Raw genomic sequence first — 56,779 nt, 5'->3', positions numbered from 1 at the left:
CTGTTGGATGCGGGCGACCCAGCATTCCTGCTCGACATTATGAAACGCATCACGTTCAAGCAAGGCGAACTGGGCAAGTTGTTCGCGGATGGTCCAGCATTCTTGGAAAAGAAATGGTCTGAGATTGCCGAATACCATCAAACGTACGAGTCGAGTTGCTGGAAGGACGCGCACGCCAAACACCACTCGAGCGAAAATGGCGGACAAGTCGGCACGCTGATCAACATGATGTACAATCGCGATTCGCAAAACCACACGCACAGCAACTATTTGGCGAATGGTCTACCCTTGGCGTTGCAGAAAGAAATCGGAGCGGAGTTGTTCGGTTCGCCGGATGCGATTGACGCGAACAACAACTACAAGCCGATGAACAAGGGCAAGGCGGTCTTCACCAAGATGTCGCTGATCTATCTCGAACTGCACAACTCGCTGACCGCGTGCAACTGGACGCTGCCGGTGTGGGCGTCACCGCGCAAGGATCGCAAGTATCGCGGCGATGTCGCGATGGAAGCCAAGGCGCTGTCGCACGTGACCGGCGAAAAGATCAGCCGCGAAGAAATCGAGGCGACCGGGATGCGGATTCTCCACTTGTTCCGCGCGCTGACCGCGCGCTTTATGAACGAGAAAGATATGCGCAACAAGCACGATTTGGCGAACAAGTGGGTCTTTGACTATCCGGCGGATAAACAACCGTTCACGGCTGGTCACAGCCGGATGGATCGCGCAGACATCGAACTCGCCAAAGACTTGTTCTACGAAGAGATGGGCTGGGACAAGGCGACCGGCATGCCGACGCGCGCGACGCTTGAAAAAGCCGGACTCAAGTACGTTGCCGATGAATTAGCCAAGCAAGGTTTGATCGCGTAAACCGCGAGACGATACGGTGCTGGGCTAGGATGCTCTCTCCGCCCAGCACCGATGATGATACGATGGAGTGATGAAAAAATGGAAGAGATGGTTGCCATGCCGGTGATTGCGCCAACGATGTCGGTGAATGAAGATTATCTCGCGATTGCCAACAAAGTTAGAGCGGATTCGCAGACCCACGCGCGTCCGATGCATATCGAAGACCTGGGCGCGCTATTTCCATATCGCGCGCCGGAACAAATCGTCGGTACGTTGGGCGAGTTGATCAAACTCGACGAGTATGCGGACATCAAAGTGATCTTTTCGCCGAGCGGCGCGGCGTTCTTGTATTCGGAGAACGCGTTTCCGATGGACGTGGCGAACGAGAAAATCGTCCGTGAAGAAACGCAGGATCAAATTGCGAGTCGAGTACGCGAAGATACGCGCGATGCTATCCGTCTCACCGAAGTCGAATCGCTCAACGCGCTCTTCCCGACCATGGAGCCAAGCCGGGTGCGCGAATTAGCGGCGAGTATGCTCGGCGACCCGCGCTATGCGGATATTCGGCAGATCGTTGGTCCCACGGGGATTCCCTATCTCTACAGCGATCGTGATATGACGGAGAACTATGCGACGATTCTCGCGCGTGTGGAGGCAAACGATCCGTACTCGCTCATCGTGTCAACCGTGCGCGACGAATCGCGCATCTATCCGCGTCCGACCAAGGTCGCGCTGTTTTACGAACACTTGTTTCGGATTGACGCCGGTCAAATGCAAGTGATCGTCGAGAGTTTGTTGCGCCGCGAAGAATATCACGATATCAAAAAAGTAGTGGCGTCCACCGGCGCGGTGTACCTATTTTCGGACAAGTATATGGAGCCGGCGTTTGCGGAAGCCTGGGTGCAGTGGGAAGAAGTGGATCGAATCAAGAATCCGTAATCGCGCGCAATCAGTATGAAAAGTGAAAACCGGCGGAGTCTGCTCCGCCGGATTTTGCGTTGTGGATTCGATTACTTGCGCGTGGGAGTCGCGGTAGGAAACTGAAAGTTGAACGAGGGCGTTTCCATCGGCGCGGCATTCGTGGGCGCGATGATGCTAACGTTCGTGTTGTAATCAAAGGCGCGCGCCTGAACGCGGATGGACACTTTCTGCGTCGGCTGATTTTCGGCATGTCCTTCCAAGATCAGTGACGCCTGATGAAAATATCCGTCGTCGCAGATCCAGAGTTTCGTTTCAGCATTGTCCATCGTATCTATGACGTCGCTCGTTTGCCCGGTTTGGCTTGCAATGGCGCTGAATAAATTTAGTGTCGCGTCCTTGTCGGCAGTGTAGACATCGCACCGCCGGCTATCCAACGTTTCAGCCGCCGTTTTCTTAAAGCCGTTCCAGTCCACCGATTGACCGGATTGGATCACCTGGTTGCTATCGGTGAAACTGGTTTTGAGTGAACTATTCGCGACGTACCACTTGTCTTCCGGCGCGCTGAACATCGCGATCGGTCCTTTGACAAACGTCTTGCCGCCCACGGTCATCATTTCGAATCCCTTGGTCGGATCGCCGCCGATAAACGCGCTGAGTAGACCTTTGGCTGTGATGTGACTGTCCTTGTTGTTCATCGCGCCGGTGATTTGAAACAAGGCGATTTCTTGAGTCGCATTGGTCACACCGGGGAATCCCTTCAGGTTGCCTTTGGCGGACATCCCAAAATCGAACCGATAGGTTTTAGCCAATTCGGATTTCTTCCACGCGTTCTCAATCGCGGACGCGGCGGCGGTGCGCGTGCCAACGACCGGCGATGGGCGCGTCGTTGGTCTCGCGATGACGAGCGTCGCGGTCGGGCGGGGTGTTGGCGCGGTGGTAGGCGTCCAGGTTGGGAGTGGAGTGTGAGTGGCGGTTGGCTCGGCAATCGGCGGTACGACGAGTTGGGCTACCGGTGCGCTTCGCCCAAAAAATTGCTGCGCGAGCAACACCATGCCCAGGCAGTAGACCAACAGAACTGCTCCACCCAACCCAGCGATCAGAAACCATTGATGGCGTGTCATCGCGACCTCCCTGACGAGTGAATCTGTGTCTATCATAAACAAGAAATGCGCCCAAGTCAAAAAACGCGCCGCGATGTTTGACATTCGCAGAGGGTTCGACTAAAATGCCACGCAAAGTGAGGTGGACGATGTTGCAGTGGGCAGATGTATTAAAAGACAAATCACTACGGGATTTACCGTATAAAATCGAACTCGATGCGCGAGGGAGAATCGTTATGACGCCCGCGTCAAATCGCCATGCCCGGTATCAAGCCAAGATTAGCGGTATTCTCGCTGAGATGTTGCGCGGGGGCGAAACACTGACTGAATGTTCGATTCAGACGCTCGATGGCGTTAAGGTAGCGGATGTGGTTTGGGCATCGAGCGAGTTTCTGAAAAAACATCGGTATGAAACGCCTTACACTCAATCGCCGGAGATTTGCGTCGAGATTACTTCACCCTCGAATAGCCGCGCCGAGATTGCGGAGAAAATCGCGTTGTATCTCTCCAAAGGCGCGCGCGAAGTATGGGTGTGCGACGAAAAAGGTCGCGTCACATTCAACGATCATTCCGGCGCAGTCAAAAAATCCAAGCTGGTCGCGCGCTTCCCGACGAAAATCTGAATTCATCAATTGCAAATCATACCTCAGGAATGCAAATGCCTCTATCATCTTCTGTGGTCCGCAAAACCTTTCTCGATTATTTCAAACGCCGCAAGCACGCGGTCGTCGCGTCGTCGTCGCTGATTCCGGCGGGCGACCCCACGCTCTTGTTCGCGAACGCCGGGATGGTGCAATTCAAGGACACCTTCCTGGGTCGCGAGAAACGCGATTATACGCGCGCGACCACGTCGCAAAAGTGTATGCGCGTCTCCGGCAAACACAACGATCTGGAAAACGTCGGACCATCGCCGCGGCATCACACCTTCTTCGAGATGCTCGGCAATTTTTCGTTCGGCGATTACTTCAAAGCCGACGCGATCAAATTCGCGTGGGATCTGCTCGTCAATCACTACGAACTCGACCCGACGCGCTTGTGGTTCACGATTTTTGAAGGCGACGATGAAGTACGCGCAGACGAAGAAGCCGCGAATCTCTGGGTGAAAGCCGGCGCGGCGCCGGATCGCGTGCGTCGTTTTAGCCGCAAAGATAATTTCTGGCAGATGGGCGACACCGGTCCGTGCGGTCCGTGCTCCGAGATTCATTATTATCGCGGCAAGCATCCCAGGAATCCGGAATTTAATCGCGCCGAGTACGTCAATGGCAAGGGCGAAGAGACGATTGAAATTTGGAATCTCGTTTTTATGCAGTTCAATCGTTACCAAGACGGCGATGGATTCAAACTCGATCCGCTGCCTAAACCCTCGGTGGACACCGGCGCGGGGTTGGAGCGCGTGACCGCGGTCTTGCAGGGCAAACTGTCGAACTACGAAACTGATTTGTTCAAGCCAATCATCGAGCACACGCGCAAACTGCTCGGTCACGACAAGGACGCGCTGGAGAAACAACTCGCGTCGTACCGCGTCATCGCGGATCACTCGCGTGCGATTGCGTTCCTCACTGCCGACGGTGTCGTGCCGGGCAACGAAGGGCGCAACTATGTTTTGCGTTTGATTTTGCGCCGCGCGGCGCGGCACGGCTATCTGCTCGGTTTCCAGGAACCGTTCCTCACCGAGGTGCTGCCGACCGTCATCGAAATGATGAGCGAGCCATATCCGGAACTCGAAAAGCGTCGCGATGCGATTCTCAAAATTACGCGCGAAGAAGAGAAACGGTTCCAGGCGACGCTAAAAACCGGGTCAGCGTTGCTCGAAGAGTTGGTGGATGAACTGCGCGCGAAAAACGCCAAAATGATTTCCGGCGCGGACGCGTTCAAACTGCACGACACGTACGGATTCGCGCTCGAACTCACGCGCGATTATGCAACCGCGTTTGGGATGCAGGTGGATGAAGCCGGTTTTCGCAAGGCGATGGAAGAGCAAGCGGACCGTTCGCGCGCGGCGTCGGCGATGGGCATTGATGTCGCGTCCGAGCAAAAGTACATCGCCGCGCAAGAACAACTCGTCGTGTCCGGCGTGTTGCCGGCGTCCGGCGTTTCGCACGATCCGTACTCGCGCACCGAACTGGATACGACCATCGCCGGAATTTTGCGCGATGGCGACTTGGTCGAGCAGGCGAACGCGGGCGACCAGGTTGAGATCGTTTTGCCAGCCACGTGCTTCTACGTCGAGTCGGGTGGTCAAATCACCGACACGGGTCGCCTCGTGCAGTACGTCGGCATAGCGGATGGCGCGGAGACCGAAGACGCGAATGTGAAATGGGCAATTGAAATCACGGATGCGCGTGCCGCGCTGCCTGGGTTGATCGTTCATGTGGGCAAGGTAGTGAAAGGCGCGCCGCGCGTCGGCGATCAAGTCGCGGTGGAAGTGGATCGTTTGCGTCGCTGGGATATTATGCGGAATCACACGGCGACGCATTTATTGCATCGCGAATTGCGGTACGCGCTGGGCGAACACGTGCAACAAGCCGGGTCGCTCGTCGCGCCGGATCGTTTTCGTTTCGATTTCACGCACAACACGATGTTGACCCAGGATGAATTGAACACGATCGAGCAAGCGGTCAACGACGCGGTGCTTGCGGATTTTCCGGTCGTGCCGTTCCAATTGTCATACAAAGAAGCCGTCGCCGGCGGCGCGATGGCGCTGTTCACCGAAAAGTACGGCGACCGCGTGCGCGTGATCAAGGTGGGCGACCCAGGTCATCCGTTTAGCCAAGAGTTATGCGGTGGCACGCACGTCCAACACACGAGTCAGATCGGCGCGTTCCACATTGTTTCCGAATCGTCCATCGGCGCGGGCTTGCGCCGCATCGAAGCGGTGACGGGACACGGCGCGGCGAAACTCTTGCAGGAAAATTCCGGACGCTTGGATCGAACTGCCGCGTTTCTGCGAACGACCGCAGAGCAAATCGAATCCAAGGTGCTGGCGTTGATGAGCGAGATTGAAACGCAACGCAAGGAAATCGAAAAGTTGCGCCGCGATCTCGCGTTGCGCGACGCGGAAGGATTACTCGCGCGCGTGCAACAGGTCGGCGAAGTGCGCGTGCTCGCGACCCAGGTACAAGCCGCGAACGCGGACACACTGCGCGAGCTAGCCGATTTTTTCCGTGACCGAATGGGGTCGGGCATTGTCGTGCTGGGCGCGGCGATTGACGGCAAGCCCAGTTTGATCGCGGCTGTCACGCCCGACCTGGTCGCCAAAGGATTCGACGCCGGCAAGATCGTGCGCGAAGTTGCCAAGGTCGTCGGCGGTGGCGGCGGCGGCAAACCGAATCTCGCGCAAGCCGGCGGCAAGGATGTATCGCGTCTCGCCGAAGCGCTCGCGATGGTGGTAAGTGTGGTAGGCAAGGCGTAGTGTTCTTCAGATCTGAATTCCCAATCACCACCTTGGAGCATCACGAATGGATATTGCGTGGGTGGATATTCTTGACGAAGACAAGCTGGATCGGAAACATAATGTCCGCCCGTATGAGGTTGAGCAAGTCCTGCTCAACAATCCGCGAATCTTCTTTGTCGAAAAGGGCAACATTGTAGGTGAAGATGTATATTTGGGATTGGGACGAACCGATGATGGACGATACCTGGCGGTGTTCTTTATTTACAAAAAAAACCGCGTTGCGCTGGTAACTAGTGCGCGTGATGAGGATGCCAAAGAACGGAGGCGATATGCAAAAAAATAAGAAAGCTCGTGATCCACTCCCAAAATCGTTCAAGACGATTGACGAATTCGTTAAGTTCTGGGACTCACATAGTACGGCGGACTATCCTGAAGCGTTTCGTGAAGTCAAAGCAAAAGTCAATATCAAACGCCGACACTATTTTGTTGCGCTGCGACCACGCTTGATGAAACAAGTTTCTCGTCGCGCGGAGGAAGAGGGAATCTCGACGGAGACATTGATCAACGCATGGCTCGCTGAAAAGTTGCGCGAAGCGGCGTAACGCGAATTGACTTGCCGTACTCGAATCTTACGCGGATGAACGCGGAACAACGGTTGCTCCGCGCGAGTCCGCGTTCTTTTTCAAATTGACTGATGCAACAAATTATCCAGTTGAATTCCGAAGATGACATCGCCGCGATTCGCGCGCGGGTCGAATCCGCGGAACTGAGTTACCTCGTGCTCGTGGTGCCGCGCCATTGCCGCGCGCTGGCGAATGAACGCGGCTTACAACTCGTGCGCCGCGCCGCCGAAGGTTCCGGCGCACAGGTCGCGCTCGTCGTTCACGACGACGACATTCGTGATCGCGCCGAGGCATTGGGGTTTCCGGTTTTCAGTTCGCTCGCCAAAGCGCAGAAAACGCGCTGGACGATGGAGCCGCTCGCGCCCGGCAAGTGGCAGGATGCGAGTGGCGGACGCTTGTTCGTCGAGCGACAACAACGCGCGCCGAGCGCACCGCCTGAAACGACCGCGCCAATCGTCGCGCGCGTGTTCGACCTGGTGCGCGAGTATCGCACAGTCATCGTCTCGATTGTTGTGGTGTTGCTTGTGATTTGCGTCGCCGCGTTTTTGCTCGTGCCCGCGGCGAAGGTGCGGGTCGTGCCATCGCCCGTCGCCATCGCGGTGACCGGCGATGCGATTGCCGATCCAACCGTGCAACAAATCACTTCGTCCACGCGCACAATTCCGGCGCGGCGCATTTCGCACGATGTTAGCGGCTCGGCGCAACTACGGACGACGACACAACGCCAAGTGCCGAACGCGCCTTCAATCGGCACGGTGACGTTCACGAATCAACGCACGGAAGAGACGATCATTCCACCGAGCACCATCGTCAAAACAAGCGCGGGTGTGCCGATTCGTTTCACGACGACGACGACCACGACCGTGCCGGCGGGTGTCGGTGCGCGCGCCGACGCGCCGATTCAAGCGATTGACCCAGGACCATCAGGAAATGTCAAGGAACTCGCGATCAACACGATTGAAGGGTCGCTCGCGATTGCCGCGCGCGTCATCAATACTAAACCTACGGTGAGCGGAACGCTCAAACCGGTGCGCGTTGTTACGGCGGATGACAAGAAAAAACTTGAGGCGCAATTGATTCAGCAACTCAAGCAACAAAGTCAGGAGACGCTCAAGAGCGAACTCAAGCCCGGCGAATTTCTCGCGCTCGATTCGGTGATCATTGATCCGACCGATTCGGTATTCGATCACGCGGTAGACGAACCGGCAGACGTACTCACTTTGCGAATGAATGCCGTCGCGTTTGGTATCGCGTTCGATCAGGAAAATCTCGCAACGATGGTCAGCGCGATCATCCAGCGGCAAATGGAAACCGGTTACCAATTGTTGCCGGATGGTGTCGTCGTGGAAACGCAACCGGGCGGCAAGTACCAGGGCATCGCGTTTCGGATGCCGATTCGCGCGATCGGGTACACGACGCCGCAAGTGGACCCGAACAAGGTGAGCCGCGCGTTGCAGGGACGCACGGTGGACGACGCGAAAAGTTATCTCGCGAGTGTGATCGCGGTCGCACAATCGCCGGAGATTGAAGTGTCGCCCATCGGGTGGAATCGTTTGCCGTGGCTGGGCTTTCGCATTGCCGTGTTTGTCGAGCCGCCGGCGGTGAAAAAGTGAGAGTGCTGGGTTTGGATGTGGGTGACAAACGAATTGGCGTCGCGTTCGGCGATACGACAGTGAACATCGCGACGCCGGTGAGCGTGATCACGCGCGGATCGTTCGACCACGATACGCGCGCGCTCGGCGACGCGATTCGCAAGTACGACGCCGAACGATTCATCGTCGGCTTGCCGCGCAACATGGACGGCACGCTCGGCGAGCAGGCGCAAGCGGTGATGACACTTGCGCAACATCTCGAACGCGCGCTCAAGGTGCCGCTCGCGTTTTGGGACGAACGCCTGACGACTGTCGCGGCGACGGAGCGGCGCAACGCGACCGGCGCGCGCGGCAAAAAATCGCGCCAATACCTGGATGCGATGGCGGCGGCAGTCATCCTGCAAGATTATTTGGATTCGCAAAGGAACGAGACGGAATGAAACGTACGATCCGACGCGTGGTTGCCGCGCTGTTTGCCATCGCGCTGTTTGCCTTTGTCGCGAGCGCGTTTTGGTTTGTCTATTCATTGCTCGCGCCGCCGCGTGATGATAGCGGTAGTTTGTTAGTGAGCACCAAGTCATTTCCCACGCCGGTTTCGGTCGAGGATACCTTGCTGGGCATGCGTTTGCAACAACGGCAAGATGAATTGAACGCGCCCGCCGGCACGGACGCGACGCCGTTCGCGTTTACGATTCTGCCCGGCGAATTGCCGCGCGATGTAGCAACGCGTTTGCAGAAACAAGGACTGATCAAGGACGCGGATTTATTCGTGGACTGGATCAAGTACCTACATGTCGGAACCAAGATTCAAGCCGGCGATTACGTGTTGCGGCGCACGATGACGATGAGCGAGTTGGTCGAGGCGTTGCAACATGGCTACGCGCGCGCGATCACGATCACGGTGCGACCGGGTTGGCGCGCGGAGGAGGTTGCAGATTATTTGGCGACGCTGGGATTGACCAAATTCAACAAGGACCAATTTCTGCAATCGGTCAAAACCAGCAAATTCGATTACGAGTTTTTGCGCGACCGTCCTAAAGGCGCGCCGACGACACTCGAAGGGTATCTTTTTCCGGAAACCTACAACGTGCCGTTCGATACGCCAACGGACACGTTGCTCGTCGTGATCCTCGACACGTTCAACGCGCGCGTGGATGTCAAGTTGCGCCAAAAAGCCGCCGCCGCAAAAATGACTTTGCACGAAGTGCTCACGCTCGCTTCGATTATCGAACGTGAAGCGGTCGTCGCGAACGAACGCCCGATCATCGCGAGCGTGTACTTGAATCGGATCAAAAAGAAAATGTTGTTGCAATCCGATCCGACCGCGCAGTACGCGCTGGGCTATCAAACCGCGACCAAGCAATGGTGGAAGATTCCGGTGACGATTGAAGAACTGATCGCGGCGAAGTCGCCGTTCAACACGTACTTGAATCCGGGCTTGCCGCCCGCGCCAATTTGTAATCCCAGTCTCGCGTCCATCACCGCGGCGCTCGAACCGGCACAGACTGATTACTTGTTCTTTTTCTCGAAAGGGGATGGCTCGCACGCGTTTGCGAAAACGTACGAAGAACATTTGCAGAATCAAACCAAGTACGGCGGAAAATAAATCAATCGTCAATCGGACATCGTAAATGAAAGTTCTGATGTTTTCCTGGGAATTCCCTCCGCACGTGGTTGGCGGGTTGGGCACGCACGTCGCCGAATTAGCGCCGGCGCTCGCGCGCGCCGGCGTGGAGGTGCACGTCGTTACGCCGCGTTGGCGTGGCGGTGCGACGGAAGAAATTCTCGCGGGCAACGCGGTGGTTCATCGCGTCGATCCGCCGTTTGGCGCAATGGGCAACTTTTACGCGGACGCGCATCAGACGAATTTGAATCTCGAAGAGCACGCGCAGATTGTGTGGGAACGCGTCGGTGGGTTCGATCTGATTCACGCGCACGATTGGCTCGTCGCGTTTGCCGGCGCGTCGCTCAAGCGGTTACACAAGACACCCTTGGTGGCGACGATTCACGCGACTGAGCGCGGACGCGGACGCGGCAACCTCGGCGGCGAGATGTCGTTCGCGATCAACGGCGCCGAGTGGTGGCTGACCTACGAAGCATGGCGCGTGATTTGCACGAGCCAATCTATGGCGCGCGAAGTGGAAACGTACTTTCAGACGCCGCCGAATAAAGTGGACGTTGTGCCGAACGGGGTGGATGCCGCGCCGTTCGACGCGCTCGACGGCGAAGACTTGTCCGAGTTTCGCGCGCGGTGGGCGTCGCCCGAAGAACGGATCGTATTCAATGTCGGGCGCTTAGTCCACGAAAAGGGCGCGCCGTTGATTATCGAAGCCGCGCCGCGCGTGCTCGCGCAAATGCCGTGCACCAAGTTCGTGATCGCGGGCACTGGCGGGATGAGCGAACCGCTCAAGCAACGCGTGCGCGAGCTGGGTATCGCCGACCGCGTGAACATCACTGGATTTATTTCGGACGATGATCGCAATCGGTTGCTCAAGGTCGCGGACACGGCGGTGTATCCATCGTTGTACGAGCCGTTCGGCATCGTCGCGCTCGAAGCGATGGCGGCGCGTTGTCCGATCATCGTCAGTTCGGTGGGCGGCTTGGGCGAGGTCGTCAAGTTGTACGAGACCGGCATCACAGTTTATCCCGACGATGTGGATTCGCTCGTGTGGGGTATGACGCACACGCTCCAACATCCCGACTGGGCGCGCGCGCGCGCGGAGAACGCGTATCGCGTGGTGAAAGCAGAGTACAACTGGGACCACATCGCGGATGCGACGCGCATGGTGTACGAACGAATTCTGCGCGAACGCGCCCAGGCGGAGTGGTAGGCGAAGAGACGGCGGCGATGGGTAAACATCGCCGCTGATTTTTTTCCCGGCAAAGGGAAATCTAACTTTGCCCCAAAGGTTAAAATAATTTATCCATTGCCCGGCGATAGGTTTGCCTCTTTTTTGCATCAATAGAAATAGAAGACCAAAGAGGAGGCAGGCAAATGAACTACACCGACAAGTGGTTGATCTGCTCATCATGCGGGAAGCAATTTTTATGGGATGCGGGCGAACAGTCATGGTATCAGAGCAACCACCTCAAGCATCAGCCGCGCCATTGCAAGCATTGTCGCGACTGCCGCAAAAAGCCAACGCATCAAGTGATGTTCAATCCATCGCCCGTCACGATGGGACGTTGACTCGCGCGTTCATCGCGCCGCCAAGCCACCGCCCGGTGGCTTGGCGCATGTACGACTCGTTGCAAGCCTCGTTGTGCGCGTGTGGTTGCTTCTGCCATTAAGGTCGGGTTTGCCCCTCAACTGAACTACCCCCTCCCTTATCTACGGGTGTGCGTCAAGTTTTTGGGTGGTGAAAAAAACTTGCGAAGGTTGAGTGTTCCAATATTTTGACGGACACCCCTCATCTCCGCATCGCTTGTTGCCGCCGGTTCGGTATGCTATAATGTTATCTGTTCTCGACCGCGTCGTCGCGAAGGAATGAAAATACGGCTCATCCCCATTTCGATTTAGGCGTGCTTGTTGCAATCAACTTTAGAGGGTTTCAATCAATGGCATCACATATCATCCAGTCCCAGAATCTTTGCAAATATTACCAGGTTCACCAAAAAGAACCTGGGTTGCGCGGTTCGCTCAAATCGTTTGTCGCGCGCAAGTACACCGATGTCAAGGCGGTAGACGATGTATCGTTCACGATTGACGCGGGCGAGGTCGTCGGTTTTCTCGGACCGAACGGCGCGGGCAAGACGACGACGCTCAAGGTGCTCTCCGGCTTGTTGTATCCGACGCGCGGCGACGCGCGCGTGCTCGATTTCACGCCGCACGAACGCCGCGCGGATTTTCTCCGCAGCATCACGCTCGTGATGGGGCAGAAGCAACAACTGAATTGGGATTTACCGGCGATGGACACGTTCCTGGTGAATGGCGCGATCTATGAAATCCCCGACGATCAGTTCAAGCAAACTCTGGCGGAACTGACGGAACTCTTGGAACTCGCGCCGCTGTTGAAAAAGCAAGTCCGCAAGCTGTCGCTTGGCGAACGGATGAAGTGCGAACTTGCTGCCGCGCTCTTGCATCGTCCGCGCGTGTTGTTTCTCGATGAGCCGACGATCGGGTTGGACGTGACGATGCAAACCAAGATTCGCCAATTCATCGGCGACTATAACGCGCGGTCCGGCGCGACGATCATTCTCACGAGTCACTACATGGCGGACGTGACCGCGCTGTGCAAACGCGTCATCGTGATTGATCATGGCAAGGTGTTGTACGACGGCGACCTGCACGCGCTCGCGGAAAAAATCGCGCCACATAAATTGGTGCGCGTTGAGTTTTCGCAAGTGTTGAACGGACAGCGACTCGAAAATTATGGCGAGGTCGTCAAGGTGCGCGGGCAACACGCCGAACTGCTCATCCCGCGCGACGCGACGCCGAACATCGCCGCGCGGATGCTTGCCGAGTTGCCGATCGCGGACGTGACGATTGAAGAGCCGCCCATCGAAGACGTCATCACACGCGTGTTCGAACAAGCCGCGCGCGCGCGCGCCGAACGCGGCGAGACGGACGAGGATGCGGAAGACGAGTGATGCAAATTCGTAATTCGTAATTCCAAATTGCAATTTCTACTCTGGGTTAGAATTCGAATTACGAATTACCAATTACGAATTGACAAAGGGACATCATGTTAAGAAAATACGCGGCTTTGCTCCGCCGCAGTATGGGTGCGATGTTCGAATATCGCGCCGCGATTTTTATCTGGATGCTGACGAATGTGATGCCGCTCGTCATGCTGGCAGTGTGGTTTTCGCTCGCCGAAGACGGACCGATTGCCGGGTACACCCAGGATGATTTCGTCGCGTACTATCTTCTGCTCACCGTGGTTCGGCAGATGACGAGTGTCTGGGTGATTTGGGAACTCGATTACGAAATTCGTCACGGCGCTCTTGCGATCAAACTGTTGCATCCGATTGATCCGATCCACGAGTACATCGCGGGTCATCTCACGGACAAGGTATTGCGCGTGGTAGTCTTGATTCCGCTTGGCTTGCTCGCGTGGTGGATTTTTCCAACGATACACTACGATCTGACGCCACTCAATTTCCTGCTCATGCTGATTGCCACGGTGATCGCGTGGTTGATTCGTTTTCTCTCGCAGTACTGTTTCGGTCTGCTGGCGTTTTGGATTTCCGAGTCCATTACGTTGAACGATGTTTGGTTCGCCATGACGATGATGCTGGGTGGCATCGTAGCGCCGCTCGACCTGTTTCCGGCGAACGTACGCGACGTGGCAAACTATTTACCGTTTCGATTCATGCTTGCTTTCCCGGTCGAGATTGTCTCCGGGCGATTGACGCCAGCCGAACTTGTGACCGGTTTCGCGACGATGACGTTTTGGCTGATCGTCATTGTAATTGTGTATCGCTGGCTCTGGCGCAAGGGCATTCGCCAATTCAGCGCGTTTGGCGCGTAACGAGCGGAAGGAATAGATTTGCGTTACCTAAGACTGCTCGGTGTGTTTTATCGCTATTCGCTCCTCAAAGAGCTAGAGTACCGCGTCAACTTTTTTTCCAATGTGTTGATGAGTGTGTTCTGGCTGGTGTGGGGCGTAGTTGGCGTTTCGATTTTCTTTTTGCATCGCGACAAGATGGGTGAGTGGACCTTTCCCGAAGTGCTGATCGTCGTCGGCTTGTTCACGTTTTTCAACGGCGTGATGGAATCGTTCCTGCGCCCGAACGTCGGCGCAGTGATCGAGCAGATTCGCGATGGCACCTTTGATTTCGTGCTGACCAAGCCCGTGAACGCGCAATTCATCGCGAGTTTGCGGAACGTTGTCTTGTGGCGACTCGTGGATGTGGCGATTGGTCTGGGCTTGATTGTTTACGCGCTGGGTCAACTGCATGTCACCCCGTCGCTCGCGAGCATCGCGTTCTTTGTCGTGATGACCGCGAGCGCGATTATCATCGTCTATTCGATCTGGTTGATGATGGTGTCGCTCGCGTTCTGGTTCGTCAAGATTGACAACATCACCGAACTGTTCTTCGCGTTTTACGAAGCGGGACGCTACCCGGTCACGATCTATCGCGGACTTGTGCGCGTGCTGTTGACGTTCATCGTGCCGATCGCGTTCGTGACGACGTTTCCGGCGAGCGCGTTACTGGGTCGTCTCGATACGACGATGACCGCCACCGGTTTCGCGTTCGCGCTGGGTCTGCTCATCGCCTCGAATCGGTTTTGGAATTTCGCGCTCCGCCACTATTCGAGCGCGTCGAGTTGAGCCACGAATCAGCCCACACAACTAAACGAATTCACGCGCGCTGGTAAGATTCTCCACGGAAAAACGATAATAGAATTGGAGACATCGTGAAACGACTCGACCCTGCTTTTCTGATGCGCTGGATCAATTTCTATCCACCTTTTCTCGGCGCGGGCATTCGTGTCAAACGCGCCGCCGCCGATTTCCGGACGATTGTCGTCGAGATGAAATTGACGCGCTTGAATCTCAACGCGGTCGGTACGCATTTCGGCGGCTCGCTCTACGCGATGTGCGATCCCTGGTTTATGCTCATTCTGATGAATGCGCTTGGCGCGGACTATGTGGTGTGGGACAAATCGGCGAGCATTCAATTTCTCAAGCCAGGACGGGGCATAGTGTCGGCGACGTTTCACATTCCGGGTGAAACGATTGACGCGATTCGCGCGCAGGCAGACGCAGGACAAAAAATCGAGCCGACGTTTGCGGTGGATGTCGTGAGCGACACAGGCGAGGTGATCGCGCGCGTCGAAAAATTGCTCTACGTACGGAGGAAAAATGCGCGTGCCACATAAGGACGACGGGTTGGAAAAACAAATCACATATTATCGTTCGCCAATCGGTTTGATCAAGATCACATCGAGCGCAAAGGGCATCGCCTCGCTCTATTTTGTTGATGCCGGGACGCCGAGCGTCACGCTCCCAGATTGTTTGCGCGAAGGCGTTTCACAGCTGGACGAGTATTTTAATCACACGCGCACAGAGTTTTCGCTCGCGTTGGATCTGCGCGGGACCGATTTTCAAAAACGCGTGTGGGGCGAGTTGCTGAAAATTCCGTTCGGCAAAACGATTTCCTATCGCGACATGGCAATCGCGTTGGGCGACCGCAACGCGCTACGCGCGGTCGGCAGCGCGAATGGACAGAATCCGATTTCGATCATCGTGCCGTGCCATCGCGTTATCGGTTCGGATGGCTCGCTCACCGGGTACGGCGGCGGATTGTGGCGCAAAGAGTGGTTGCTGAATTTCGAGGGCGTTTTGGGTGTGCGGGTGATGAATGCGCCGAGTGGATGATCGCGCCTTGTTGGCGCGCGCCCAAACGAGCGCGGCGGGGTTCGGCGAATTGTTCGACGCGCACTATAAGCGCATCTACGTGTACGCATATCGCCGCGTCGGTTCGCGTGAGATCGCCGAAGATATTGCGGCGAGTGTGTTTGAGGATGCGCTGCGCGACATCAAACGTTTGCGTTGGCAGGACAAGCCGCTCGTCGCGTGGTTGTATCGCATCGCGTCGCGTCGCGTTGTGGATTTTTATCGTGCGCGGCGCGATCACATCGCGCTCGATCAGATCGCGGCGCGCGCGTCGGACGATAACCCGAACGACGCGGTGACGCGCGCAGATGAATTCGCGGCGGTGCGGCGCGGCATCGCGCGTCTGAGCGATCGCGATCGTGAGATCATTCGCCTCGCGTATTTCGACGAATTGAGCGGCGAAGACCTCGCGGCGATGCTCGGTTGTTCGGCGAACAGCGCGTACGTGCGTTTGCATCGCGCGTTGGCGAAACTGAGAAAGGTGTTGCTCGATGAAGCGTGATCTTGAGGAGACGTTGCTCGAATGGCGGCGACGCGAGTCCATTCCCCCGTCCACGCGTCGCGCGGCGATACGCGCGCAGTTGATGCGCGCGTATGGCGAAATGCAACTCGCAGTTTTTGCAACGCGCATCGGTTGGCTAGGCATCGCGTTTTCCGAGCGCGGCATCGCGGCATTGCATCTACCACGCGGTTCGCGCGCGCAAATGTTGCGCGATTTGCAACGCGCGTTTCCCGATGCCACAACTGTGGACGCGCCGCCTGCCGACCTCGCGCGTGAATTACGCGAGTACGCTGAAGGTCATCGCCGCGAATTCGATGTGCGCTTGGACTGGTCTTTGGTGAAACCGTTTCAGCGCGCGGTGTTGCAAGCCGCGCATCGTATCCCGTTCGGCGAAACACGGTCGTATGGTTGGATCGCGCGGGCGATTGGCAAACCCGGCGCGTCGCGGGCGGTCGGTCAGGCGCTCGGTGCGAATCCGTTGCCAATCATTCTGCCTTGCCACCGCGTCATCAGCAGTGACGGCGGGCTGGGTGGATACGGCGGCGGGCTGGCGCTCAAGCGTAAATTGCTCGCACTCGAAGGCGCGGCGGTGAATTTATGATTTCAGATTTAGGATTTGATGAAATGGATTGTGCCACAGCCATCCTTGCGAAAGTAACGATTCTTGGCAAAGGAGACCACATTCCACTCCAAGATGCGCTCGAACCTTCGCAAGGGTGAGCAGTCACTGAACCAATCGCAAATCCTAAAATGACGGAGGCGAGTGACCGAGTACGATATTCTGATTGTTGGCGCGGGACCAGCGGGTTCATCTGCCGCGATTCAAATCGCGAATCGCGATTCCGATCTCGCGCGACGCACACTCGTTATTGATAAAGCGGTATTCCCACGACCCAAACTGTGCGGCGGCGGCGTGACGACACACGCGGACGCGTTGCTCGCGCAGTTGCGCGTCACGGTGGATGTGCCGTCGTTTCCGATTCACGCGATTCGGTTTGTGTACGACGATTTGCGGTTCACGTTTCATCAACGCGATATCTTTCGCGTTGTACGCCGTGAAGAATTCGATATGGCGTTGACGCGTATCGCGCGCACACGCGGCATCGAACTGCGCGAAGATGAGGCGTTGCGTGATTTGCGACGCGATGAGCGCGGTGTGGAGATCCAAACGACGCGCGGGAGCTATCGCGCAAAAATCGTGATCGGAGCGGATGGCGCGAACAGTGTCGTCCGCCAAAAACTGGGTCTGGCGCGCTGGGATCGCATTTCGCGCTTGATGGAAATTCTCACGCCGGCGGACGCGACTCGCGCGCCAGAGTTTATCGAAAACACGGCGGTATTCGATTTCACGCCGATAGCGCGCGGCGCGCAAGGTTACTACTGGGACTTTCCATCGTTCAAGCAAGGCACGCCGGCGATGAATCGCGGCGTGTTCGATTCGCGTGTGCATCCCGATTTTCCGCGCGCGCCACTCAAGCCGATTTTCGATGAATCGCTCGCGCGACGAAACGTCGAATTGGACGAGGCGCGTTTGCAAGGACATCCCGAACGGTGGTACGACGCGGCGATGAAGCATTCCTCGCCGCGCGTCTTGCTCGCGGGTGATGCGGCGGGGACCGAGCCGTTGTTCGGCGAAGGAATTTCGCACGCGCTCGATTTCGGCAAGTTCGCGGCGAACGCGGCGATGCGCGCGATTGAGCATGAGGATTTTTCGTTTGCCGATTACGAACGGCGTATCGCGTGGAGCGCGTTGGGGCGACGACTGCAATTCAAGCGACTGGTCGCGCACATTGCCTACGGCAAGCGCGGCGATTGGTTTTATCGTGCGGGGTTTCATGCATTACGTATGATCTTCGGCAAGTAGGTTTATGTCAGTGGAGATTTCAGTCCTCGCCAGATAGACACGCCGATCCAGATGATGCCGCCAGCAATCATACCAATGCCGGTGAGAATCAGTCCCAGAAAAAAACTGTTGATGATCTGTGCCCGAATCAGGTAGCTCATCACCGTTGCGACGATGACACCGTCGGTGGGTGGCTTGGAACTGAGAAGGCGCGGGTTAAAGAACGCGGGTCCGAATATCCAGCTAAATCCAATGATGACATTGACGATGCCATCAAGGATCATAATTATGCTCGCGAGAAAAACCAGATTGTTTTGCTTGGCTCGAAGTTGTGGTTGATAATTGACTTGCACCTGTTCCAGAAATTTCTTGGCGTCCTGCCAATGCCAGCCACTCTGTAGACAGATTGAGGCAATCACATCATCCTGGTTGCGTTCATCCTCAAGTTCGCGCAAAACGAATTCAGCTAGGGCTTGGTTTTTTTGATCTTGTTCCATGTGTAAAATTCATCAATGATAAACATGAGAGCAGAATGCGCTTGACGCGCGAGAACCGAAATCAAGCGCGACAATTTTAACATCGCGATGCACGCGAGTCCCCACAATGGAATGATCCACAGCGGCGGCGCTTCGCCCGTGATATAGGTCCACTCGCGCATTGTTGTGCCCAGCCACTCGTACGTTCCTCCCAATAACATCCCGCACAGATACAACTCGAATGCTTCGTCGAGATTGAAGCGGTACGCGATCAACGCGCTGCCGACCAGGATGCCCGCGGCTAACATCGCGTCGAGTCGTCCCGACCAATCTACCGCCGTGAGTTTTGGCGCGCTGATGGCAAACGTAAGTACGGGTAGCGCGATGAACGACGCGAGCATAAACATAGGACGCGGATTAACGCGGACGAACGCGGACAGATTATTTTTATCCGCGTTCGTCTGCGTTAATCCGCGTCCCATAATCAACGCACGCAAATGTGTGACGGTGAGCAAACCGATTGCCCACAACGGCGGCAAATAATCCGGCGGAGTTTGCCCGTTCGAGTACGTCCACACGCCGCGCGTCGTGCCCCACCATTCGCCCCAGTAACCGAGCGCATACGCCGCGACGAACAACGGCACATCCGCGCGCCAATCGCTTTGATACAATACCAGCGCGATGACGGTGAAAAGTGCGAGCCAGGCAGACAAACCGATGTAATCAAAAATTATTCGCGCGTTCTCCCATCCGCCGAGTGCGTACTGATAAATGATCCAAAGAAAAAAGAGACGCGCGAGGAATGTGAGGATGTGGTTGCGATCAAAGCGCATGGGGAAAAAGTCTGGAAAAAGCGCGACAAGGAAACGAGGGAAATGAGGTCACCGTTTCCCTAATTTCCCTGGTTTCCCTATTTTCCATGTTCTACTTGCGATAATCTTCGCGTGCTGGATAGAAGACATCCATAAACCGGCAAGGTGTGATTGCTTTGCCGGAATGTTTGACGTTTGCCGGAATTACGATGACCGACCCAGGTCTCACAGTGCGCGTTTCACCGACGAGCGTGAATGTGAATTCACCTTCGAGCACGATCGAGATTTGCTCATGCGGATGCGCGTGCTCCGGCAAAATTGCGCCCGCATCAATCTGCCACGACGACAGCGTCATGTTCGCCGAGTGGACAAACCGTCCGTGAAAACCTGGGACGATTTCGTGTTCGGTGAGATCGTTCAATTCGATGAAAGGCATAGGGTGCTCCTGTCCGAAACCCGCGTGATTCGTCACAGGGTGCCGGTTGTTTGGAAAATCGTTGCTGGCTGGCGCAGTTAGCGCAGCAGTAATAATGTCGAAAGTGGCATCGCGACAATGCGCGGATCGTCAATGTCAACCGATTCGTTGAGCGTGATGAGCAAGCCAAATGGCGCATTGTAGACGGAGCGCTCGATGAAACTTCGCAAGCCGCGTGTGTCGCTGTACTCAATCCGTCGGCGATATTTCACTTCGATTGGGATGCGTTGTTCGCCAACCGTCAAGACGAAATCCACCTCTGGCTCTGCGCCGCGTTCGGGAAAATGCGCCACATCCAAACCGAGAATCGAACTGACGAAATATCCCACGACACTTTCGGCAACGTGTCCAGCAAGATCGGAGAGATGAGGTTGCGCCGCCAGTCCTTCTTCGGTTAAGGGCACGACTTCTTGCAGCCAACTGGCGCGCAAGGCGTGATCGCACAAGCACAACTTAGACGCGCCGCGGCGGCGTTTTAGACGCAATTCGAGTGGCTCTATCAGGCGCACCAGGAGCGTACCATTCAAAAAGCGCAAGTAGGCGAGAATGCGTTGCCACCCGATATTCGCGCCCATCGCGCGCTTGAGTTCATCAAGATAAAGTGGTTGGTTCGGGGATTGTCCGATGTAACGACACGCGACGCGGAAAACCTCCTCCAATAATTTTTCATCGCGGCGGCGTCCTTTCTCGCCGATCCGCAAATCGTGTTGGATCACGCGGCGGATAATTGTTTCATTCAGCTGATCAGCAAGTTCCTCCCAGGGACGCTCGGCGTGGACGTGTGCAATAGGATACGCGCCGCGTTCGGAAAAAGCCGCGAATGCCGCATGACGCGTTTGGGTATGTTGCTGTCCAAACGAAGCAAGATCCTGCCAAAATTTTTTATCCTTGAGCGGGGTAAGCCCGTTGAATGGCAAGAAAGCGGGAATCGGAGCGAACCCGCGCAAGGCGGAAATCTCGCGTAAATAGAGTGGTCCCATTTCAACCGTACTCAGACGTCCCGCGAGACTGTCGCGCCCCATCTCGATGCGAAGTGCGGAACTACCGGTCACCATCACGCGGACGCCGTGCAAATCAACAAGGTGTTTGAGTTGCGGCGCCCAATCCGGGAGATTTTGAACTTCATCGAAAAACAAAAAGGCAGGTCGTCCATCACGGTCGGCAGTGTTAAAAGTTTTACCGAGAATGGATTGTTCGAACCAGCGCGAGAGTTCAAGAATTGGCTCGCTCAATTCCAGCAATGAGGGCAGTTCGTCGAACTGGACGCGCAGGATGCGTTGCGGCTCCACGCCTTCGTCAAGGAGCTGTTGGATGATCTGTTGTAAGAGTGTCGTTTTGCCGACTTGGCGCGCGCCGCGCAAAACAATGACCGGCGCGAGTCCTCCTTTAAGCCGCGCGAGAACCGGTTCGAACGCCCACCGTTTCAAGGGTGGAAGTTGCCGCATCGGTTGATTGTTCCACCACGGATTCGCGTCGCGCAAGTTTCGTTCCGCGCCTTGTTGAAGCCGTTGAAACAAAGTTTGCATTTGCGCCTCGGACAAGTTGGGGAAATCCTCTTGTCTGATCGTCATTATAGCCGGGGTCGGTTCAATTGACCAACTTTATCGCTTGATCGTCGCTTCTCTTTCAGGTCCGACCGAAATCCATTTGACCGGCACGCCGACCAACTTTTCGATGGTCGCGATGTACTGGCGCGCGCGGGCGGGCAGATCGGCGTACTTGCGCACGCGCGTAATGTCGGTGCGCCAACCGCGCAGTTCGCGATAAATCGGTTTGACCTGTTCGAGTTGGTACGCGTTGAGCGCGTAATAATGTGCGCGCTTGCCGTTGAATTCGTAGCCGACACAAATCTTGATCGTGTCGAATTGGCTGAGGATGTCGAGCTTGGTCAGGAACAAACTGTCCGTGCCGTTGACTTGCGACGAAAAGCGTACGACCTCGGCGTCGAACCAGCCGCCGCGGCGAGTGCGCCCGGTCGTCGCCGCGACTTCTTGGAGCGCGCGCCGGGCTGGGTCGGCGTCGTCGCGGATTTCGGTTGGCAATGCGCCCGCGCCGACGCGCGTTGTGTACGCTTTCGCGACGCCGACGATGCGCGTGAGCGCGCGCGGGGGTATGCCCAAGCCAGCGGTCGCCGCGGACGCGAGCGTCGTCGAGCCAGTGACGAACGGGTACGTGCCCCAGTCGGGATCGAGCAATGAACCCTGCGCTTGTTCGAGGAGCATTTTTTTCTTTGTGCTCATCGCTTGCTGAATTATCGGAAAAACTTCGGCGATATAGGGCTTGAGCGCGGCAAAGTATCCGCGATAATCGGCGAAGATTTTTTCAAAGTCGAGTGGCGCGCCGCCAAATGCGACAATGATTTTGTTTTTCAACGCGAGTTGCACGCGCAATTTTTCCGCGAACAGTTTTTCGTCCGCGACATCGCTCCAGCGCAGACCGTTGTAACTTACCTTGTCCGCAAACGCGGGACCGATGCCGCGTCGAGTTGTCCCCGTCGCGCCCGCGCCTTTCGCATCTTCGTACAATCCATCGAGGACTCTGTGATACGGCATGATCAAATGTGCGCGCGGCGAAATAAACAATCGTTTTTCCACGCGAATGTTCGCGTCGCGCAACGTGTTCAGTTCTTCGATGAGTACCGCGGGATCAATCACGACACCGCCGCCGACGAGACACTTGACGTGCGGATAAAAAATGCCGGATGGAATCAGATGAATCTTGAACGTGCCGAACGGATTGACGACGGTGTGTCCCGCGTTGTTGCCGCCGTTGTAGCGCGCGACAAAATCGAAATCACGCGCGAGATAATCAATCGCTTTGCCTTTGCCTTCATCGCCCCATTGCGCGCCGAGCACGACCGTGACAGACATGGTGCCTCCAATATTCAGTATTCAGTGGTTAGTATTCTGTATTCAGAACGCGTTCGACGATTGCTTCAGCCAATCCGACGTACGAGAACGGCGACAATTCGCGCAACTGCGCCTTGACCGATTCGTTTACATCGAGCGACGCAACCCAGGATTCGAAATCGTCGCGCGAGAAACACGCACCGCGCGTGAGCGATTTGAGTTTCTCGTAGGCATCCGCTACGCCCGCCGCGCGTAGGATCGTTTGCGCGCCTTCGGCAATGATCTCCCAATGCGATTCCAACTCGGCGCGAATCTTCTCTTCATTCGCGGCGATGCGCGTCAAACCACGCGCTAAACTGGTGTACGCGATGAGCGTGTGACCGAGCGCGACGCCGAACGTGCGCCGCACCGTCGAATCAGACAAATCGCGTTGCAGACGCGAGCGCGATAATTTGTCCGCGTAATGCGCGAGGAGTGAATTCGCGATTCCCAGGTTGCCTTCCGCGTTCTCGAAATCAATCGGATTCACTTTTTGCGGCATCGTGGACGAGCCGACTTCGCCGGCGACGACACGCAGTTTGAAAATGTCGTCGCTGATGTACCGCCACACGTCTTGCGCGAAATCAATCAAGATCGAGTTGGTCAAACGCACCGCGTCGAAAAAGCGAATCCAATTGTCGTACGGTACAAGTTGCGTCGTAACGAGATTCGGTTCGAGTCCGCGCGTGCGAATGAACGCGTCGCTGAACGCGAGCCAGTCTACTTGTGGCGCGGCAGCGACGAGCGCGTTGAAATTTCCGACCGCGCCGGTCAGTTTTGCTTCATAGCGATGCGCGGCAAGCATCGCGCGTTGTGTTTTCAAGCGCGCGAGGAACACGGCGAATTCTTTGCCGAGCGTCGTCGGCACGGCGGGCTGACCGTGCGTGCGTGCGAGCATCGGCGTGGCTTTGTGTTCGCGCGCGCGCGCGGCAATCTGCGCCATGATGCGGTCGAGCGCGGGCAGGATGATCGTATCGCGTGAATCGCGCAACGCAATCGCTTGCGCGATGAGGTTCACATCCTCGGAGGTCAAGCCAAAGTGGAGCCACTCGATCACATCGGCGAGCGAGGTCGCGCCGAGTTTTTCGCGCAGCCAGTACTCGATGGCTTTGACATCGTGCCGCGTGCGTGCCTCGATCTCTTTGACGCGTTGTGCGTCGGAAATATCGAAATTGGAAATTAGAGATTGGAGATGAGCGATTTCGGGTTCGGCGAGCGGACGAACGAGATGTGCATCGCGCGAGAGTGCGATGAGGTAGTCCACTTCAACGCGTGCGCGTTCGCGGATCAGTGCGAATTCGGAGAAATGGTCGCGCAGAGATTCAGTCTCGCGCGCATAGCGTCCATCGAGGGGAGAGAGGGCGGAGATGGTCATGTCGCTCATGCCAAAATAAACCAGATGCAGAATTGGCGATATACTCGCCGCTTATTTTAAAATTCTTTTGGAAAGAAGCGTGAGCACATCTTCCAAAGCGCGAACTGATGAATCGCTTACATCATCCGCGGTGTGAAGGTGATGTGGATGCGTTTTGATTTCTGGGTGGTGTGGCGCATTGTCCCAGCCCGCAATCAAATTGTCTGACTCGTCCAGCCAATAATAGCTGTATTTTATCAACGCACCGTCAATCCAGACTTGCGAAACTCGCAAATTACTTCCGTCCGCAAGCAGAAATTTCGCTTTATACTGTCCCAGTCCCTCGCGGATAAATTGATCGGAAGATTCGACGCGCGTAATGAGTTGGCGATAGTGTATGAGCAATGCGTCATTCACGGAAGGCTTGCCATTTCTTTCAGCGCGTGAGAGACATGCTTGGCACGCGCTAAGACTTGAGTCCAGAAAAACCAGTCATTGTAATCTTCATGCGCCTGTACCGTATTCAGTGCACGCAGTTTTTTTCGTTCGAACTCGGCAAGCGCAACGCCGTACTTGCGTTCATAGCGATGGATGCGCGCGAGCGCCTCACGGCTTTCTTTGGTGAGTTCGCGTGCGCGTTGCTTGGCGGCAATCCTTAGCGCGGTTCGCATCAAACGTTCGCGTTCGTCGCTAGTCAGCGATTCGATTGCCTTCGGCACACGTAATTCGATTTGCTCCATCATTTACCTCTCACGCTTTCGCCGTTACGACTAGGTCTTTCTTCCCAGGTTCAACCGCGCCGCCCATCCAAAACGCTTTCGCAATATCGCCGGTGTAAATCGCGTTCGGTTTCGCTTCGCATCCTGCCCAGCATCCCGGACATTTGCGAACGACCTCGCGCTGTTGTTTCGTCTTTTCGTTATACCACAATTCTTGGAGCGATTGCTGGCGCAAGTTGCCGACGACGGTTGGATAGTACACGCACGTCATCACATCGCCGTTCGGCATCAAGCGCATGTGATTGTGTAATTCGATGCACGGTGGCTTGGGGTCTTCGCGATTGAACAGCAAGCGGTTCTTCAAGCCGCGCACATAATACTTTTGCACCAGATATTCCGGAATATCGTGGATGCCATCGCGCCGATCGAGTTGATCGAAAATGTAATTGAGTTGCTCCGACGTGAAATCGGACATCGAGACCGATTTCATATCGGGCACATCTTTTTCCTTGTCCGTGTTCATGCGATAGAGTGTGTAATGATCGGTTGCGATTGCATAATGCACGCTCACGCCGAGTTTCGCCATTTCGTCGCGCAGCGGTTCGATGTGATCCCAGTTTTTGTCGGTGATCGTTTGATTGACGCCGACATAGAATCCGGACTGGTCGCGCAATTCAACCAAGCCGCGCAGAGTTCGCATCGCTTTGTCGTACAAGCCGCGATAGCCGCGAATCTCGTCGTGCCGCGCGCCAACCGCGTCAATCGAAAGTTTGAGATGTAGTTGCTTCGAACCAATCGCTTTGACGTACTCGAGAATGCGCTCGGTCATCACGCCCGCCGTCGTCACGTGGAGCACGGTCGGGTTCGTCTCTTCGAGAATCGCGCGCGTGATCTCGGTAAGGTCGCGGCGCAGGAATGGTTCGCCGCCAGTGATACGCAGCGAATCGAGGTGCGGAATTTGTTTGAAGACGTGACGGATTTGATCCACCGTCATATCGTCGTGGTCGGTCTTTTTCCACACGTCGCACATAAAGCAACGCAAGTTGCAGCGCCAGGTGACGATGAACGTTGCCATGTTGGGTAATTCGACGCGTCCAATTTTATTATTGACCACCGCTTTTGCGATGTTGACATACGTACCAAGTGCCATTCAATCTCCTGCCGAGTGCACTATGTGCACTATCACACGATCACACTATTCATACTTTTCGCGCCGAATCGCGCTGACTTGATCGGCAAGAATGCCGAACATGAAAATGATAATGCTCGCGAGAATAACGACGATTGCGCCGGAGGGAATGTTCAAACGTTGGCGCAGAACAACGTCGAGAATCCAGTATCCGATGCCGATGAAGAATAGAATCGCGCTCGTTGGCGCAAAGACGCGCAGCGGATCGAAAAGCGCGATGATGCGGACGATCAACATCAGCGTATTCAAACCGTCTTTGACCGGATTGACCGTGCTTGTGCCAACACGCGGCGCGGTTGTGATCGGGATATAAGCGATGTTGTACCCTTCTTTGAACAGTGCGAGCGTCAGTGTGGTGGTGAACGAAAAACCGTTCGGTAAAATGTGCAAGAATAATTTTGCCACGTCTTTGCGAAACGCGCGAAAGCCGGAATTCAAATCGGGAATGTCGGTTTGCGCGAGATAGTTCGCCACTTGAGACAAAAGCCATTTCCCCGGGCGGCGCAACAACGGAAAATTCGAGCCCTTGGCGCGCGCGCCAACGACCATGTCGTTATCGCCAAAATTGTCGAGCAGTTTGGAAATCTGCGCGGCGTTGTGTTCGCTGTCCGCGTCCATCATCACGATGATGTCGCCGGATGCCGCGCGAATTCCGGTCTTGAGCGCCGCGCCGTAGCCCTTGTTGGTACGATGGCGCATCACGCGAAAACCGGCGCGCTGGGCGATTTCGGCGCTGCGGTCGGTCGAGCCGTCGTCAACCAGAATGATTTCGGCGCGCTCTTTCCAAGCGCACAAACCGTCCACCAACTTGGGCATGCTGGCTTCTTCGTTATGGACGGGGATGATGATCGAGATTTTCGATTTGTGATTTTCGATTTGCGATTGCATCGGCGCGTTCAGCGTTGTTGTAGTTTTTTCAATTCAGCGCGCAGGCGTTCCACTTCGGCATCTGCGGCTTGCCGCGCGGCGGCTTCTTCTTCCGCGGCTTCCTGGGCTTCGAGCGGTGTCTTGAGCAGTTCGCCCGTGCGCGGATCGAACAAGCGCAAGTCACCTTCGATGATTTGCAAAGCGAGTCCTAGAATTGTGCTATGCAGTTTGGCTTGCGTGTCCGGCGTAATCGGCGCATAGTTGTTTTGTTCGAGGCGATAACCTTGCAGGGGCGGCTTGAGATATTCTTGATACGGATCGTGGATAAAATATTCCGTGACGCCAAGTTCGGCGTACAACGCGCGCTTGTTACCCAGGTCTTCGAGTCGCGTAGAGCGCGAAGTGATTTCGATGGCGACATCGGGCGCTTTACCTTCTTCCCACAACTTGTACGTGCGGCGCAGTTTTTTGTTGATCCCTTTGACGACGAACACGTCAGGCGAGATGGATGCCGCTGGGTTACCTTCCTCGTAGTACAGCATCAAGTTGCCAGACACATAAACATTCGGCTCGTTGCGAAAGTAATATTCGAGTGCGGTGCGGAGGTAGATCAGGACTTGGGCATGAAAGTCAGTTTCTGTCATGGGTTTACCGTCCGATTCGGGATAGATTACGCGCGCGGTGATGGGCGGTTCTGTTTTTGGTGGTGAAATAACCGTTGCCATTTTATTTCCTCACTTGCCCCAGCACGTACCGATGGTGCGCCCAAATTGCCTTGATCTGCCACGGGATCGGCGCGCGTTCGAGAAACGTATAGCGATCAATCATCGCTTTGAGTTCAGGACGGCGACCCAGATAATAGTCCATCGTGCTCCAATTCCATCCCGCGCCGGTAAATTGCGCGTCGAGTTTTTTCGATTGGATGCCGAGTCGTCGCAAAACCTGGGACGCCGGCATCACCGTGTCGGGCCACGGCGGCACGTCGAGCACGCCTTCGTCAATAAAGTTGATTTTGCAATCGCGCAGAATTCTCTTGATGCGGTTGATGTTCGCCCACGCTTCGTCCACGTAATTGACGAAATCGCGTTCGAGCAAATACTTGCGCATCAAGTAACCGACTTGCACACGGTTCGGCATCGCGACGAAAACGAGTTTGCGCGATACGCGCACGAGTTCGCGCAACAACGCTTCCGCGTTCGGCAGGTACCACAACCCCGCCCATTCCCAGGTCAGGTCGAACGAATGATCGTCGAATGGCAAGCGCGCGAAATCGGTGTGATGTGTGAAGGTCGCGCGCAAACCCAGTTCGTCCCAGATGCGCTCGACGCCGGCGAGACGGTCCGCGTGCTCGTCCACGAGCGTTACGGCGCAGCCGCGTTGCGCGAGGCGGACGCTGTTGATGCCGCTCACACCCGCCATTCCGAAAATGGGCGCTTCGAGGACGGAGCGAATGTTATGCTGGCTGACGATGCGGTCGAGATAATCGTTGAGGACGAGTCGTTCGTAGACTAGCCCCAGCCCTTCGTTGTAATCGGTGAGATATTTCTTCCAGCGATCAACGGGAATGGGTTGGCGAATCGGTGTGTCGGTCATCGCGAGGGAGTTTACACGATTTCGAGTGGTTTGTCGAATTGATTTGTGGATGCGACGGTTCAAGTATTTTTTTTGGAGCGACGAACGTCACTTGCTCTGGACCTCGTCCGGCTTGACGCCGATGAATGACAGCACGATTTCGGTGGGCCACTGGCGATGCTCGTTGAATGCGGCGCGCGCGTCGCTGAGCGCGCGAATCCGTTCGTTGCGATGTGAGGCAAATCTGCCGGGTTCTTTTTGTTGCATTAGCCACTCGATAATCCCGGCATTCGTGCCGTCGCTATTCGCAATACCATCGCGCAGATACTCGGTCAAGTAGCGTTTGTAAAGTTTGTGGTCGAGCATCGTGCCTCCGCTGTTATGAACTTGGCTTGAGTCGTTCGACAAAATATCGGTGAAATCGCGTGTCGCCGGTCAACTCGGGGTGAAACGAGGTCGCGAGCAAGTTGCCCTGGCGCGCGGCGACAATCGTGCCGTCGTCCAACTTGGCAAGCACCTCGACGTGTTTGCCGACGCTTTCCATCATCGGCGCGCGAATGAAAATCGCGTGGAATGGACGATGCGGGTCGCCATTGCTCGTGACGCTTGCGAGTGTGGGAACGTCGAGGTCTGCTTCAAAGCTATCCACCTGTCGCCCAAACGCGTTGCGCCTGACTTGCACATCCATCACGCCGATGAGCGGCTGACGCATGCCAACATCTTTCGCGAGAAAGATCATGCCCGCGCACGTGCCCCACACCGGTTTGCCGGCATGGCACATTTCCCGAATCGGTTCGATCAAACCGTACTCGACCGCGAGCTTGCCAATCGTCGTGCTTTCGCCGCCGGGAATGATCAGCCCGTCGAGATCGCGCAACTGTTCCGGTTTGCGTACTTCAATCGCGTCCACGCCGAGGGATTGCAAAATTTTGATGTGTTCGATGAATGCGCCTTGCAGCGCGAGAACTCCCACCTTCATGTCGAGTTATCCGTCTTGGGGCTGTAATTGGTAAATGGTAATTACCACTTACCAATTACACTTTACCAGCCGCGAACCGCGAGTTGTTCTTTTTCCGGAATCGCGCGCGCGGCGAGACCAGACATGGGTTCGCCCAGTCCGCGTGAAACTCGCGCGATGATATCGGGATCGTTATAGTGCGTCGTCGCTTCGACAATCGCTTTCGCGCGTTTCGCCGGATCGCCGGACTTGAAAATGCCGGAGCCGACAAAGACGCCATCCACGCCGAGTTGCATCATCAATGCCGCATCTGCCGGCGTCGCGATGCCGCCCGCGGCAAAGTTCACAACTGGCAAGCGACCCAGGTCGGCGGTCTCTTTCAACAATTCGTACGGCGCGCCCAGTTCTTTCGCGACGCGCATCAATTCGTCGGGGCGCATGTTTTGAATGCGACGAATCTCGCCGAGCACGGTGCGCGCATGCCGCACCGCTTCGACCACATCGCCGGTGCCGGCTTCGCCTTTCGTGCGAATCATCGCCGCGCCTTCGCCGATGCGGCGCAACGCCTCGCCGAGATTGCGGCAACCGCACACGAACGGCACTTTGAAATCATGCTTGGCGATATGATTTTCTTCGTCCGCCGGCGTCAGGACTTCACTTTCGTCAATGTAATCCACGCCGAGCGCCTCGAGCACTTGCGCTTCGACGAAATGACCGATGCGCGCTTTTGCCATCACTGGAATCGTGACCGCTTCCATGATCTCAACGATCTTAGTGGGGTCCGCCATCCGCGCAACGCCGCCCTCGCGACGAATGTCGGCAGGTACGCGTTCGAGCGCCATCACCGCGCACGCGCCGGCGTCTTCCGCGATTTTCGCTTGCTCGGCGGTCGTCACATCCATGATCACGCCGCCTTTGAGCATTTGCGCCAAACCAACTTTGACTGCCCAGGTTCCAACTTGTTTCTCTGCCATAGTTCTCCTTTCATCTATCCAGAATCAATCGGTAATCTGCGTGTCTCAAACCAATCTGCCATCGAGCCGCTATAGTTTCTCGCGCGCGGATAGCCGAGAATACTCAGTGTGGTGAACAAGTGCGATGAACGATTGCCGACGTGGCAATACACGACGATTTCCTTGTCGGGCGTTGCGCCAATCACTTTTAGTTGCGCTTGCAATCTCTGGATATCGCGGTAACGATGCGCCCGCAAATCCAATGCCTGCTCGAACGACCAGTTGACCGCGCCCGGAATGTGTCCCGCGACAAATTCCTGTTCCGAACGCGCGTCGAGCAAGACCATATCACTGCGCGCTGCATTTTGTTGAATCCACTCGGCGGTCGCGTGCGTATCGTCGTTGGGCGCTGCGTGATACGCGGTGATCGCGGCAGAAGGCATCGCGCGGGTGATCTCTCCGCCGGCTTGATGCCACGCGGCGAGTCCGCCGTTCAGAATTTTCACTTCGCGATGCCCGATGTATCGCAGAACCCAGAATGCAATCGCCGCGAGTTCGCCGGTCCAGTCATCGTAAAGCACGATGAGCGCGTCGTTGGTGATGCTGTGACGCCCCAACGCCTCCGCAATTTGCTCCGGCGATTTCAGTTCGCGTGTACGCGAGTCGTACACAAAAAAGTCGCGCAACGGATCGAGCGCGATGGCATGCGGAATGTGACCCGTGCGATAACCGAATGGCACACGCGGGTCGGCGAGTCGCGCATCAATCAAATGTAAAGACGGATCGTCGAGATGCTGCGCGAGCCACGCCACCTCGATCAGAACATCGTTCGAATCGTCGCTCATTTTGTTCGTCGAGAGTGTATGCCAAACGCTGGGCGTTGTCAAGAAACACGCCTTAAAATTACGCGAAACGGCTCGCGCACTCGCGCGAGCCGTCGGTGGTTCTTACGCCGCTAATTTGGGCTTGGCGCGCCGTTTGACGAACGCGCGCACGACAATCACGAGCACGACAAAGGGTAAAGCCAGGACGATCCCAACGGGTAAGAGAAACAGAATTGCCCAGATCGTTAGATCAACCAAACCCTGGAGTGCTTGGACAAGCGAGCGAAGCGCTTCTGCCGCAGTGCGATTCGGCACCCAGGTGTCCGGCTCGAGCACCTGAATCTCTTGCTTGGGCGTCAACTGAATCGTTACCGTCGCGAGCGTACTTGTTTTTTCGAGTACGTTCATTTGCCCTTTGATGCGCTCGATCTGTCCGCGAATTTCGGTGAGCCGATTGTAGACCGCGAGGATCTCTTCGGCTTTGCCAGTCCGCTCGCGCACCGTTTCGAGCAATTTGCGTAACTCGGTTTCCGTCGCTTCGAGATTTTTCAACTGCGCGCCCAAATCGCTGTACTGATCGGTCACGTCGTTCGCGTTCGAATTTTCGCTCATCACCTTCAAGCCGATTGTTTTGATCTGCTTGAGCGTGGCGTCAAGCGATGTGGCTGGAATGCGCACGCTGACCGAACCGCGCAGTTGTCCTTTCGCATCGCGCGTGAGATTCGTCGAGGAGATATATCCTTTCTGTTGGTTCACGATGGCGGTGATGTCGGCGACCGCTTTCTCGGTCTCTTGGACTTCGAGCGTGAGTTGTACGGTATAAACGATCATCCTCTCGGCGGACTGGGCATTCGACGTTTTGGATTCAGTCAGTGCCTGATCGTTTGCTGCCCCGACTTGCGGTTGTGCCGGTGCCGGGACTGGAGGGAGCGCCGCTGGCGCAACCGCACGATTTCCGGACAGAGCCGGCGTGGGCGCGGCGCACGCGCCGATCAGCATTGCGCTGACGAGCAAGGCGAAAATCAACAAAGTGTATTTCATGGCGAACTCCTTTTGCTTCGAGTATCCTTCTCTCGATAGACGTTTGCCATCCGAATCTAGTTCCACAAATGGAGACCCGAAGGGCTTCAACAAATCCCTTCGGGTCTAGTTCACCAACCGTAACTCAAACGCGCAATCAGACGCGCCGGCAGGTTGAGTTGCTCCATCTTTTTCTGTGTTGCCGCGATGTCGTACTCAACGCGACGATGCGTGATCGACCAGGCATCGCTATCGAGCACCGCATACGCCGCGCGCGGATCGCCGTCGCGCGGTTGACCGACACTGCCAGGGTTGATCATCATGCGTCCATCGGCAAGCGGAGTAGGCACGCCTTCGATGAGCGTTTCCGCCGTCGCGCGGCGTTCATCCGGAATATGTCGGAAAATCACTGGCACATGCGTGTGCCCCATCAAGCAAATGCGCGTGTCGAAGAAATCGAAATTGATGCGCGCGACCGCTGGCGTGAGCACGTATTCCCAAATCGGATAGCGCGGACTGCCGTGAATCAACGTAAAGCGGTCCAGCTCGGTCGGCACGCGTTCGGGCAAGGCGTGGAGCCAATCGAGATTGCGGACGCTCAACTGCTCGCGTGTCCAGATCGCGGCGCGGCGCGCATCGGGGTTGAATTCTTCGAGATCCAATTTGTCGAGCACCGCCCAGTCGTGATTGCCGGCGAGGCAGAGCAGGGGATACTCGCGTAATTTCTCGATGCATTCATTCGGGGCGGGTCCATAGCCGACCACATCGCCCAGACACCACAGTCGGTCGAACGCACCCGCGTTGTGGATGACGGTTTCTAGCGCGACCAAGTTTGCGTGAATATCGGAGATCACTAGGATTTTCATCGTGCGTTATTCTACCACAACGCGCGGCGAGTGACAAGTGAGTGATGCGCGACGCGCGCGCCTTGTCGCGATAGTGCAATCTGCATATAATACACGCGGCGTCTCAACACTATGCACTGAATACTGAATTCTGAACACTGTTTACCGAAAATCATGTCTCTCATCACTTCTCCTCACGTTCTCGATATTATCAGCCACAGCGCGGCGCAGACCCAGCGTCTCGGCGCGCGGCTGGGCGAACTCGCGCGTCCCGGCGATTTGTTTTGTCTCGAAGGTGACCTGGGTTCGGGCAAAACGTGTTTCACCCAAGGCGTAGGACGCGGGTTGAACGTATCCGACGCGATTCACAGCCCGACGTTTATTTTGGCGAACGAGCATCGCGGCGGACGTTTGACGCTGTATCATCTCGACGTGTATCGCCTGCGCGGCGCGGACGAAGCGCGCGGGATCGGTCTCGATGATTATGTGTACGGGGATGGTGTGTGCGTGATCGAGTGGGCGGAAAAGATTGACGCGATATTGCCGTCCGAGCATTTATGGATTCAGTTTCGTCATCTCGGCGAAGCCAAACGCGGGTTGATTCTACGCGCGACCGGCGCGCGGTACGAACAACTGCTCGCCGAGTTCAAGTCGCGGACATTCGCACGGAGCGAAGACGATGTTGTTAGCCATTGATACCGCGACGCGCGCGGCAAGCATCGCGCTCTATCGCGCGGGCGTCCTTGGCGAATTGACCTGGCGCTCGCGCGATAATCACACCGTCGAGACGATGGAGCAAATCGTGCGCCTACTCGCGCTTGTCGGCGCGACGCAACGCGAGTTGCAAGCGATTGGCGTCGCGCTGGGTCCTGGGTCGTTCACCGGGTTGCGCGTCGGCATGAGCATCGCCAAAGGTCTCGCCTTCGGTCGGCAGATTCCGCTCCTCGGCATTCCCACGCTCGATGGCATCGCGCACGCGCACGCGCACCAAACGCTGCCAATTTGGACGATTCTCGAAGCCGGGCGCGGGCGCATGATGGTGGCGCGCTATGCGGTCGCACGCGGCGCGGCAAAACGCGCAAGCGAGTACGCGCTGACGAACGCCGCGGGCATCGCGGACTTGGTGGGCGCGACGCAAGGGGAGCGGAATACGCGCGCGTTGGTCTGCGGTGATGTGGACACGGCGCTTGCCGATCTGTTGACCGAACGATTCGGCACGCGGGTCGTGATCGCCTCGCCCGCGCAAAACGCGCGGCGGGCTGGCGCGTTGGCGGAACTCGCGTGGGCGCGTTTCCAACGCGGCAAAGCCGACGACGCGTCGTCGCTCGCGCCGATCTATCTCGCGCAGGGAATTTAAGATTTCGGATTGATGATTTAGGATTGCACGCGCGCCCAAATGCAAATCCTAAATCGAAAATCATACATCCAATGATTGATTATTCCACGCTGGCTTTTCGCGTCGAACCGATGCGGACGCAGCATCTCGATACCGTGATGGAGATCGAGTACGCCGCCTTCTCCGCGCCGTGGTCGGCGAACGCGTACGAGTACGAATTGCATCACAACGCGATGGCGCACTATTATATCAGCGTGCCGCAAACGCCGATTCGCAAGTCGGTGTTCCAATCATTCCGGTCGCGCTGGTTTAAGCATGGCGAGTCGAACGGGTCCACGCCTGTCGTCGGCTATGGCGGCTTTTGGTTGATGACGGATGAAGCGCACATCAGTACGATTGCATCGCATCCGGCTTGGCGCAAGCGCGGCATCGGCGAATTGTTGCTCGTCGCGATGATCGAAGCCGCGGCGGAGTTGAACGCGCGCGTCGCCACGCTCGAAGTGCGCGTATCGAATCACGTCGCGCAAATGCTGTACGCCAAGTACGGTTTCGCCGTCGTCGGCGAACGCGTCAACTATTACAGCGACAACGGCGAGAATGCTTGGATCATGACGACGCCCGCGATTGGCAGCGCCGTTTATCAACAGCAATTTCAAAAATTAAAGACGCAATTGTTTGACCGCTTGTCGCGCTAGTATGAATGTGGTAGAATTGTCGCCAACCCCAAGCGTTGCCAACACTTTTTAGGTTGTAGGAGAATCCAATGGTCAATCAAGAACTGCTCGAAATCTTGCGCTGTCCCGCGTGTGTGAGTGGTCCCAATCGCAAAGAAGGACCTGATCCCGGTCGTTTGGTGTTGTACAAAGACGTGTGGCTGGTGTGTCAGGAAAAAGATTGCGGGCGCAAGTATCCGATCAAGAACGACATTCCGATCATGCTAATTGAGGAAGGGGACAAGCACGTGAGTACGCCGGTCGAACAACTGGGCGCGCCGGCGTGAAAATGAAACAAGGCAGGTGATTCGGGACACAGGTAAACAGGCAGGTTGACCGGTCTACCTGTGTCCTTGTTTCCTGGATCGCTCAAAAGGAGCACAAATGAAACGCGCGCTAGTTTTTTTCGTGATGCTGATGGTGGCGCTGGTGTCGGCGATGCCAACGCACGCGCAAGATGCCATCACGATCACGTCGAATAAATTCACGAGCAACTTTCGGACCAACTTGTTGTTTCAAGTGGATGCCCAAAGTTCAGCCGAGATTACGACGATGGCAATTACGGTTCAGCTGGACGGCATCGCGTCGAGCAGTCGTTTTGTGCCCGAGTTCACGCCGGGCGCGCGAGTCAATGCGACATACACGTGGAATCTTGCCACGCGTTACATTCCGCCGGGGGTGACGGGGCAGTACTGGTGGACGATTGAAGACAAAGCCGGCAACAAAAAGCAAAGCGACAAGTTCAATTTCCGCGTCGAGGATACGACCAAGACCTGGAAAAAAATGTCGAACGAAAAATTCGCGCTCTACTGGTACTCCGGCGGCGATACGTTCGGCAAGCAGTTGTTCGACCGCGCGATTGCCGGCTTGAACGCGACCGAAAAAGGGATCAATGCCAACGTCAGTCGCCAATTGCAAATTTTCGTGTATGGCAATCGCGCCGATTTCTTCGCGGCGATGGAACCGGGCACGCGCGATTGGACCGGCGGGCGCGCATTTTCCGATTATGGGATCACGCTCATCAACATCGGATCGAACGATTTGGAATTTGGTTTGCGCGCGGTGCCGCACGAACTGACGCACCTGGTGATTCAACTCAAGCTCGGCGACTTGGGTACGTCCGCGTTGCCGCAATGGATGAACGAAGGTCTCGCGGTCTATTACGAGACGGTGCCGCCGTCGCTCGAAGATTATTTGGATCGCGCGCTCAAACGCGCGATTCAGAACGATACGTTGTTGCCGATGCGGACGCTCGTCGGCAGTTTCGCGACGGCGAACGAGGCGGCGTACTTGTCTTACGCGCAAAGTTATAGCATGATTGAATTTATCACGCGCCACTATGGCAAGGACAAACTCATGCGATTGCTTGACGCGTTTAAGAACGCGCGCCACTACGACGACGTTATGCGCGAAGTGTTGAGCGTGGACACGGATGGTTTGGAAGCCGAGTGGCGCAAAGACATTGGCGCGAAACCGCGCGTAGTCGCTACGCGTTCGAACGCGACTGCGACGCCGTTCCCGACATTCAGTCTTTCGACCGATCCGAATCCGCCGCCGACCGTTGCGCGCGCAACGGCGACGCCGCAATCCGTTGCCGCCGCCGCAACCTCAGCGCCCGCGCCGACCGCCGCGCCAAAATCCGCGCCCAGCAACAATCCACTCACTTCGGTGTGTGGCGGCGCGTTCGGTTTCATCCTTCTCGGTCTGGTTGGCGCGACGTGGGCATGGAAACGGTTACACAAGACAAGGGAGACCTGGCAATGATTCATCCCTGGCACGATGTTTCGCCTGGCGACAAATTGCCAGGCGAGTTCAACGCCGTGATCGAAATCCCGGCAGGCGGTAGCATCAAGTACGAACTGGACAAGCGGAGTGGTTTGCTCAGAATGGACCGCGTGCTGTACTCGGCGGTGTTCTATCCGGCAAATTACGGTTTCATTCCGCAAACGCTTGGCGAGGACCACGACCCGCTCGACGTGTTGGTGTTTTGTCAAGAGCCGGTCGTGCCGCTGACGATGATGCGCGCGCGGTGCGTCGGCTTGATGACGATGGTGGATCAAGGCGAGATGGATTACAAGATCATCGCCGTGGCGCTCGATGATCCATCCTTTAATTCGTACAATCAGATTTCGGAAATGCCGCCGCATCGGTTGATGATGCTCAAGCGATTTTTTTCCGACTACAAATTGCTCGAAGGCAAGAGCGTTCAAGTTGGCGAGATCGAGCCGCCCGAAACGGCGTACCCGATAATCGAGCAAGCATTGGTTGCATACAGCCAGCAACGCCGCATCGGGTTTCGTTGATTTTGACAATCGAAAAAAATCCGGGGCGATGCCGAATGTTTCGGCATCGCCCCGGATTTTTGCGTCGCGCTGTGTCATCGTCCCAACAGAGTCGGAACAACTCCCCACAAGGTGCGCCGGTTTGCCATCTGCCCCTGCACGAAATTATATGGTCGAATCCGCAGAGTGGTTGGCGTATTCAATAATTTTATCGGGATCATAAATTCTGCTACCTGCGCGACGGCGACTTGATATTGCGTATCGTTCAACATGACCATGTTGCTCTTTATATCCGCGTAGCCAGTCCCGCGTAGATCCCACAACCATCCGCGTGTACGATCAAAGCCAGGTTGAAACTCCGGAGTTTCGTCGCCGGTCGTGTCCAACTCAAACGCATAGTTTACTTCTTCGCCGGCATCCGCGCGACCATCCACCGTGAACATCACGTAAAGCGCGCCCTGGCACACCGCGGCGTGAACGAGAAGAATATCCGCCGCGCGGATGATTTGCGGATTGGCGGCGTCCTTGATCAACGGTTGCAGTTTTTGCCAATCGCTCGCGTCACCGTCTACCTTGAAACATACGTCGGAGAGCGTGTCTGTGCGTTCATTCTTTAGCTTGGTCACGTAGATCAAGAAATCATTTTCGAAATCGTCAATCGTCGAACCGTGCGTTTTCTGAAAGGCATCGGCAAATGGCGAACCCGCGCCGATCATGCTGAGTACATTCTTGATTTTGGTCATGCCGCGTTGATGGATGAGATAATCTACCGCGAGCGCAGATTGAGAGTAGGCAAGCATCGCGTCGCGTTCAATTGCTTTGGCGAATTGTTCTTCTGTCGTCAGTTCCTTGAGCCGATAGAGTCTTCCGTTTTTTTGCGCGTTGATGACGATTTCGATTCTTTCGGTTGATCTAGCTTGGGCTTGCTCCGGCGATTGTTGCGCCAACGACGCGAGTCCCGCGTATTCGGCGATCCCCTCGTCGAACCACTTGTAGTGGATTTGCGAATTGATCCCGGCGATCTGCTCGATAATCCGATGGCTGTACTCGTGTCCGATAAACGATGCATCGCCGCGCGGGAGGGGTGGAACCCACATCACATAATCGCGATTCATGCGTGGAATCGCGCGAAAGGTCTTGAACCATTCGGAATACTTCCACGTTGTCACGAGGTCTTGGAGCAAATCATCGTAGGACTGGTAGACGTAGAGCGCGGACTTTATTTCAGCCACACCCAGGTCTTGGCTGACCACGCGATAAGCAATCTCGAATGCTTTGCCCACCTCTTGTGTGCGGGTATCGCCGACGCCAGGTTGCGCGAATATAGTCGCGTGCTCGGTTTCCCAGATCGAAAACCCGCGCGCATCCTTTCGCATTGGGGTTGGTGTACTAGTCGCGCGCGCGGTCGTCGGAGTCGCCGCGGCGACAGTTGGCGAAGGGCTGGGTGGAATTGGCGTGGTTGTTGATGGGAGAGTCGTCGAACTTGGCGCGGCGGTTGGGCTAGACAACAGAGTTGGCGGTGGAAGCGTTGCCGGCGAAGATGGCGCGGAACATGCGATCACGCCAGGGATGAATACGGCAAGGCAAAACGCAATTTGCCAAGTCACAAGTGTCTTCACTTTCTCCTCCCTGCTGGGTAAATGCGTGCGTTTGGTAAAACAAAAACCGACCGATTGGAATAACCAACGGTCGGTTACGCTATTTGCTCCCTCTAGGTACAAGCGTCCAGTCCCAGGTTGCGTGTGGACAAACTAGAGATCAACGCATCCGTTGAGTGGGCTGGTCTTAACCCTGACCGCGCCGGCATCAGCGCGTCAACAACTGTCGCAGTACGTGTGTGAAGAATATAAACCGGTTTCCAATGTGTGTCAATGGTTTCGAATGTGGCGGGCACGGTTTTTCTAAAGTCATTTGCAGACCCATCCCCCTGCCCCCTTCCCTTATAGGGAAGGGGGTTGGGGGTTAGGTTGGCAAGTGAGTCAAGCGGCTTTTGAAAAGCCGTGATGTGGCGGGTGTGCGTCAAGTTTTTGGGTGGTGAAAAAACCTTGCGAAGGTTGAACGGCAACCATATTTGATTTGTCGCCAATACCTTCGCAAGGTTGAGTGTTCCAAAATTTTGACGGACACCTGAATGTGGCAGGACTAACTTGGTTCGGTCACGCGCTTGACGATCGCGCGATCCAGGTCGTTCGCGACAATCGTGTTCGGAAAGATCGCGCGCGCTTCGGCTTCGATCACTGCGCCGGAATAGCGCCGCGAGATGTGCGTGAGGTACAACGTCTGGACGCCCGCATCGCGCGCACACATGGCAGATTCCGCGGCAGTGATGTGTCCGAACTGCCGCGCGATCGCGGCATCTGCCGCGATGTATGTAGATTCCATCACGAGCGCGTCCGCGTGATGCGCGGGTTCCATCACTTCGTCCGTGCGCGCAACGTCGCCGACGTACACGAATTTCGTCCCTGGCACGGGCGCGCCAAGCACCTCGTCCGGCGTAACAACGCGACCGTTTACGAGCGTGAGCATTTCGCCGCCGACCAGTCGCCGCCGCTCGGGTCCCACCGGGATGCCCAATGCCTCCGCGCGCTCGACGAGAAACGGACGTTTGGTCTTCTCCTCGAACACGTAACCGAAACAACCACTCCCGCGATGCAACACCGGAAATGCAGTTACCGTCAGATTTTTTTCGACGACGAGCACGCCGGGTTTCACTTCGATGAACTCGATGTCCATTTCGACTTCTTTGCCGCGCAAGACGACCTTGATCAAATCGCGCACGCGGTCGAGCGCCCAACGTCCGGCGTAAATCTCGATGCGGTTGATCGCTTCCCAGCGTCCGAACGTGGAGACGATGCCGCCAAGTCCCAGGATGTGATCGAGATGACCGTGCGTGAGAAAAATGCGGCGCAGGTCTTTAAAGCCCATGCCGCTTTGTAAAATTTGACGTTGCGTACCTTCCGCGCAGTCGAGCAGGAAGCGTTGACCGTCGTGAATCAACAGCGTCGAGGTCATGTTGCGTTCGACGCTCGGCGCGGAGGCGGAGGTGCCGAGGAAGCATAGTTCAAACATGTTTATTCATCAGTCGAGTCGGTAAGCCGTTTAAATTCGCGCAGCGATACGGCGGGCGCGTTGCGCCCCAATTTCCGCAAGAGTTTTTCATCCGCCGTTACCAACACTAAATTCTCGCGTTGAGCGAGCGCCACGAGATAGGCGTCGTAAATTGCGATGCCTTTGTGCGCGCACAGCTCGAGCGCGGCGCGCAGAGCGAACAGGTCGAATTGATAAACGCGCAATTCCATGGCGAGTACCGTATGCACGCTTTGGATGATTTCCTCGGTTGTGTACAATCGCAGATAGAACAAGGCGTTGGCAAATTCGTAAAATGAGACGTCCGCAAGTTGCAATTCGAGTTCGCCGCGCAAATGTCTGGCGCGCAATTCAAGCGCAATCGCGGCGTCTTGCTCAAGACGATATTGCCATTTGACTAACACCGAACTGTCGAGCAAAAGTGGAAGCGCATGGGTGGTCATTTCAAGGGACCGCGCATTTTGCGAATGAATGCGACGGTGTTGAACTTGACGCCGCGCGATTTCTCGCTCATTCGATCCTGAAATTCGACCGCCGCACGGACGCTGGGTTTATCCAGCAAGGACGGACGTTTGCCACTCGCGCGTTCCGCCAAATAGGCGCGCATTGCCTCGCGCACCATTTCGCTGCGGCTGCGGTGTTCCGCCGCTGCTGCCTTGTCAATCTGTTTCAGAAATTCGTCCGGCATCGTAATCATCACTTTAGCCATTTTTCTACCTCCAAACGGCAGTATAGCCAAAGTATAGATCATGTCAATACCCGAGTAGTTCCTCCAAGCGCCACGCTTCGACCACGGCGGCGCGTCCCTTGACGCGCAAGGCGGCGAGTTTGCGCGCACGCGCGCGGTCGCCGATTTGCGTATAGGTTTGCTTGCTCAACAAAATTTGTCCGCCGTGGGCGTTCTCTTGTAAACGTTTCGCCACGTTCACCGCGTCGCCAATCGCGGTGAAATTCATCTGTTGTTGTGTGCCGACGTTGCCGACGACCGCGTCGCCGGTGTGAATGCCGATGCCGTACTGCAAGCGCAATGCCGCGGGCAAGCGCGTGTGCAACGCGGTGACCGCGCGCTGCATCGCGAGCGCGGCGCGCGCCGCGCGTAACGCGTGGTCTTGTTGCGGCAGCGGCGCGTTGAACACCGCCATCACTGCGTCGCCCATGAATTTGTCGAGCGTGCCTTCCTCTCTCAGAATCGCGTCCGCGGCGACGGACAGATATTCGTTGAGCACGTCCACCAATTGTTCCGGGGCAAGCGGTTCGCTGAAACGCGTAAAGCCGCGAATGTCCGCGAACAAAATTGTGAGCGTTTGCCGCTTGCCGCCCAGTTTCAATTGATCAGGATTGTTCGGCAAACGATCCACGACCGCCGGCGCAACATAGCGCCGGAACATATCGCGCGTGGCTTCCAGACGCCGTTGCTCGGTCAGATCGTCCACCACAATCGTGACGCCCTGCGGATTGCCGCCCGCATCTTTGAGCGCGGACACACTGAAACTCAGGTTCACCGCGCCGCGCTCGGGCAGTTCGGACGCGATCTCTGTCGCGAGCAAACGGACGCCCCGCAATTTCACTTGTTCGACGATCTGGGGCAGATTCGTGTTGAGCAGTGCGCGCAAGGTTTCATGGTAGGGATGTCCCAGCGACTGCGTTGCCGGAATTGCAAAGATCATTTCTGCGGCGCGATTGAACGCGGTGATGCGATCCTCCAGGTCAGTCACCAGGACGCCGGACGCGATGGACGCAAAGATGTTATCCTGAAATGTTTTGAGCGCGGTGATCTCGTTCACTTTTTGTTGCACGCTCTCGAACAACTGCGCGTTCTCAATCGCGATGGCGGCTTGGTTCGCGAACGCGCGCACCGTGTTCAAGTCTTCTTGCTTGAAGGTGCCGGCGTGCAAACGGTTGTCCACATATACCGCGCCAATCACGCGTTGTTTGGCTTGGAGTGGAATACAGAGGATCGAGCGGAGCGAAAGCGTGACGACGCTTTCTTGGTACGAGAAACGCGGATCGCTCAACGCGTCGGTGGTGATGACGGGTTGCCCGCTGCGCGCCACGCGTTCGACGATGCTACGGCTCACTTCGAATACGGGACTCGTGATCGTCGAGCGTTCCAGGTTGCGCGCGACTTGAAAGACAAGCTGGTCGGTTGCATCGAACAACATCAAAAAGCCGCGTTCCGCGCCGGTGACTTGGATGACGACGTCCATGGCGCGATTCAGCACCTCGTCGAGATCGAGCGTCGAGTTGACGGTGCGACTGACGGCGAACAACCCCTCCAGTTGCGCGCGTTCTTTTTCTTGCTGTTCGAGTTCGGCGTTCAGGCGTTCGAGAAACTCGCCGAGTTGGGCGAGACGTTCGCGCACATGCGCGATGGTCGAGGGCGAGTCGAGCCATTTGGCAAGATCGCCCAGCCCGCGCCGCAGATCAGCAACGTTGCTGCGCGCGCGTTCGATGGTGGTGACGGAAATTTCTGGCATGGCATCATTGATCGCCGACAACAAACTGCCGACCGCCATTGTCTTCGGCGGTCGCTGGTCTGCGGTTAGCAGTCATCCTTATTTTTTATCGAGTGCCCGTAATTGTTGTTGGGCTTGGTCTTTCAGGTCCGCCGGCGATTTGGGATTGGTGACGACCATTTGAAATTGCCGGCGCGCTTCATCGGTTGCGCCGCGTTGGAGCGCGAGCATGCCTAGTCCATAGTGCGCTTCCGGCAAATTTGGATCCATCGCGACGGCGCGCGTGTACTCGCGCAACGCTTCGGCGAGGCGCCCAGTCGCGCGATAATACTCGCCCATGCGGAACACGGCTTGCGCGTTGCCGGAGTCGAACCGCAACGCTTTTTCAAAAACCGCCCGCGCGTCTTCGTAGCGTTTTTGTTTCATGTACACGTCGCCGATGTTGAGCAACAAGGTCTGGTCGTCCGGCGCGATCTGATGACCCGCATCATAGTATTTTAACGCGTGGTCGAGATCGTTCGCGCGTTCCGCTTGCGCGCCCGCGCGCAAATACGCTTCGGGTTGTTTGGGATTGAGCGCGATGGCTTGGTCGTACTCGGCGTACGCGGCGTCGAATTGATTCGCGCTGGCGAGCGCCTCGGCAAGGCGGATGTGCGCGATCGGGTCGTTCGGATTCGCGTTGACGCGGTCGCGCGCGCTCCGAATCGTTTCCGTTTGTCCGGCTGGTGAGAGTCGCAACGCGCGCGCAATGTCATCGCGCCGGCTAAACGCCAAGACGCCACACCCGGCGAGCAGCGCGAGCGCGATGACCGCGAGAATCGCGCAGGTGATCGCGCTGAAACGTCGCGCCGATTGCGGTGCGACCGGTTCGGGCGGAGGCGGTGTACGCGCAACGGACGATGGCGCGACCGGCTGTGCTTGCGGCGTCACAATGAGTGGCGCGACTGGTTGTGGTGGCGGAGTCAGCGTGGTTGGCGCGGGCGAGACCCTCGCACAAGTTTCGAGCGCGACGAACAAATCGCCGGCGCTGGTGTATCGCGCGGCAGGATCTTTGGCGAGCGCCTTGAGCAAGACGCGTTCGATCTCTGGCGCGAGCGCAGGATTGATCGCGGTAGGCATTGGGAGCGCGGTGTAAATGTGATCGTGAATCACCGCGTATGGCGTATCGGCGGTAAAGGGCACGCGCCCGGTCAGCATTTCAAAGAGCACGACGCCGAGCGAATAAATGTCAGTGCGTTCGCTCACCGGCGCGCCTTGCGCTTGTTCCGGCGAAATGTATTGCGGTGTGCCGATCACCATGTCCTGGGACATGGTGGATTCACCGGATTGCGCGATGCGCGCGAGACCGAAATCGGTGAGGTAGATGTGTCCGTCGTTCGCGCGCATAATGTTCGAGGGCTTGATGTCGCGGTGCAAAACACCTTGGATGTGCGCGTACGTCAGCCCTTCGGCGACCGGGCGTATGAACGCGAGCACGCGTTCGACCGGCAACGCTGCGTTCGTTTCGCGCAAAATCGCTTTGAGCGTTTTGCCTTCGACGTACCGCATCACGAGGTACGGCATCCCGTCGTGCTGCGCGTAATCGAACACCGGCACGATGTTGGGATGATCGAGTTTCGCGACGATGCGCGCTTCGCGTTCAAAGCGCGCGATAAAATTCTTGTCCTCTTTGAACGCGGGGTGGAGAATTTTGATCGCGACGTACCGGTCGAGCGCGGGATGGTACGCTTTGTACACGGTTGCCATACCGCCTTGACCGAGAGGTTCGATGACGCGATACACTCCGAGTTGTTCGCCCGGCGCGATGCTCATAAGCAATCCTTGCGAGATCAGAATTGCGGACATTATAATGCGAATGATGTGCGGACGCAATTGGACTTGTGGCGTAGCCGTTTTGTCCTCCCGTCCAGGCGAGTCGGCGCGTCGCCAACCTGCAGAGCGGGTAGCCTGCCCGCCGGTGCGGACGAGCCGTCCGCTCCACAAAAGCCCCGACTTTTGAAAAGCCGTCTCGCCGGTAAAGGGTGTGCGTCAAGTTTTTGGGTAGTGAAAAAACCTTGCGAAGGTTTGAGTGTTCCAAAATTTTGACGGACCCCCGCCGGTAAATTCGTGATTGACAACCCCAAAATTCTGTGCTATACTCCAAATAGTGCAATAGTGCACTATTTACGTGATTCAAGGAGGAGCCGCTCCGATGAGTCCCGCCCGTTATTCCCCGCTGTATCACTGGCTTGCGGAAACCCTGCGTCGGCAAATTGAAGAGGGGACCTACAAGCCGGGCGATGCCTTGCCCACTGAGCACGAATTGATGCGCCGTTACGCGTTGAGTTGCACCACCGTTCGGCGCGCCGTCCACGACCTCGTGCGTGATGGGTTGATCTATCGCCAAGCCGGCAAGGGCACCTTCGTGCGCCGCGCCAAATTGGAAGAGAACCTCTTGCGGCTGACCAGTTTCGCGGAAGAGATGCAGATTCGCCACATTACGCCCCAGTTTCGACTCATTCGCGCTGAGATGATCGAACCCTCGAACGAGGTGATGCGTACCCTCAATCTCCCCGCCGGCGCGCGCGTTTTTCACCTCGAACGTATTCAGATTGCCGACCGCGAACCCATCGCAGTGGCGCGCGGATATTGGATCGCCGAAATCGGCGAACAACTGGCGGCGCAAGATTTGAATCGAGTTGCGTTGTACGAAATCGTCGAGAACGAATTCCAAGTGCCGCTCGTCGAAGCCGAAGAATCCATCGCCTCGCAAATTGCCAACGCGGATACGGCGCGCAAACTCAAGATTGCGCCGCGCGCGCCGTTGCTGGTGCGTCGCCGCGTGACCTACTCGACGAATATGCGTCCGATTGAATTTACGACCTCGCTTTATCGCGCCGATCGCTACGAATACAAAGTGCGCTTGGCGCGCCATGGTGGATGACGATGACGATTCGCATTGGCATGGTTGGTGCGGGACGAATGGCGAATGCGCATGCCGCATGTCTTACCGATGTTCCAGACGCCAAGATCGTTGCAGTGGCAGATGTGTTGCCGAACCTCGCGCATACGCTCGCTTCGAAATGGGGCGCGGCGGAATATGCCGATTATTGCGCGATGCTCGATGCAGAACAACTCGATGCCGTGTACATTTGCACGCCGACTGGATCGCACGCGGATATCGCGATCGAGGTCGCGCAACGCGGTCTACCGTTCTTCATCGAAAAACCCCTGACGCTGACGATGCGCGATGCGTGGCGCGTGCGTTGCGCGGTCGAGCAGTCGAACGTGATGACGTGCGTATGTTATCAATGGCGATACACGCAGGCGACGCTCAAGGCGCGTGAGATCCTGGGGGCGCGTCCGCTTGCGCTCACTTCGGCGGAATGGTTGTGGACGCTGCCGCCGGTATTGTGGTTGCGCGATAAAGACCTGGGCGGCGGTCAGGTCGTTGACCAGACGACGCACTTGACTGATTTGTGTCAGTGGTTCGGCGGTGACGTCACCGACGTGTATGCCGCATACACGCTCAACACGTACACCGACGCGGAATTTCACAACTGGGACGGTTACTCGCTCACGTTCAAGCATGCGAGCGGGGCAGCCGGCTCGTTGCGATGCACATACGCGCTGTTCAAAGAGATCGCCGAGTTCCAACCGCCGCGCGTGGATTTGATCGCGCGCGAGCTTTTTCTACGGGTTACCCAAGACGATCTGACGGTCGTCACGCCGCGCGGTCGCGAGCAATTCGCGAACAAGGGCGCGTTGCATCTCGGCGTGAATCGCGCGTTTGTGTCCGCCGTGCAGAATCGCGATGCGTCGCTCATCCACTCTTCGATTCCAGAAACATTTCGCAGTCTCGCGCTCACACTTGCCGCTAACGAATCAGCGGAAACGGGGCGCATCATCCACCTCGACGATTTCATGCAAGCCGCGCGCTGATTCTTTCATCATGCGTAGGGCAAGAAAGGAGGTCAATCGCCGATTGTTCGTTTGACCGTGGCATGAGGAATCCAATTTCCCCCAAGACTCAAGGAGGAGAAAGTAAACATGTTTGAACCGAAACGCAAACTCACGCGCCGCGAATTCTTGGTGTTGAGCAGTAGCGCCGCCGCGGCGGTAGTGCTCGCCAGTTGCGCCGCGCCGACTGCCGCGCCGACCGCCGCGCCGCCAACCAAAGCGCCCGCCGTGGAACCAACCAAAGCGCCTGCCGCACCGACAAGCGCGCCTGCGGCAACCAGTATGCCTGCGCCAACCACCGCGCCGGCTGCGCCGACCAAAGCGCCCGCGACTATCGAATTCCTGGGTTGGGGCGATACGACCGATGCGCCCGCCTGGGAAAAATTGAAACCGGCGTACGAAGCAAAATTCGCCGGACAAAAAGTCAACGTCACGCCCGTCGCCGATCCGAACAACAACTTTTACACCAAACTGCAAACCATGTTCGCCGGCGGCACGCCGCCCGACCTCGCATCATTCCAGGGATGGGAATGGCAGTTCTATGCCGACAAAAACTTGCTCGCGCCCGTTGACGATTACGTCGCGCGCGACAAGGTGACTTCGCCGTACCCGCAAGGTTTCGTCAGCGTCGAACAGAGCGTCAAGTGGAAAAACAAGACGTACCTCGTCCCGCTGCAAATGGCGGTGATGATCATGTTCTACGCCAAAAAAGTATTCGACGAAGCCGGCGTGGCGTACCCGAAAGACGATTGGACTTTCGATCAATTCGTGGACACTGCCAAGAAATTGACGAACGCCGACAAGAAGAGATTTGGTTATCAGCCGAATGGCAACTGGTATCGCGACATTGGCTGGATCGTTCTGACCGGCAAACGCGAATTCGACAACGTGATTGATCCAAAGAAATCGCAGTTTGGCAATCCGGATATTGTCAAGATGTTGCAAACGGTGTCGTTCGATATGCCGCACGTCCAAAAAGTCGCGCCGAATCCGACGGACACCTCGGGCGCGTTCACGATCAACACCGGCGCGTGCGGTATGAAGTACGAAGGTCCCTGGTTCTTGCCGCAACTCAACACGCCGCAACTGCGCGAGCAGAAAAAAGAAGTGGTGTTCGACGTGGTGCGGATGCCCAAGGGCGCGGGTGCGGGACGACCGCATCGTGGTTGGGGCGAAGGCGTGTGCGTCGTCAAGACTGCCAAGTCGGATGCCGCGTGGGAATTCGCCAAGTACTTGGTGAGCGAAGACGGCAACAAGACGTACTCGGAAGTCACGGGTCGCATTCCCGCCAACTTGCAACTCGCCGAATCGTGGTGGGTTCCCGAAACCAAAACGCGGTACGGCATCGAGAATGGCAAGGCGTTCCTCGACGCGTTCAAGGAAGGTCAAATTGATGTCGTGAGCGCCGGCGTGCCGCGCAACAAGATGTGGTCCGAGGTCGTCAAGCCGACGGCGTGGGACGTAATCAATAACGGCACCGGCAAACCGACCGATGTGTTGCCCAAGGTGGACGAGAAACTGAACAAGATGCTCGACGATTACTGGAAGACCCGGTAGTCGAATCGTCAACTAGTCGCGTAGTCGCGTAGTCGGTCGTCTCTGACTACAAGACTACGCGACCATGAGACTAGGCGGCTCGAAAAGGAGGCGCGGCATGATGATCGCAAATCGCTCGAAGGAACGAATCACGTGGATGCGCGCGCGCGAATGGATCGAAGGGTATTTGTTTGCCGGACCGTTCTTGGTTGGTTTTTTCGCGTTCGTCGCGTTCCCGATGCTCTTTTCGATTTGGCTCATGTTTCAGAAATGGGACTTGCTCGGTGAGCCGGTCTTTGTGGGTTTCCGAAACATCGAACGCGCCTTGACGGATGAACTCGCGCTCAAAGCGCTCTACAACAGCGCGTTCTACACCCTCTTTGCCGTGCCGATTCAACTCGTTATCTCATTCACGCTCGCGCTCGCACTCACCCAGGCAATCAAACTGCGGAGCATCTATCGCGCCGGTTTTTATTTGCCAATCATCATTCCTATCGTTGCGACCGCGGTGGTATGGCAGCGCGTCTTTCACCCCGATTTTGGAATCTTGAACGAAGTGCTGGGGATCTTTGGTGTGCCACCGCAAAACTGGCTGCTTGATCCGAATCTTGCCAAACCCGCGTTCATCTTCATGTCTTTCTGGATGATCGGTCGCCAGATGGTTATTTTTATCGCGGGATTGGGCAACATTCCGGTTCAGTTGATGGAAGCATCGCAGATTGACGGCGCGGGTAAATTGCGTTCGTTGTTTACGATTACGATTCCGCTCATGACGCCGTTGATCTTTTACAACATGGTCATCGCGATCATCAATTCGTTCCAGACCTTTGTCCCGTCACTGATTATGACGGATGGTGGTCCGCAAAACGAAACCTTGTTTGTCGTGTTGAATATCTATCGCAATGGTTTCCAGTTCTTTAATATGGGCTACGCGTCCGCGCTCGCGTGGGAGTTGTTTGTCATCGTTGTCGGTTTCACCATCGCTCAGTTCTACGTGTCGAACAAGTGGGTCTATTACGAAGCGTAGCGGTTAGCGACTGGAGACAGGAGATTCAAAATGTCCACCGAGATAGAAGACCTGCGCGTTTTGAAAGCCGCGACTCGTCAGCAAGCTGCTGCTCATCGTTCACGTCAGGCAACGTTGCGCCGAAGTTGGTTGATCGTTCTCCAAATCATAATGACGTTGGTGCTGATTACGTTCCTGGGTCCGACGCTGTGGATGGTCTCTTCGTCACTCAAGGCGCGGACCGAAATATTCGCGATTCCCATGGTGTGGCTTCCAGAAAATCCGCAATGGGGCAATTACATTCAAGCGTTGACGCTGTTGCCATTCGCCAAATTTGCAGTGAACACGTTTGTGATTGCCGGTTTGACTGTGGTTGGCACGGTGCTGTCGTGCTCGATCGTCGCGTATTCTTTTTCGCGCCTGCGTTGGCCCGGACGCGATTTCTTCTTCGCGCTGTTGCTCGGTACCATGATGTTGCCGGAAGTCGTCACGCTCATCCCTATGTTCATCGAGTTTCGCACCCTCGGCTGGACAAAACCTGGGACGGTGTTCGGCGTTTTGCCGCTCAACTTTTTGCCGATCACGGTGCCGTACTGGCTCGCGCTGTCGCCGCTCTATGTTTTCTTGATGCGACAATTTTTCAAAGGGATTCCAATGGAGTTAGAAGAAGCCGCGTTGATGGACGGCGCTAGTCGGCTGCAAATCTTGTTCCGTATCATCCTGCCGCTTTCCAAGCCGGTGATTGCCACCGTCGCGGTGTTCTCGTTTCTCCAAAGTTACAATGACTTTTTGCAACCGTTGATTTATCTCAACGGTCAAGACAATTGGACGCTCGCCCTGGGTCTGCGCGCGATGAACGACGTGCAACAGACCGGGCAATGGGAATTGTTGTTTGCCGCATCAACGGCGGTGTTGCTTCCGGTTTTGCTCATCTTTATTTTCGCGCAACGTTACTTTGTGCAAGGCATCGCGACAACCGGGTTTGGCGGACGCTGAAATTCGACTGCCGACGACTGACCGCCGACAGTGGCTATATCTGCGGTCTGCCGTCGGCGGTCAGCGGTCATTGCAATAATGATCCCAGATTCAATTCCAGAACGCGTAACGTGGTCGCGTCAGCTTACCGAAATCGCCGCGCGACCGCTCGAGTACTGTCCGGATTTTCCCACGATTGCCAATCGCTTTGATGCGTGGTGGGCGCACGATTGTCTTGATCGTCCGGTCTTTGTCGCGTCGGCGGACACGAATCCGCAACGCAAAATTCTGCGGCGTCTCGAATTGCTCGATCAACCCGACGCGTGGTTCGATGCAAAAATGCAAGATATGTTGCAGTTGCATCGCGTTGGTGATAAACTGCCGACGTTCCGCGTCGATTTCGGTCCCGTGATGCTGGGTGGCTTGTTCGGCGGACCCGTCGAGTTTGTTTCGGATACGACCTGGCAACACGCGTTCATCAAAGACGATTGGTCGAATGTTCCCGACTGGCGCGTGGATGCGAGCGCGTGGTGGAATCTGATGCGCGCGCGCTTGATGCAAGCCGCAGACGCGTCCATCGGAAAATTTGTCGTGCATCAACCCGCGCTCGGCGGTGCGGGCGATGTGCTGTTGAATTTTCGCGGTTCGTCGCAATTGTGTCTCGATGTGGTAGATCAACCCGAACGGATCGCCGAGTCGCTCGAAAAAATTTACAACGGTTGGCGCGCGGCGTTTCGCGCGCAATACGAATGCACGGTCGGGCGCGGCGCGGCGGCAATGCGCTGGGCTGGGTTGTGGTCGAACGAACCGTACTTTGTAACCGAGTGCGATTTCAACTCGATGATCAGTCCGCGTCAGTTCGAGCGATTGTTCGCGCCCGATCTGGTGCGCGTCGCGGCAACCGCCGGGCGTTCGATGTTTCACCTCGACGGACCGGACGCGGCGCGGCAGATTGACGTTTTGCTGCGCATTCCGGAACTGCAAGCGATTCAGTACGTGCCGGGTGCGGGTACGCCGTCCGCTTTGCAAAAGGTCGCGTTGTTGCGTAAAATTCAGGACGCCGGCAAGTCGGTTCAGGTACTGTGTCCGCCCGACGAAGTATTGCCATTGTGCGACGAACTCAAACCGGAAGGACTCGCGTTTTGGCTCGAAACCCCATTGCCGCCGCACGAACTAGATGATTTGCACGAGCAGTTCTGCAGGCGATACGGAACACACAAGACGTGATACGGGATATGTGAGAGAGAAATGAAAATTGGAATTCAAACCAACATCTGGTCACAGGAACGGCACGAAAAAGATTTGGATGGAATGCTTGGCGAAGTCAAAGCCGCGGGGTACGATGGCATCGAGATTGGCGCGCATCGAATTGATCTGACTCAGCCCGCGGCGTTCCGTGCGTTGCTTGTCAAACATGGTTTGCAAGTCAGCGCGTTGCACATTCACGGCGATTTGGCGGACGCGGTGCAAGCGGGTGACATCGCCCGGCGCGCCGAAGAGGTTAGCGCGTTTGCGCGTCAGGTCGGCGCGCCGTTCGTCGCGTTGAGCGGCAAACCGCGACCCGACAAAGGCGCGGCGGATTTGGCGCGCGAGGCGCAACTGCTGAACCACGTCGGTTATGTGTGTAGCGCGAACGGCATCAAACTGATCTACCACAATCATTACTGGGAAATCGAAAACGATTTGCGCGAACTGCGCTATCTCATCGCGAACACGGATGCCGCGCGCGTGTCGTTCTTGCTCGATGTCGCGTGGGTGCATCACGGCGGCGCGTCCCCAGCGCAAGTGATCGAACTATTCCGCGCGCGCATCGGGTGCTTTCACATCAAAGATATGCGCGGCGACAAATTTACCGACCTGGGTCGCGGCGATGTAGATTTCGCCGCGCTGAAACCGGCAATCGTGGGAAAGTACGATGGGTGGCTCGTCCACGAACGCGACGAGGCATTACCAAACGCGCTTGAAAGCGCGCGCGCTAGTCGCGAATTTTTGAAAACCAATTGGAATGTCTGACCGTCGCTGGAACATCGCGCTCTACGCGTCCGCCGTTTTCTTTTTCTGGATGTCGCAGTACATTTACGTACCGACCTTGCCGACGTACGTTCAGAGTAAGACGACGAACTTGTCCGCGGTCGGATTTGTGCTCTCGATGTACGGACTGTGGCAAGTCCTGGGTCGGATGCCTTTGAGCATCGCGGCGGACTGGATCGGTTGGCGCAAACCGTTTTTGATTTTCACATTGATCCTGGGTTCAGTCGGTGCGTCGCTGATGGCAACCTCGCACAGCGTCGAAGGGCTGGCGGTCGGTCGCGCGACGACCGGCGCGGCGGCGAGCGGCTGGGTCCTGATGGTCGTCGGTTTCGGCGACTTGTTCCCACCGCAACAAGCCGTGCAAGCGGCAGCCGTGCTCAGTCTCATCAATACGATTGGGCGCATAATCGCCACCTCTTCGACGGGCTGGCTCAACGATGTGGGGGGCTATTCGCTCGCGTTCTGGCTCGCGGCGGGCGTCGGGGTGATCGCGACGATTGCGGCGCTAGGTGTGCGCGAGACCCGGCGCAAATCGAAACCGCCTACGTGGCACAGTGTCGGTACGCTCATCGCGCGACGCGATGTTTTTTTGCCGTCGGCGTTGAGCGCGGTCGCGCAGTATCCCAATTGGGCGTTTAGTTTCGGTTTCAACGTCGTGCTCGTCAAGCAACTCGGCGGCGATGTGTTCGCGCAAAGCGCGATTGTGACCTGGCATCTCATTGTATTCGCGCTGGGCAATTATGCGGCTTCGATTCTTGTCCCGCGCCTCGGCGAGCGCAATCTGGTGCGTGTGAGTTTTTTTACCATGTTCGTCGGCATGTTAATGATTGCGCTGGCATCCTCCTTGCCCACCGTTTTCCTGGGTCAAGGATTCCTGGGTTGGGGACTGGGTGTGAGTTTTCCGTTATTGATGGGCATGAGCATCAAGAAAATTGCGGGCGATGAGCGCGCCACCGCGATGGGCGTACATCAATCCATCTATGCAGTTGGCATGTTCGTGGGTCCCGCGTTGAGCGGCGTCGTTGCCGATGGAATTGGCATTCCGATGACATTTGCGATCACTAGCATCGCGGTGTTGATGCTGGGATTACTGGGCGCACGATTTTTGGAGGCAGGATGAATTACGGCACTTCGGGAAAAATTTTGCGCGTTGATCTTACGAATCGAACGACAGGCGTCGAAACGTTCGACGAAGAATTTTATCGTTTGTATCCCGGCGGTAAGGCGTTGGCGGCGTACATTTTGTTGAAGGAACTGCCGCCCCACACCGAGCCACTCGATCCGGGTAACATTCTCGTGTGCGCGAATGGTTTGCTTACCGGCGCGCCGTTCTCCACCGCAACGCGGTACACGGTGATCGCGCGCTCGCCGCTCACGCGCGCGTTCGGCGAATCGGAAGCCGCGGGTTACTGGGGACCGGAACTCAAGATGGCGGGCTGGGAAGCGATTGTGGTCAAAGGGCGCGCGTCGTCGCCGGTTTATCTCTGGATTCACAACGACCAAGTCGAGATTCGCGACGCGCGACATTTGTGGGGACGCGAGCCGCTCGAGGCGCAAGAAAAAATTCGCGCCGATCACGGCGATAAATTGATTCGCGTTTTGCAGATCGGCATCGGCGGCGAAAATCTCGTGCGCTATGCCGGCATGACGAACGACTTGCGCCATTTCAACGCGCGCAACGGCATCGGCGCGGTGATGGGTTCGAAGAATCTGAAAGCGATTGCTGTCCGAGGCACGCGTCGTTGGGTCAACTGGGCGCACGATCCCAAGCCGGTCGCGGAACTGGGTCAGACGCTCGCCAAGCGCGTCAAGGAACATCCGCAGTCCTGGGATTTGCAAGACAAGGGCACGCCCGGTCTGGTTGACGGACTGAACGCGGGCGGCATCTTGCCGACGCGCAATTTCCATCAGGGCGCGTTCGAAGGCGTGGATAAGGTCAAGTGGCAAGCCTACGAAAAAGAATTGCTCACCGCGCGCAAGAGTTGCTACGCGTGTGCGGTGCGCTGCAAGCGCGAAGTCAAGGTGGACGATCGTTATCAAGTCAGCGATCAGTACGGCGGACCCGAATACGAATCACTCGACGCGTTCGGTCCGAATTGCGCGGTGGATGATTTACAAGCCATCGCCAAGGCGAACGAATTGTGCAATCGCTACACGCTCGACACGATTTCGTGCGGCGCGACGATTGCGTTTGCGATGGAATGCTTCGAGCATGGACTCTTGACGACCCAGGATACGGGCGGCATCGCGTTGCGTTTTGGCAACGCGGCAGCGATGTTGCAAATGGTTGACCTGATCGCGCGGCGCGAAGGGATTGGGGATTTGCTCGCCGAAGGCGTCAAACGCGCGGCGGAAAAAATCGGTGGCGATGCAAAATATTTTGCGATGCACGTCAAGGGACAGGAATTGCCAATGCACGACCCGCGCGGCAAGGTCGGCGTGGGGTTGGGTTACGCGATCAACGAATGCGGCGCGGATCACTTGACCGCGCCGCACGATGGGGCAGTCGCCAATCCCGAATCCGTCAGTTTCAAAGGCGCGCAACCGCTCGGCATCGAAGCGGTTCCGCCGCGCGAGTTGAGTCCGCGCAAAGTTCGCAACTATTACATTCTGGAAAACTGGACGAGCGCGGAAAAAGTGACCGGGATGTGTTTCTTTGGCGTCGCGCCGCGTTCGTTCATTCAGGTGGACGAACTCGTCAACGTCATGCGCGCGGCGACGGGCTGGGATTGGACGGCGCAAGATGTGATGCGAATCGGCGAACGCGCGACGAACATGGCGCGCGCGTTCAACGTGCGCGAAGGATTCACCGCGCAAGAGGACACGCTGCCCGAACGATTATTCCAACCGTTGGAGAACGGCGCGTTGCAAGGCGTCGGGATTTCGCAACCCGATTTCGCACAGGCAATCGTCGAACTCTACGAACAAAAAGGTTGGAACGCGCAAGGTATTCCAACGCGCGAAAAATTGCGCGACCTGGGTATCGAGTGGGTCGCGGATTTGCTGCCAGTCTGACCGCCGACCGCAGACGGCAGACCGCGCGCGCACGATGGATAGATTATGCAAGTTCATCTCGGCGGACATTTAGCGTGGTACGACGCGTACAAGCGGTCGCGTCTCGAAATCACGCTCGACCAACCAATCACGCTGATCGAGTTGTTGCAGAACCTCGGAGTGCCGCCCGCCGAAATCGCGGTCGCGGCGGTGAATGGAATTGCCGTCGAACTCGAACACGCGCGCGTGTCGAATCAAGATCATGTTGATGTCTACCCGCCGGTTGGCGGAGGGTAGAATCCAGGTTTCCGCCGAAGGCGAGAAACCTGGATTCTGAGAAAGGCACGCTTCCCTGCAAGGTTATTTAATGCCCATACCACAACTGCTACAAGGACAACCAGCAACGACCGCACTGAAACGCGGCTTTGATCAAATCGCCGATTTGCTCGCGCATACGCTCGGTCCCACGCAAGGCGTGATTCTGTCGCAACACGAAACGCGTGCGGTCGAGATGTTGAGCGATGCGGCGATGATCGCGCGGCGCATCATCGCGTTGCCGGATCGCGCGCAAGATGTCGGCGCGATGCTCGCGCGCAATCTCGTGTGGCGGCAACACTTGCGCGTCGGCGACGGTTGCGCGACCGCCGCGGTGCTCGCGCGCGCGATGCTGGAGCACGCGCATCGCTTTATCGCCGCGGGCGGCAACGCGATGATGTTGCGACGCGGCATGGATTGCGCGACGCGCGCGGCGGTGGACGCGTTGCGCGCGCAAGCGCGTCCGGTCAACGCGCACAACGATCTCACGCGCGTCGCGACGACGATCACTGGCGATGAAAAATTGAGCGCCGTGCTCGCAGAAATTTTCGGCAAACTCGGTCCCGATGCGTTCGTGACGATCGAGGATTATCTCGCGCCGTACCTCGAACGACAGTACTATGAAGGCGGACGCTGGAACGGGAAACTCGTTTCGCCGTACTTGATCACCGATCCAGGCACGCGCCGCGCGGTCATCGAAAACTGCCACGTCGTGTTGTACGCGGGCGACGTGATGAATCTCGACGATGTACAACCTTTGCTCGAAATGGTCGCGGCTACATCGTGGCATCAAGTCGCGATCATCGCCAAGAACATTTCGAGCACGGCGTTGACGACGCTCGTGCTGAATCACCAGCAAGGCAAACTGAAAATTCTCGCGGCGGAATTGCGCGACATGGAATCGAAACGCCAACTCGATTTTGACGACCTCGCCGTGTTGACCGGCGCGACGGTTCTTTCGCCGGACACCGGACGTTTGTTGCGCGCCAT

The 56,779-nt window shown here is 56.7% G+C and carries 61 protein-coding genes and 1 riboswitch (2 of these 62 only partly in view); of the genes, 36 read left to right on the top strand and 25 right to left on the bottom strand.

All coding sequences use genetic code 11. The features are described from left to right. Both HY868_14365 and HY868_14360 read left to right on the top strand, forming a co-directional pair. A protein-coding gene (locus HY868_14365; GenBank protein ID MBI5303315.1) for an aldehyde ferredoxin oxidoreductase crosses the window boundary here: on the top strand, positions 1-867 show its 3' end. It extends 1,224 nt beyond the left edge of the window; the window shows 867 of its 2,091 coding nt (coding positions 1,225-2,091); the start codon falls outside the window, past its left edge; the stop codon is at positions 865-867. A gap of 78 nt (positions 868-945) precedes the next feature. Further along, the gene (locus HY868_14360; protein ID MBI5303314.1) at positions 946-1,785 is read left to right on the top strand and encodes a hypothetical protein; all 840 of its coding nucleotides are present in this window, start codon (positions 946-948) and stop codon (positions 1,783-1,785) included. Between the two features lie 71 nt (positions 1,786-1,856). Here HY868_14360 and HY868_14355 read toward each other — a convergent pair whose 3' ends face one another. After that, the gene (locus tag HY868_14355) at positions 1,857-2,888 is read right to left on the bottom strand and encodes a hypothetical protein (GenBank protein ID MBI5303313.1); all 1,032 of its coding nucleotides are present in this window, start codon (positions 2,886-2,888) and stop codon (positions 1,857-1,859) included. 131 nt (positions 2,889-3,019) lie between these two features. Here HY868_14355 and HY868_14350 point away from each other — a divergent pair, with 131 nt between their 5' ends. From HY868_14350 to HY868_14270, 17 genes are all read left to right on the top strand, one after another. Further along, positions 3,020-3,490 (top strand): Uma2 family endonuclease, encoded by a 471-nt coding sequence (locus HY868_14350; protein MBI5303312.1) that lies wholly within the window; start codon positions 3,020-3,022, stop codon positions 3,488-3,490. A 29-nt stretch (positions 3,491-3,519) separates the two neighbouring features. Beyond that, positions 3,520-6,279: an alanine--tRNA ligase gene (gene alaS / locus HY868_14345; GenBank protein MBI5303311.1), complete on the top strand. Its 2,760-nt coding sequence runs from the start codon at positions 3,520-3,522 to the stop codon at positions 6,277-6,279. A gap of 46 nt (positions 6,280-6,325) precedes the next feature. After that, positions 6,326-6,604 carry a BrnT family toxin gene (locus HY868_14340; GenBank protein ID MBI5303310.1) on the top strand — a complete coding sequence of 93 codons (279 nt, stop codon included), beginning with the start codon at positions 6,326-6,328 and terminating at the stop codon, positions 6,602-6,604. After that, entirely contained in the window at positions 6,591-6,863 is a 273-nt protein-coding gene (locus HY868_14335; protein ID MBI5303309.1) for a hypothetical protein, read from the top strand. The genes HY868_14340 and HY868_14335 overlap by 14 nt, the downstream gene beginning before the upstream one ends. A 92-nt stretch (positions 6,864-6,955) precedes the next feature. After that, complete coding sequence (locus HY868_14330) at positions 6,956-8,497, top strand: baseplate J/gp47 family protein (GenBank protein ID MBI5303308.1); 1,542 nt, start codon at positions 6,956-6,958, stop codon at positions 8,495-8,497. Further along, a complete protein-coding gene (ruvX, locus tag HY868_14325; GenBank protein MBI5303307.1) occupies positions 8,494-8,916 on the top strand; it encodes a Holliday junction resolvase RuvX in 423 nt (140 codons plus the stop codon). Before HY868_14330 ends, ruvX begins: the two co-directional genes overlap by 4 nt. Further along, on the top strand, positions 8,913-10,082 hold the full coding sequence (gene mltG / locus HY868_14320; GenBank protein MBI5303306.1) for an endolytic transglycosylase MltG: 1,170 nt from the start codon (positions 8,913-8,915) through the stop codon (positions 10,080-10,082). Before ruvX ends, mltG begins: the two co-directional genes overlap by 4 nt. A gap of 25 nt (positions 10,083-10,107) precedes the next feature. Beyond that, entirely contained in the window at positions 10,108-11,307 is a 1,200-nt protein-coding gene (locus HY868_14315; protein ID MBI5303305.1) for a glycosyltransferase family 4 protein, read from the top strand. 164 nt (positions 11,308-11,471) lie between these two features. Then, positions 11,472-11,666 (top strand): zinc-ribbon domain containing protein, encoded by a 195-nt coding sequence (locus tag HY868_14310; GenBank protein MBI5303304.1) that lies wholly within the window; start codon positions 11,472-11,474, stop codon positions 11,664-11,666. Positions 11,667-12,034: 368 nt separating this feature from the next. After that, a complete protein-coding gene (locus tag HY868_14305; protein MBI5303303.1) occupies positions 12,035-13,066 on the top strand; it encodes an ATP-binding cassette domain-containing protein in 1,032 nt (343 codons plus the stop codon). 95 nt (positions 13,067-13,161) lie between these two features. Beyond that, positions 13,162-13,950: an ABC-2 family transporter protein gene (locus HY868_14300; protein MBI5303302.1), complete on the top strand. Its 789-nt coding sequence runs from the start codon at positions 13,162-13,164 to the stop codon at positions 13,948-13,950. Between the two features lie 18 nt (positions 13,951-13,968). After that, positions 13,969-14,754, top strand: a complete 786-nt coding sequence (locus HY868_14295) for an ABC-2 family transporter protein (GenBank protein MBI5303301.1) — start codon at positions 13,969-13,971, stop codon at positions 14,752-14,754. Positions 14,755-14,867: 113 nt separating this feature from the next. After that, positions 14,868-15,305, top strand: coding sequence for a YiiD C-terminal domain-containing protein (locus tag HY868_14290; GenBank protein ID MBI5303300.1), 438 nt, complete (start codon positions 14,868-14,870; stop codon positions 15,303-15,305). A 22-nt stretch (positions 15,306-15,327) separates the two neighbouring features. Further along, complete coding sequence (locus HY868_14285) at positions 15,328-15,804, top strand: methylated-DNA--[protein]-cysteine S-methyltransferase (GenBank protein MBI5303299.1); 477 nt, start codon at positions 15,328-15,330, stop codon at positions 15,802-15,804. Then, positions 15,797-16,324 (top strand): sigma-70 family RNA polymerase sigma factor, encoded by a 528-nt coding sequence (locus HY868_14280; protein ID MBI5303298.1) that lies wholly within the window; start codon positions 15,797-15,799, stop codon positions 16,322-16,324. Before HY868_14285 ends, HY868_14280 begins: the two co-directional genes overlap by 8 nt. 202 nt (positions 16,325-16,526) lie before the next feature. Then, positions 16,527-16,925: a methylated-DNA--[protein]-cysteine S-methyltransferase gene (locus HY868_14275; GenBank protein MBI5303297.1), complete on the top strand. Its 399-nt coding sequence runs from the start codon at positions 16,527-16,529 to the stop codon at positions 16,923-16,925. A gap of 162 nt (positions 16,926-17,087) precedes the next feature. Beyond that, positions 17,088-18,188 carry an FAD-dependent monooxygenase gene (locus HY868_14270; GenBank protein ID MBI5303296.1) on the top strand — a complete coding sequence of 367 codons (1,101 nt, stop codon included), beginning with the start codon at positions 17,088-17,090 and terminating at the stop codon, positions 18,186-18,188. 2 nt (positions 18,189-18,190) lie between these two features. On the opposite strand, the gene HY868_14265 is transcribed toward HY868_14270, so the two are convergent. The 18 genes from HY868_14265 to HY868_14180 form a co-directional block, all read right to left on the bottom strand. Beyond that, positions 18,191-18,664, bottom strand: coding sequence for a hypothetical protein (locus HY868_14265; protein MBI5303295.1), 474 nt, complete (start codon positions 18,662-18,664; stop codon positions 18,191-18,193). Beyond that, positions 18,634-19,476, bottom strand: a complete 843-nt coding sequence (locus HY868_14260; protein ID MBI5303294.1) for a hypothetical protein — start codon at positions 19,474-19,476, stop codon at positions 18,634-18,636. The genes HY868_14265 and HY868_14260 overlap by 31 nt, the downstream gene beginning before the upstream one ends. A gap of 91 nt (positions 19,477-19,567) precedes the next feature. Further along, entirely contained in the window at positions 19,568-19,891 is a 324-nt protein-coding gene (locus HY868_14255; GenBank protein ID MBI5303293.1) for a cupin domain-containing protein, read from the bottom strand. A gap of 77 nt (positions 19,892-19,968) precedes the next feature. After that, positions 19,969-21,456 carry an ATP-binding protein gene (locus HY868_14250; GenBank protein ID MBI5303292.1) on the bottom strand — a complete coding sequence of 496 codons (1,488 nt, stop codon included), beginning with the start codon at positions 21,454-21,456 and terminating at the stop codon, positions 19,969-19,971. 75 nt (positions 21,457-21,531) lie between these two features. Continuing rightward, positions 21,532-22,800, bottom strand: a complete 1,269-nt coding sequence (locus tag HY868_14245) for an adenylosuccinate synthase (GenBank protein MBI5303291.1) — start codon at positions 22,798-22,800, stop codon at positions 21,532-21,534. A 28-nt stretch (positions 22,801-22,828) separates the two neighbouring features. Then, positions 22,829-24,193 carry an adenylosuccinate lyase gene (gene purB, locus HY868_14240; protein ID MBI5303290.1) on the bottom strand — a complete coding sequence of 455 codons (1,365 nt, stop codon included), beginning with the start codon at positions 24,191-24,193 and terminating at the stop codon, positions 22,829-22,831. Between the two features lie 51 nt (positions 24,194-24,244). Continuing rightward, positions 24,245-24,589, bottom strand: coding sequence for a hypothetical protein (locus HY868_14235; GenBank protein MBI5303289.1), 345 nt, complete (start codon positions 24,587-24,589; stop codon positions 24,245-24,247). Then, entirely contained in the window at positions 24,586-24,915 is a 330-nt protein-coding gene (locus HY868_14230) for a hypothetical protein (protein ID MBI5303288.1), read from the bottom strand. The genes HY868_14235 and HY868_14230 overlap by 4 nt, the downstream gene beginning before the upstream one ends. A gap of 7 nt (positions 24,916-24,922) precedes the next feature. Continuing rightward, positions 24,923-26,041, bottom strand: coding sequence for a radical SAM protein (locus HY868_14225; protein MBI5303287.1), 1,119 nt, complete (start codon positions 26,039-26,041; stop codon positions 24,923-24,925). A 45-nt stretch (positions 26,042-26,086) separates the two neighbouring features. Continuing rightward, a complete protein-coding gene (locus tag HY868_14220) occupies positions 26,087-26,968 on the bottom strand; it encodes a glycosyltransferase family 2 protein (protein MBI5303286.1) in 882 nt (293 codons plus the stop codon). A gap of 8 nt (positions 26,969-26,976) precedes the next feature. Next, a complete protein-coding gene (locus tag HY868_14215; GenBank protein ID MBI5303285.1) occupies positions 26,977-27,672 on the bottom strand; it encodes a Uma2 family endonuclease in 696 nt (231 codons plus the stop codon). A gap of 1 nt (position 27,673) precedes the next feature. After that, entirely contained in the window at positions 27,674-28,540 is an 867-nt protein-coding gene (locus HY868_14210) for a class I SAM-dependent methyltransferase (protein MBI5303284.1), read from the bottom strand. An 87-nt stretch (positions 28,541-28,627) separates the two neighbouring features. Beyond that, positions 28,628-28,885, bottom strand: a complete 258-nt coding sequence (locus tag HY868_14205) for a hypothetical protein (GenBank protein MBI5303283.1) — start codon at positions 28,883-28,885, stop codon at positions 28,628-28,630. Between the two features lie 13 nt (positions 28,886-28,898). After that, complete coding sequence (gene pdxT, locus HY868_14200; GenBank protein ID MBI5303282.1) at positions 28,899-29,498, bottom strand: pyridoxal 5'-phosphate synthase glutaminase subunit PdxT; 600 nt, start codon at positions 29,496-29,498, stop codon at positions 28,899-28,901. Positions 29,499-29,560: 62 nt separating this feature from the next. Beyond that, positions 29,561-30,451, bottom strand: coding sequence for a pyridoxal 5'-phosphate synthase lyase subunit PdxS (pdxS, locus tag HY868_14195; protein MBI5303281.1), 891 nt, complete (start codon positions 30,449-30,451; stop codon positions 29,561-29,563). A 14-nt stretch (positions 30,452-30,465) separates the two neighbouring features. After that, positions 30,466-31,317, bottom strand: coding sequence for a sulfurtransferase (locus HY868_14190; GenBank protein ID MBI5303280.1), 852 nt, complete (start codon positions 31,315-31,317; stop codon positions 30,466-30,468). Positions 31,318-31,377: 60 nt separating this feature from the next. Further along, positions 31,378-32,295, bottom strand: a complete 918-nt coding sequence (locus HY868_14185; protein MBI5303279.1) for a DUF4349 domain-containing protein — start codon at positions 32,293-32,295, stop codon at positions 31,378-31,380. 110 nt (positions 32,296-32,405) lie between these two features. Further along, entirely contained in the window at positions 32,406-33,140 is a 735-nt protein-coding gene (locus HY868_14180; GenBank protein MBI5303278.1) for a metallophosphoesterase family protein, read from the bottom strand. A gap of 153 nt (positions 33,141-33,293) precedes the next feature. Here HY868_14180 and tsaE point away from each other — a divergent pair, with 153 nt between their 5' ends. From tsaE to HY868_14150, 6 genes are all read left to right on the top strand, one after another. Beyond that, entirely contained in the window at positions 33,294-33,815 is a 522-nt protein-coding gene (gene tsaE, locus HY868_14175; protein ID MBI5303277.1) for a tRNA (adenosine(37)-N6)-threonylcarbamoyltransferase complex ATPase subunit type 1 TsaE, read from the top strand. After that, a complete protein-coding gene (gene tsaB / locus HY868_14170) occupies positions 33,799-34,476 on the top strand; it encodes a tRNA (adenosine(37)-N6)-threonylcarbamoyltransferase complex dimerization subunit type 1 TsaB (protein MBI5303276.1) in 678 nt (225 codons plus the stop codon). The genes tsaE and tsaB overlap by 17 nt, the downstream gene beginning before the upstream one ends. Positions 34,477-34,586: 110 nt before the next feature. Beyond that, a complete protein-coding gene (rimI, locus tag HY868_14165; GenBank protein MBI5303275.1) occupies positions 34,587-35,150 on the top strand; it encodes a ribosomal protein S18-alanine N-acetyltransferase in 564 nt (187 codons plus the stop codon). Positions 35,151-35,218: 68 nt separating this feature from the next. Continuing rightward, a complete protein-coding gene (locus tag HY868_14160) occupies positions 35,219-35,455 on the top strand; it encodes a Trm112 family protein (GenBank protein ID MBI5303274.1) in 237 nt (78 codons plus the stop codon). A 97-nt stretch (positions 35,456-35,552) separates the two neighbouring features. Further along, positions 35,553-36,932: a hypothetical protein gene (locus tag HY868_14155; GenBank protein ID MBI5303273.1), complete on the top strand. Its 1,380-nt coding sequence runs from the start codon at positions 35,553-35,555 to the stop codon at positions 36,930-36,932. Further along, positions 36,929-37,471: an inorganic diphosphatase gene (locus tag HY868_14150; protein ID MBI5303272.1), complete on the top strand. Its 543-nt coding sequence runs from the start codon at positions 36,929-36,931 to the stop codon at positions 37,469-37,471. Before HY868_14155 ends, HY868_14150 begins: the two co-directional genes overlap by 4 nt. Before the next feature lie 74 nt (positions 37,472-37,545). Here the strand turns inward: HY868_14150 and HY868_14145 are convergent, their stop codons facing one another. The 6 genes from HY868_14145 to HY868_14120 all read right to left on the bottom strand — a co-directional run bounded on the left by HY868_14145 (position 37,546) and on the right by HY868_14120 (position 44,805). Further along, on the bottom strand, positions 37,546-39,069 hold the full coding sequence (locus tag HY868_14145; GenBank protein ID MBI5303271.1) for a hypothetical protein: 1,524 nt from the start codon (positions 39,067-39,069) through the stop codon (positions 37,546-37,548). 59 nt (positions 39,070-39,128) lie between these two features. Further along, a riboswitch (cyclic di-GMP riboswitch) is annotated at positions 39,129-39,228 on the bottom strand. Between the two features lie 364 nt (positions 39,229-39,592). Then, the gene (locus tag HY868_14140; protein ID MBI5303270.1) at positions 39,593-40,519 is read right to left on the bottom strand and encodes a ribonuclease Z; all 927 of its coding nucleotides are present in this window, start codon (positions 40,517-40,519) and stop codon (positions 39,593-39,595) included. Positions 40,520-40,521: 2 nt separating this feature from the next. Continuing rightward, positions 40,522-40,980 (bottom strand): type II toxin-antitoxin system VapC family toxin, encoded by a 459-nt coding sequence (locus HY868_14135; GenBank protein ID MBI5303269.1) that lies wholly within the window; start codon positions 40,978-40,980, stop codon positions 40,522-40,524. Next, positions 40,977-41,246, bottom strand: coding sequence for a ribbon-helix-helix protein, CopG family (locus HY868_14130; protein MBI5303268.1), 270 nt, complete (start codon positions 41,244-41,246; stop codon positions 40,977-40,979). Before HY868_14130 ends, HY868_14135 begins: the two co-directional genes overlap by 4 nt. 43 nt (positions 41,247-41,289) lie before the next feature. Then, the gene (locus HY868_14125; protein MBI5303267.1) at positions 41,290-43,053 is read right to left on the bottom strand and encodes a GAF domain-containing protein; all 1,764 of its coding nucleotides are present in this window, start codon (positions 43,051-43,053) and stop codon (positions 41,290-41,292) included. A gap of 39 nt (positions 43,054-43,092) precedes the next feature. Beyond that, positions 43,093-44,805 carry a protein kinase gene (locus HY868_14120; GenBank protein ID MBI5303266.1) on the bottom strand — a complete coding sequence of 571 codons (1,713 nt, stop codon included), beginning with the start codon at positions 44,803-44,805 and terminating at the stop codon, positions 43,093-43,095. A 379-nt stretch (positions 44,806-45,184) separates the two neighbouring features. On the opposite strand from HY868_14120, the gene HY868_14115 reads away from it, so the two are divergent. The 11 genes from HY868_14115 to groEL all read left to right on the top strand — a co-directional run. Further along, positions 45,185-45,916 carry a GntR family transcriptional regulator gene (locus HY868_14115; GenBank protein MBI5303265.1) on the top strand — a complete coding sequence of 244 codons (732 nt, stop codon included), beginning with the start codon at positions 45,185-45,187 and terminating at the stop codon, positions 45,914-45,916. 2 nt (positions 45,917-45,918) lie between these two features. Further along, positions 45,919-46,914, top strand: coding sequence for a Gfo/Idh/MocA family oxidoreductase (locus HY868_14110; protein MBI5303264.1), 996 nt, complete (start codon positions 45,919-45,921; stop codon positions 46,912-46,914). Between the two features lie 108 nt (positions 46,915-47,022). Further along, positions 47,023-48,489: a sugar ABC transporter substrate-binding protein gene (locus tag HY868_14105; GenBank protein ID MBI5303263.1), complete on the top strand. Its 1,467-nt coding sequence runs from the start codon at positions 47,023-47,025 to the stop codon at positions 48,487-48,489. A gap of 97 nt (positions 48,490-48,586) precedes the next feature. Continuing rightward, entirely contained in the window at positions 48,587-49,495 is a 909-nt protein-coding gene (locus HY868_14100; protein MBI5303262.1) for a sugar ABC transporter permease, read from the top strand. Between the two features lie 30 nt (positions 49,496-49,525). Continuing rightward, complete coding sequence (locus tag HY868_14095; GenBank protein ID MBI5303261.1) at positions 49,526-50,470, top strand: carbohydrate ABC transporter permease; 945 nt, start codon at positions 49,526-49,528, stop codon at positions 50,468-50,470. A gap of 78 nt (positions 50,471-50,548) precedes the next feature. Continuing rightward, positions 50,549-51,676, top strand: a complete 1,128-nt coding sequence (locus tag HY868_14090; GenBank protein MBI5303260.1) for a hypothetical protein — start codon at positions 50,549-50,551, stop codon at positions 51,674-51,676. Positions 51,677-51,697: 21 nt separating this feature from the next. Then, positions 51,698-52,462, top strand: a complete 765-nt coding sequence (locus tag HY868_14085; GenBank protein ID MBI5303259.1) for a sugar phosphate isomerase/epimerase — start codon at positions 51,698-51,700, stop codon at positions 52,460-52,462. After that, positions 52,455-53,600: an MFS transporter gene (locus HY868_14080; protein ID MBI5303258.1), complete on the top strand. Its 1,146-nt coding sequence runs from the start codon at positions 52,455-52,457 to the stop codon at positions 53,598-53,600. The genes HY868_14085 and HY868_14080 overlap by 8 nt, the downstream gene beginning before the upstream one ends. Further along, positions 53,597-55,495 carry an aldehyde ferredoxin oxidoreductase family protein gene (locus HY868_14075; GenBank protein ID MBI5303257.1) on the top strand — a complete coding sequence of 633 codons (1,899 nt, stop codon included), beginning with the start codon at positions 53,597-53,599 and terminating at the stop codon, positions 55,493-55,495. The genes HY868_14080 and HY868_14075 overlap by 4 nt, the downstream gene beginning before the upstream one ends. A gap of 45 nt (positions 55,496-55,540) precedes the next feature. Then, positions 55,541-55,771 (top strand): MoaD/ThiS family protein, encoded by a 231-nt coding sequence (locus HY868_14070; GenBank protein MBI5303256.1) that lies wholly within the window; start codon positions 55,541-55,543, stop codon positions 55,769-55,771. A 70-nt stretch (positions 55,772-55,841) separates the two neighbouring features. Next, on the top strand, positions 55,842-56,779 hold the 5' portion of the coding sequence (gene groEL, locus HY868_14065; GenBank protein ID MBI5303255.1) for a chaperonin GroEL. It continues 667 nt past the right edge of the window; 938 of the gene's 1,605 nt are visible here — the first part of the coding sequence; the start codon lies at positions 55,842-55,844; its stop codon lies beyond the right edge, outside the window.

Source organism: Chloroflexota bacterium, from assembly GCA_016219275.1.
In the GTDB taxonomy this organism is placed as follows: domain Bacteria; phylum Chloroflexota; class Anaerolineae; order UBA4142; family UBA4142; genus JACRBM01.
The sequence above is the reverse complement of the archived record's forward strand: the minus strand, read 5'-3'. Positions and strand labels throughout refer to the sequence as shown.

What these genes read in the sequence shown, in the direction of transcription:
- tsaE (MBI5303277.1), top strand. Translation starts at nt 33,294, where the DNA reads ATGTCTCTCATCACTTCTCCTCACGTTCTCGATATTATCAGCCACAGC.
- HY868_14155 (MBI5303273.1), top strand. Translation starts at nt 35,553, where the DNA reads ATGAAACGCGCGCTAGTTTTTTTCGTGATGCTGATGGTGGCGCTGGTG.
- mltG (MBI5303306.1), top strand. Translation starts at nt 8,913, where the DNA reads ATGAAACGTACGATCCGACGCGTGGTTGCCGCGCTGTTTGCCATCGCG.
- HY868_14100 (MBI5303262.1), top strand. Translation starts at nt 48,587, where the DNA reads ATGATGATCGCAAATCGCTCGAAGGAACGAATCACGTGGATGCGCGCG.
- HY868_14120 (MBI5303266.1), bottom strand. Translation starts at nt 44,805, where the DNA reads ATGAGCATCGCGCCGGGCGAACAACTCGGAGTGTATCGCGTCATCGAA.
- HY868_14335 (MBI5303309.1), top strand. Translation starts at nt 6,591, where the DNA reads ATGCAAAAAAATAAGAAAGCTCGTGATCCACTCCCAAAATCGTTCAAG.
- HY868_14080 (MBI5303258.1), top strand. Translation starts at nt 52,455, where the DNA reads ATGTCTGACCGTCGCTGGAACATCGCGCTCTACGCGTCCGCCGTTTTC.
- HY868_14180 (MBI5303278.1), bottom strand. Translation starts at nt 33,140, where the DNA reads ATGAAAATCCTAGTGATCTCCGATATTCACGCAAACTTGGTCGCGCTA.
- HY868_14360 (MBI5303314.1), top strand. Translation starts at nt 946, where the DNA reads ATGGAAGAGATGGTTGCCATGCCGGTGATTGCGCCAACGATGTCGGTG.
- HY868_14245 (MBI5303291.1), bottom strand. Translation starts at nt 22,800, where the DNA reads ATGTCTGTCACGGTCGTGCTCGGCGCGCAATGGGGCGATGAAGGCAAA.
- HY868_14220 (MBI5303286.1), bottom strand. Translation starts at nt 26,968, where the DNA reads ATGCAATCGCAAATCGAAAATCACAAATCGAAAATCTCGATCATCATC.
- HY868_14070 (MBI5303256.1), top strand. Translation starts at nt 55,541, where the DNA reads ATGCAAGTTCATCTCGGCGGACATTTAGCGTGGTACGACGCGTACAAG.
- HY868_14300 (MBI5303302.1), top strand. Translation starts at nt 13,162, where the DNA reads ATGTTAAGAAAATACGCGGCTTTGCTCCGCCGCAGTATGGGTGCGATG.
- HY868_14260 (MBI5303294.1), bottom strand. Translation starts at nt 19,476, where the DNA reads ATGCGCTTTGATCGCAACCACATCCTCACATTCCTCGCGCGTCTCTTT.
- HY868_14290 (MBI5303300.1), top strand. Translation starts at nt 14,868, where the DNA reads ATGCGCTGGATCAATTTCTATCCACCTTTTCTCGGCGCGGGCATTCGT.
- HY868_14275 (MBI5303297.1), top strand. Translation starts at nt 16,527, where the DNA reads ATGTTGCGCGATTTGCAACGCGCGTTTCCCGATGCCACAACTGTGGAC.
- HY868_14085 (MBI5303259.1), top strand. Translation starts at nt 51,698, where the DNA reads ATGAAAATTGGAATTCAAACCAACATCTGGTCACAGGAACGGCACGAA.
- HY868_14340 (MBI5303310.1), top strand. Translation starts at nt 6,326, where the DNA reads ATGGATATTGCGTGGGTGGATATTCTTGACGAAGACAAGCTGGATCGG.
- HY868_14265 (MBI5303295.1), bottom strand. Translation starts at nt 18,664, where the DNA reads ATGGAACAAGATCAAAAAAACCAAGCCCTAGCTGAATTCGTTTTGCGC.
- HY868_14135 (MBI5303269.1), bottom strand. Translation starts at nt 40,980, where the DNA reads ATGACCACCCATGCGCTTCCACTTTTGCTCGACAGTTCGGTGTTAGTC.
- HY868_14215 (MBI5303285.1), bottom strand. Translation starts at nt 27,672, where the DNA reads ATGGCAACGGTTATTTCACCACCAAAAACAGAACCGCCCATCACCGCG.
- HY868_14305 (MBI5303303.1), top strand. Translation starts at nt 12,035, where the DNA reads ATGGCATCACATATCATCCAGTCCCAGAATCTTTGCAAATATTACCAG.
- HY868_14105 (MBI5303263.1), top strand. Translation starts at nt 47,023, where the DNA reads ATGTTTGAACCGAAACGCAAACTCACGCGCCGCGAATTCTTGGTGTTG.
- HY868_14210 (MBI5303284.1), bottom strand. Translation starts at nt 28,540, where the DNA reads ATGACCGACACACCGATTCGCCAACCCATTCCCGTTGATCGCTGGAAG.
- HY868_14225 (MBI5303287.1), bottom strand. Translation starts at nt 26,041, where the DNA reads ATGGCACTTGGTACGTATGTCAACATCGCAAAAGCGGTGGTCAATAAT.
- pdxT (MBI5303282.1), bottom strand. Translation starts at nt 29,498, where the DNA reads ATGAAGGTGGGAGTTCTCGCGCTGCAAGGCGCATTCATCGAACACATC.
- HY868_14150 (MBI5303272.1), top strand. Translation starts at nt 36,929, where the DNA reads ATGATTCATCCCTGGCACGATGTTTCGCCTGGCGACAAATTGCCAGGC.
- HY868_14110 (MBI5303264.1), top strand. Translation starts at nt 45,919, where the DNA reads ATGACGATTCGCATTGGCATGGTTGGTGCGGGACGAATGGCGAATGCG.
- HY868_14125 (MBI5303267.1), bottom strand. Translation starts at nt 43,053, where the DNA reads ATGGCGGTCGGCAGTTTGTTGTCGGCGATCAATGATGCCATGCCAGAA.
- HY868_14310 (MBI5303304.1), top strand. Translation starts at nt 11,472, where the DNA reads ATGAACTACACCGACAAGTGGTTGATCTGCTCATCATGCGGGAAGCAA.
- rimI (MBI5303275.1), top strand. Translation starts at nt 34,587, where the DNA reads ATGCGGACGCAGCATCTCGATACCGTGATGGAGATCGAGTACGCCGCC.
- HY868_14115 (MBI5303265.1), top strand. Translation starts at nt 45,185, where the DNA reads ATGAGTCCCGCCCGTTATTCCCCGCTGTATCACTGGCTTGCGGAAACC.
- HY868_14250 (MBI5303292.1), bottom strand. Translation starts at nt 21,456, where the DNA reads ATGCAAACTTTGTTTCAACGGCTTCAACAAGGCGCGGAACGAAACTTG.
- HY868_14330 (MBI5303308.1), top strand. Translation starts at nt 6,956, where the DNA reads ATGCAACAAATTATCCAGTTGAATTCCGAAGATGACATCGCCGCGATT.
- alaS (MBI5303311.1), top strand. Translation starts at nt 3,520, where the DNA reads ATGCAAATGCCTCTATCATCTTCTGTGGTCCGCAAAACCTTTCTCGAT.
- HY868_14130 (MBI5303268.1), bottom strand. Translation starts at nt 41,246, where the DNA reads ATGGCTAAAGTGATGATTACGATGCCGGACGAATTTCTGAAACAGATT.
- tsaB (MBI5303276.1), top strand. Translation starts at nt 33,799, where the DNA reads ATGTTGTTAGCCATTGATACCGCGACGCGCGCGGCAAGCATCGCGCTC.
- HY868_14255 (MBI5303293.1), bottom strand. Translation starts at nt 19,891, where the DNA reads ATGCCTTTCATCGAATTGAACGATCTCACCGAACACGAAATCGTCCCA.
- HY868_14355 (MBI5303313.1), bottom strand. Translation starts at nt 2,888, where the DNA reads ATGACACGCCATCAATGGTTTCTGATCGCTGGGTTGGGTGGAGCAGTT.
- HY868_14160 (MBI5303274.1), top strand. Translation starts at nt 35,219, where the DNA reads ATGGTCAATCAAGAACTGCTCGAAATCTTGCGCTGTCCCGCGTGTGTG.
- HY868_14230 (MBI5303288.1), bottom strand. Translation starts at nt 24,915, where the DNA reads ATGATGGAGCAAATCGAATTACGTGTGCCGAAGGCAATCGAATCGCTG.
- HY868_14075 (MBI5303257.1), top strand. Translation starts at nt 53,597, where the DNA reads ATGAATTACGGCACTTCGGGAAAAATTTTGCGCGTTGATCTTACGAAT.
- HY868_14185 (MBI5303279.1), bottom strand. Translation starts at nt 32,295, where the DNA reads ATGAAATACACTTTGTTGATTTTCGCCTTGCTCGTCAGCGCAATGCTG.
- HY868_14095 (MBI5303261.1), top strand. Translation starts at nt 49,526, where the DNA reads ATGTCCACCGAGATAGAAGACCTGCGCGTTTTGAAAGCCGCGACTCGT.
- HY868_14140 (MBI5303270.1), bottom strand. Translation starts at nt 40,519, where the DNA reads ATGTTTGAACTATGCTTCCTCGGCACCTCCGCCTCCGCGCCGAGCGTC.
- HY868_14205 (MBI5303283.1), bottom strand. Translation starts at nt 28,885, where the DNA reads ATGCTCGACCACAAACTTTACAAACGCTACTTGACCGAGTATCTGCGC.
- HY868_14090 (MBI5303260.1), top strand. Translation starts at nt 50,549, where the DNA reads ATGATCCCAGATTCAATTCCAGAACGCGTAACGTGGTCGCGTCAGCTT.
- purB (MBI5303290.1), bottom strand. Translation starts at nt 24,193, where the DNA reads ATGACCATCTCCGCCCTCTCTCCCCTCGATGGACGCTATGCGCGCGAG.
- pdxS (MBI5303281.1), bottom strand. Translation starts at nt 30,451, where the DNA reads ATGGCAGAGAAACAAGTTGGAACCTGGGCAGTCAAAGTTGGTTTGGCG.
- HY868_14315 (MBI5303305.1), top strand. Translation starts at nt 10,108, where the DNA reads ATGAAAGTTCTGATGTTTTCCTGGGAATTCCCTCCGCACGTGGTTGGC.